51 protein-coding genes, 4 tRNA genes and 1 pseudogene (1 of these 56 cut by a window edge) are annotated in these 57,163 nt (G+C 66.4%); 24 read left to right on the top strand and 32 right to left on the bottom strand.

Going from position 1 to position 57,163, the window contains the following annotated elements:
- Nucleotides 1–720, top strand: the 3' portion of a protein-coding gene (locus A5712_RS17245) for an ABC transporter substrate-binding protein (protein WP_068107418.1). It extends 147 nt beyond the left edge of the window; only the last 720 of its 867 coding nucleotides appear in the window; its start codon lies off the left edge, out of view; its stop codon occupies nucleotides 718–720.
- An 85-nt stretch (nucleotides 721–805) separates the two neighbouring features.
- Nucleotides 806–2,377, top strand: a complete 1,572-nt coding sequence (locus A5712_RS17240; protein ID WP_068107416.1) for a multicopper oxidase family protein — start codon at nucleotides 806–808, stop codon at nucleotides 2,375–2,377.
- A 3-nt stretch (nucleotides 2,378–2,380) separates the two neighbouring features.
- Here the strand turns inward: A5712_RS17240 and A5712_RS17235 are convergent, their stop codons facing one another.
- From A5712_RS17235 to A5712_RS17200, 8 genes and pseudogenes are all read right to left on the bottom strand, one after another.
- A complete protein-coding gene (locus tag A5712_RS17235; RefSeq protein ID WP_068107414.1) occupies nucleotides 2,381–3,202 on the bottom strand; it encodes an alpha/beta fold hydrolase in 822 nt (273 codons plus the stop codon).
- Between the two features lie 13 nt (nucleotides 3,203–3,215).
- Complete coding sequence (locus A5712_RS17230) at nucleotides 3,216–4,208, bottom strand: cyclase family protein (RefSeq protein WP_068107412.1); 993 nt, start codon at nucleotides 4,206–4,208, stop codon at nucleotides 3,216–3,218.
- Entirely contained in the window at nucleotides 4,196–5,023 is an 828-nt protein-coding gene (locus A5712_RS17225) for a coniferyl-alcohol dehydrogenase (RefSeq protein ID WP_068107410.1), read from the bottom strand. Before A5712_RS17225 ends, A5712_RS17230 begins: the two co-directional genes overlap by 13 nt.
- Nucleotides 5,024–5,043: 20 nt before the next feature.
- Complete coding sequence (locus tag A5712_RS17220; protein ID WP_068107408.1) at nucleotides 5,044–6,348, bottom strand: LLM class flavin-dependent oxidoreductase; 1,305 nt, start codon at nucleotides 6,346–6,348, stop codon at nucleotides 5,044–5,046.
- A 3-nt stretch (nucleotides 6,349–6,351) separates the two neighbouring features.
- A pseudogene (locus A5712_RS17215) lies at nucleotides 6,352–8,104 on the bottom strand (FAD-binding protein).
- The gene (locus A5712_RS17210; RefSeq protein ID WP_068107404.1) at nucleotides 8,101–9,018 is read right to left on the bottom strand and encodes a 3-carboxyethylcatechol 2,3-dioxygenase; all 918 of its coding nucleotides are present in this window, start codon (nucleotides 9,016–9,018) and stop codon (nucleotides 8,101–8,103) included. Before A5712_RS17210 ends, A5712_RS17215 begins: the two are co-directional and overlap by 4 nt.
- Nucleotides 8,966–10,678 carry a bifunctional 3-(3-hydroxy-phenyl)propionate/3-hydroxycinnamic acid hydroxylase gene (locus tag A5712_RS17205; RefSeq protein WP_068107402.1) on the bottom strand — a complete coding sequence of 571 codons (1,713 nt, stop codon included), beginning with the start codon at nucleotides 10,676–10,678 and terminating at the stop codon, nucleotides 8,966–8,968. Before A5712_RS17205 ends, A5712_RS17210 begins: the two co-directional genes overlap by 53 nt.
- Nucleotides 10,678–11,541: an alpha/beta fold hydrolase gene (locus tag A5712_RS17200; protein ID WP_068107399.1), complete on the bottom strand. Its 864-nt coding sequence runs from the start codon at nucleotides 11,539–11,541 to the stop codon at nucleotides 10,678–10,680. Before A5712_RS17200 ends, A5712_RS17205 begins: the two co-directional genes overlap by 1 nt.
- Nucleotides 11,542–11,668: 127 nt before the next feature.
- Here A5712_RS17200 and A5712_RS17195 point away from each other — a divergent pair, with 127 nt between their 5' ends.
- Both A5712_RS17195 and A5712_RS17190 read left to right on the top strand, forming a co-directional pair.
- Nucleotides 11,669–12,334, top strand: coding sequence for an IclR family transcriptional regulator (locus A5712_RS17195; RefSeq protein ID WP_068107397.1), 666 nt, complete (start codon nucleotides 11,669–11,671; stop codon nucleotides 12,332–12,334).
- A gap of 26 nt (nucleotides 12,335–12,360) precedes the next feature.
- Nucleotides 12,361–13,992, top strand: coding sequence for an FAD-dependent oxidoreductase (locus tag A5712_RS17190; protein WP_068107395.1), 1,632 nt, complete (start codon nucleotides 12,361–12,363; stop codon nucleotides 13,990–13,992).
- An 8-nt stretch (nucleotides 13,993–14,000) separates the two neighbouring features.
- Here A5712_RS17190 and A5712_RS17185 read toward each other — a convergent pair whose 3' ends face one another.
- Complete coding sequence (locus tag A5712_RS17185) at nucleotides 14,001–15,200, bottom strand: sensor histidine kinase (RefSeq protein WP_068107476.1); 1,200 nt, start codon at nucleotides 15,198–15,200, stop codon at nucleotides 14,001–14,003.
- 67 nt (nucleotides 15,201–15,267) lie between these two features.
- Between A5712_RS17185 and A5712_RS17180 the strand changes: the two genes are divergently transcribed.
- Both A5712_RS17180 and A5712_RS17175 read left to right on the top strand, forming a co-directional pair.
- On the top strand, nucleotides 15,268–15,921 hold the full coding sequence (locus A5712_RS17180; RefSeq protein WP_068107394.1) for a response regulator transcription factor: 654 nt from the start codon (nucleotides 15,268–15,270) through the stop codon (nucleotides 15,919–15,921).
- A gap of 2 nt (nucleotides 15,922–15,923) precedes the next feature.
- Entirely contained in the window at nucleotides 15,924–16,880 is a 957-nt protein-coding gene (locus A5712_RS17175; RefSeq protein ID WP_068107392.1) for a dipeptidase, read from the top strand.
- 16 nt (nucleotides 16,881–16,896) lie between these two features.
- Here A5712_RS17175 and A5712_RS17170 read toward each other — a convergent pair whose 3' ends face one another.
- From A5712_RS17170 to A5712_RS17155, 4 genes are all read right to left on the bottom strand, one after another.
- Nucleotides 16,897–17,271 (bottom strand): limonene-1,2-epoxide hydrolase family protein, encoded by a 375-nt coding sequence (locus A5712_RS17170; RefSeq protein WP_068107474.1) that lies wholly within the window; start codon nucleotides 17,269–17,271, stop codon nucleotides 16,897–16,899.
- A 47-nt stretch (nucleotides 17,272–17,318) separates the two neighbouring features.
- On the bottom strand, nucleotides 17,319–18,206 hold the full coding sequence (gene meaB / locus A5712_RS17165) for a methylmalonyl Co-A mutase-associated GTPase MeaB (RefSeq protein ID WP_068107390.1): 888 nt from the start codon (nucleotides 18,204–18,206) through the stop codon (nucleotides 17,319–17,321).
- Between the two features lie 7 nt (nucleotides 18,207–18,213).
- Nucleotides 18,214–19,353: a thiolase family protein gene (locus A5712_RS17160; protein WP_068107473.1), complete on the bottom strand. Its 1,140-nt coding sequence runs from the start codon at nucleotides 19,351–19,353 to the stop codon at nucleotides 18,214–18,216.
- 100 nt (nucleotides 19,354–19,453) lie between these two features.
- Entirely contained in the window at nucleotides 19,454–19,972 is a 519-nt protein-coding gene (locus tag A5712_RS17155) for a phenolic acid decarboxylase (RefSeq protein WP_068107389.1), read from the bottom strand.
- A gap of 192 nt (nucleotides 19,973–20,164) precedes the next feature.
- Between A5712_RS17155 and A5712_RS17150 the strand changes: the two genes are divergently transcribed.
- On the top strand, nucleotides 20,165–20,335 hold the full coding sequence (locus tag A5712_RS17150) for a hypothetical protein (RefSeq protein ID WP_156766604.1): 171 nt from the start codon (nucleotides 20,165–20,167) through the stop codon (nucleotides 20,333–20,335).
- An 85-nt stretch (nucleotides 20,336–20,420) separates the two neighbouring features.
- Nucleotides 20,421–21,311 carry a proline iminopeptidase-family hydrolase gene (locus tag A5712_RS17145; protein WP_068107385.1) on the top strand — a complete coding sequence of 297 codons (891 nt, stop codon included), beginning with the start codon at nucleotides 20,421–20,423 and terminating at the stop codon, nucleotides 21,309–21,311.
- A 58-nt stretch (nucleotides 21,312–21,369) separates the two neighbouring features.
- Here the strand turns inward: A5712_RS17145 and A5712_RS17140 are convergent, their stop codons facing one another.
- From A5712_RS17140 to A5712_RS17125, 4 genes are read right to left on the bottom strand one after another with little or no spacing between them, the layout of a single operon-like run.
- Nucleotides 21,370–22,137 (bottom strand): enoyl-CoA hydratase/isomerase family protein, encoded by a 768-nt coding sequence (locus tag A5712_RS17140; protein WP_068107383.1) that lies wholly within the window; start codon nucleotides 22,135–22,137, stop codon nucleotides 21,370–21,372.
- The gene (locus A5712_RS17135; RefSeq protein ID WP_068107381.1) at nucleotides 22,138–23,226 is read right to left on the bottom strand and encodes an acyl-CoA dehydrogenase family protein; all 1,089 of its coding nucleotides are present in this window, start codon (nucleotides 23,224–23,226) and stop codon (nucleotides 22,138–22,140) included. It lies immediately after the preceding gene.
- Complete coding sequence (locus tag A5712_RS17130; protein WP_068107470.1) at nucleotides 23,213–24,118, bottom strand: acyl-CoA dehydrogenase family protein; 906 nt, start codon at nucleotides 24,116–24,118, stop codon at nucleotides 23,213–23,215. The genes A5712_RS17135 and A5712_RS17130 overlap by 14 nt, the downstream gene beginning before the upstream one ends.
- Entirely contained in the window at nucleotides 24,096–25,499 is a 1,404-nt protein-coding gene (locus tag A5712_RS17125) for a class I adenylate-forming enzyme family protein (RefSeq protein WP_068107378.1), read from the bottom strand. The genes A5712_RS17130 and A5712_RS17125 overlap by 23 nt, the downstream gene beginning before the upstream one ends.
- An 85-nt stretch (nucleotides 25,500–25,584) precedes the next feature.
- On the opposite strand from A5712_RS17125, the gene A5712_RS17120 reads away from it, so the two are divergent.
- Genes A5712_RS17120 through A5712_RS17110 form a run of 3 tightly spaced genes read left to right on the top strand, consistent with a single transcriptional unit; the run spans nucleotide 25,585 to nucleotide 27,553 of the window.
- Nucleotides 25,585–25,944: a 2Fe-2S iron-sulfur cluster-binding protein gene (locus A5712_RS17120; RefSeq protein ID WP_231982149.1), complete on the top strand. Its 360-nt coding sequence runs from the start codon at nucleotides 25,585–25,587 to the stop codon at nucleotides 25,942–25,944.
- 18 nt (nucleotides 25,945–25,962) lie between these two features.
- Nucleotides 25,963–26,277: a DUF4286 family protein gene (locus tag A5712_RS17115; protein WP_068107373.1), complete on the top strand. Its 315-nt coding sequence runs from the start codon at nucleotides 25,963–25,965 to the stop codon at nucleotides 26,275–26,277.
- A 13-nt stretch (nucleotides 26,278–26,290) separates the two neighbouring features.
- Nucleotides 26,291–27,553, top strand: a complete 1,263-nt coding sequence (locus A5712_RS17110; RefSeq protein ID WP_068107371.1) for an amidohydrolase family protein — start codon at nucleotides 26,291–26,293, stop codon at nucleotides 27,551–27,553.
- A gap of 10 nt (nucleotides 27,554–27,563) precedes the next feature.
- Here the strand turns inward: A5712_RS17110 and A5712_RS17105 are convergent, their stop codons facing one another.
- Both A5712_RS17105 and A5712_RS17100 read right to left on the bottom strand, forming a co-directional pair.
- A complete protein-coding gene (locus tag A5712_RS17105; RefSeq protein WP_068107369.1) occupies nucleotides 27,564–28,487 on the bottom strand; it encodes an LLM class flavin-dependent oxidoreductase in 924 nt (307 codons plus the stop codon).
- Nucleotides 28,484–29,377, bottom strand: coding sequence for an SDR family oxidoreductase (locus A5712_RS17100; protein ID WP_068107367.1), 894 nt, complete (start codon nucleotides 29,375–29,377; stop codon nucleotides 28,484–28,486). Before A5712_RS17100 ends, A5712_RS17105 begins: the two co-directional genes overlap by 4 nt.
- 164 nt (nucleotides 29,378–29,541) lie before the next feature.
- Between A5712_RS17100 and A5712_RS17095 the strand changes: the two genes are divergently transcribed.
- Complete coding sequence (locus A5712_RS17095; protein WP_068107365.1) at nucleotides 29,542–30,456, top strand: LysR family transcriptional regulator; 915 nt, start codon at nucleotides 29,542–29,544, stop codon at nucleotides 30,454–30,456.
- Here the strand turns inward: A5712_RS17095 and A5712_RS17090 are convergent.
- The 7 genes from A5712_RS17090 to A5712_RS17060 form a co-directional block, all read right to left on the bottom strand.
- Nucleotides 30,442–31,479: a CaiB/BaiF CoA-transferase family protein gene (locus A5712_RS17090; RefSeq protein ID WP_082973494.1), complete on the bottom strand. Its 1,038-nt coding sequence runs from the start codon at nucleotides 31,477–31,479 to the stop codon at nucleotides 30,442–30,444. The two genes, A5712_RS17095 and A5712_RS17090, sit on opposite strands and share 15 nt — an antisense overlap.
- Nucleotides 31,476–32,432: an LLM class F420-dependent oxidoreductase gene (locus A5712_RS17085; protein ID WP_068107364.1), complete on the bottom strand. Its 957-nt coding sequence runs from the start codon at nucleotides 32,430–32,432 to the stop codon at nucleotides 31,476–31,478. The genes A5712_RS17090 and A5712_RS17085 overlap by 4 nt, the downstream gene beginning before the upstream one ends.
- Entirely contained in the window at nucleotides 32,417–32,845 is a 429-nt protein-coding gene (locus A5712_RS17080) for a cobalamin-dependent protein (RefSeq protein WP_068107362.1), read from the bottom strand. The genes A5712_RS17085 and A5712_RS17080 overlap by 16 nt, the downstream gene beginning before the upstream one ends.
- Complete coding sequence (locus A5712_RS17075; protein WP_068107361.1) at nucleotides 32,846–34,423, bottom strand: methylmalonyl-CoA mutase family protein; 1,578 nt, start codon at nucleotides 34,421–34,423, stop codon at nucleotides 32,846–32,848.
- Between the two features lie 77 nt (nucleotides 34,424–34,500).
- A complete protein-coding gene (locus A5712_RS17070; RefSeq protein WP_068107358.1) occupies nucleotides 34,501–35,313 on the bottom strand; it encodes a methyltransferase domain-containing protein in 813 nt (270 codons plus the stop codon).
- A 59-nt stretch (nucleotides 35,314–35,372) separates the two neighbouring features.
- Nucleotides 35,373–36,059, bottom strand: coding sequence for a M15 family metallopeptidase (locus A5712_RS17065; protein WP_068107356.1), 687 nt, complete (start codon nucleotides 36,057–36,059; stop codon nucleotides 35,373–35,375).
- Nucleotides 36,060–36,095: 36 nt separating this feature from the next.
- Nucleotides 36,096–36,701, bottom strand: coding sequence for a TetR family transcriptional regulator (locus A5712_RS17060; protein WP_068107354.1), 606 nt, complete (start codon nucleotides 36,699–36,701; stop codon nucleotides 36,096–36,098).
- A gap of 62 nt (nucleotides 36,702–36,763) precedes the next feature.
- On the opposite strand from A5712_RS17060, the gene A5712_RS17055 reads away from it, so the two are divergent.
- The 4 genes from A5712_RS17055 to A5712_RS17040 all read left to right on the top strand — a co-directional run bounded on the left by A5712_RS17055 (nucleotide 36,764) and on the right by A5712_RS17040 (nucleotide 41,874).
- The gene (locus A5712_RS17055) at nucleotides 36,764–38,476 is read left to right on the top strand and encodes a CocE/NonD family hydrolase (RefSeq protein WP_068107352.1); all 1,713 of its coding nucleotides are present in this window, start codon (nucleotides 36,764–36,766) and stop codon (nucleotides 38,474–38,476) included.
- A gap of 85 nt (nucleotides 38,477–38,561) precedes the next feature.
- Nucleotides 38,562–39,704 (top strand): LLM class flavin-dependent oxidoreductase, encoded by a 1,143-nt coding sequence (locus A5712_RS17050; RefSeq protein WP_068107350.1) that lies wholly within the window; start codon nucleotides 38,562–38,564, stop codon nucleotides 39,702–39,704.
- 11 nt (nucleotides 39,705–39,715) lie between these two features.
- Complete coding sequence (locus A5712_RS17045) at nucleotides 39,716–40,168, top strand: tautomerase family protein (protein WP_068107349.1); 453 nt, start codon at nucleotides 39,716–39,718, stop codon at nucleotides 40,166–40,168.
- 53 nt (nucleotides 40,169–40,221) lie between these two features.
- Nucleotides 40,222–41,874, top strand: a complete 1,653-nt coding sequence (locus A5712_RS17040) for a PE-PPE domain-containing protein (protein ID WP_068107347.1) — start codon at nucleotides 40,222–40,224, stop codon at nucleotides 41,872–41,874.
- A 171-nt stretch (nucleotides 41,875–42,045) separates the two neighbouring features.
- On the opposite strand, the gene A5712_RS17035 is transcribed toward A5712_RS17040, so the two are convergent.
- The gene (locus A5712_RS17035) at nucleotides 42,046–42,795 is read right to left on the bottom strand and encodes a GNAT family N-acetyltransferase (RefSeq protein WP_068107345.1); all 750 of its coding nucleotides are present in this window, start codon (nucleotides 42,793–42,795) and stop codon (nucleotides 42,046–42,048) included.
- 271 nt (nucleotides 42,796–43,066) lie between these two features.
- Here A5712_RS17035 and A5712_RS17030 point away from each other — a divergent pair, with 271 nt between their 5' ends.
- Nucleotides 43,067–46,123 carry a GNAT family N-acetyltransferase gene (locus A5712_RS17030; protein WP_082973493.1) on the top strand — a complete coding sequence of 1,019 codons (3,057 nt, stop codon included), beginning with the start codon at nucleotides 43,067–43,069 and terminating at the stop codon, nucleotides 46,121–46,123.
- Nucleotides 46,124–46,146: 23 nt separating this feature from the next.
- Nucleotides 46,147–47,889: an APC family permease gene (locus A5712_RS17025; RefSeq protein WP_068107341.1), complete on the top strand. Its 1,743-nt coding sequence runs from the start codon at nucleotides 46,147–46,149 to the stop codon at nucleotides 47,887–47,889.
- Here the strand turns inward: A5712_RS17025 and A5712_RS17020 are convergent.
- On the bottom strand, nucleotides 47,886–48,227 hold the full coding sequence (locus tag A5712_RS17020; RefSeq protein WP_068107340.1) for an antibiotic biosynthesis monooxygenase: 342 nt from the start codon (nucleotides 48,225–48,227) through the stop codon (nucleotides 47,886–47,888). The two genes, A5712_RS17025 and A5712_RS17020, sit on opposite strands and share 4 nt — an antisense overlap.
- Nucleotides 48,228–48,553: 326 nt before the next feature.
- On the bottom strand, nucleotides 48,554–49,741 hold the full coding sequence (locus A5712_RS17015; RefSeq protein WP_068107338.1) for a CdaR family transcriptional regulator: 1,188 nt from the start codon (nucleotides 49,739–49,741) through the stop codon (nucleotides 48,554–48,556).
- A gap of 112 nt (nucleotides 49,742–49,853) precedes the next feature.
- On the opposite strand from A5712_RS17015, the gene A5712_RS17010 reads away from it, so the two are divergent.
- The 5 genes from A5712_RS17010 to A5712_RS16990 all read left to right on the top strand — a co-directional run bounded on the left by A5712_RS17010 (nucleotide 49,854) and on the right by A5712_RS16990 (nucleotide 56,411).
- Complete coding sequence (locus A5712_RS17010) at nucleotides 49,854–50,681, top strand: alpha/beta hydrolase (protein WP_068107336.1); 828 nt, start codon at nucleotides 49,854–49,856, stop codon at nucleotides 50,679–50,681.
- A gap of 36 nt (nucleotides 50,682–50,717) precedes the next feature.
- The gene (gene mdlC / locus A5712_RS17005; protein WP_068107334.1) at nucleotides 50,718–52,331 is read left to right on the top strand and encodes a benzoylformate decarboxylase; all 1,614 of its coding nucleotides are present in this window, start codon (nucleotides 50,718–50,720) and stop codon (nucleotides 52,329–52,331) included.
- Nucleotides 52,332–52,395: 64 nt separating this feature from the next.
- Nucleotides 52,396–54,171 carry an FAD-binding oxidoreductase gene (locus A5712_RS17000; RefSeq protein ID WP_231982147.1) on the top strand — a complete coding sequence of 592 codons (1,776 nt, stop codon included), beginning with the start codon at nucleotides 52,396–52,398 and terminating at the stop codon, nucleotides 54,169–54,171.
- A gap of 266 nt (nucleotides 54,172–54,437) precedes the next feature.
- Entirely contained in the window at nucleotides 54,438–55,103 is a 666-nt protein-coding gene (locus A5712_RS16995) for an alpha/beta hydrolase fold domain-containing protein (protein WP_197519418.1), read from the top strand.
- A 6-nt stretch (nucleotides 55,104–55,109) separates the two neighbouring features.
- The gene (locus tag A5712_RS16990; protein WP_068107330.1) at nucleotides 55,110–56,411 is read left to right on the top strand and encodes a cytochrome P450; all 1,302 of its coding nucleotides are present in this window, start codon (nucleotides 55,110–55,112) and stop codon (nucleotides 56,409–56,411) included.
- Nucleotides 56,412–56,586: 175 nt separating this feature from the next.
- On the opposite strand, the gene A5712_RS16985 is transcribed toward A5712_RS16990, so the two are convergent.
- The 3 genes from A5712_RS16985 to A5712_RS16975 all read right to left on the bottom strand — a co-directional run bounded on the left by A5712_RS16985 (nucleotide 56,587) and on the right by A5712_RS16975 (nucleotide 56,868).
- Nucleotides 56,587–56,663, bottom strand: a tRNA-Phe gene (locus A5712_RS16985).
- A gap of 26 nt (nucleotides 56,664–56,689) precedes the next feature.
- A tRNA-Asp gene (locus tag A5712_RS16980) sits at nucleotides 56,690–56,766 on the bottom strand.
- Nucleotides 56,767–56,795: 29 nt separating this feature from the next.
- A tRNA-Glu gene (locus A5712_RS16975) sits at nucleotides 56,796–56,868 on the bottom strand.
- Nucleotides 56,869–57,003: 135 nt separating this feature from the next.
- Between A5712_RS16975 and A5712_RS16970 the strand changes: the two genes are divergently transcribed.
- Nucleotides 57,004–57,076 (top strand) — tRNA-Lys (locus A5712_RS16970).
- Nucleotides 57,077–57,163 lie beyond the last annotated feature (87 nt).

Genomic DNA, 57,163 nt, shown 5'->3' with positions numbered 1-57,163 from the left:
TCGTGCGCCACGATCGGCCTCGGCCGTGCCGTCCTGTCGCGGTTGACCCATGGCATTGAGTGGGCGGTGCTGACCGTGAACACCCATCGCCCGTTGTTCTGGTTTCTGGGCGGGCCTGACGTCCCTTCCATGGCGGACCTTCGCGGGCGCCGGCTCGCCGTACACGCGCCGCACACCGCACCCGGTTGCTTCGCGCGAATCGTGTTGCGCCGGCATGGGCTTGATCCCGATCGCGACCTCGAGTGTGTGGTGCGGTCCCCGGGCGACTACCAGATGGATCTGCGGCGGCTGCGGGACAAGTCGATCGACGCCGCCTATGTCGGCAGCACTCTTGCCCCGGACCAGGTCGCCGAGGAGGAAGGCTTCCACGTGCTGGCGTGGGTGGGAGATCACTTCCAGATCCCCACCGTCGGAGTGGCGGTGGATGGGGAACGCCTTGCGATCGACGGCCCGGCGGTGCAGGCCGTGGTGCGGGCCAACCGACGCGCCCTGCAGACGATGGCCGACCGACCCGATGTTGCGATCGATTACCTGGCATCGTTTTTGAACCGGCTGACGCGCGACGAGGCCCGACGCCATTACGAGCGCTACATCGGCCCCCACTTCACCGCAGACGGCCGGGTGGACCTCGAAGTCGCCCGGCGCGCGGTCGACGCCGTCGCGGCCGAACTCGGGGTGGCCTCGATGCCCGCCGACCAGATCTACCGGGCCGCCCGATAACCAGCCGGTACTTGCGTTCCAGCCAACCGCCTAGCACGGTATAAGTCGTCGCCGTGGTGATTCGACCCGAGACGAGGAGCGCTCAATGCCCGTCCCCTTCGACGCGACGCGGCTCACCCGTCGCGGCTTCATGGCCGCCGGCATCGCCGGCGGGCTGGCGCTGGCGGCCTGCAGCCAAACCAAGTCCCAGGGGTCAAGCGCGTCCGCCCAAATGGCCGCCGCCATCGCCGCGGCCGAGGCGGTCCGGCCACACAGCGGGCGCACCGTCACCGCCAGCCTGACACCGCAGCTGACGGATATCGATCTGGGCGGGCCGGTCGTGCGCACGATGGCGTATGGCAACGGCATTCCCGGACCGCTGATCCGGGCCGAGATCGGCGACGAGCTCGTCGTCACGGTCGCCAACCGGTTGGACGTCCCGACATCGGTGCATTGGCACGGCGTCGCGCTGCGCAACGACATGGACGGGGCCGCGCCCGCCACCCCGAACATCCCGGCCGGCCAGGATTTCACCTACCGCTTCTCCGTCCCGAATTCGGGCACCTACTGGGGTCATCCGCACACCGGGCTGGACGCCGACAAGGGGCTTTATCTGCCGGTCGTCGTCGACGATCCCAGCGAGAGCGACTATGACACCGAATGGATTGTCGTCCTTGATGATTGGACCGACGGTGTCGGTAAGAGTCCGCAGCAGCTCTACAGCGAGCTAACCGGCCCGAACAAGCCCAGCAGGTCGAACATGACCACGACCACGACGAGCTCGACCACTTCGACGACGCCGAGCGGCTCGCCGACCTCAACGACGTCCACGTCCGGAATGTCCGGCGGCGGCGACGGTGGGAGAAGCGACCTGCTTGGCGGCGACGCCGGTGACATCGACTACCCCTACTATCTGATCAACGGCCGAATCCCGGCGGCTCCCACCACATTCACCGCCAAGCCCGGCCAGCGCATCAGGATCCGTTTCATCAATACCGGATCGGACACCGCGTTTCGTGTCGCGCTGGCCGGCCATGCGATGACGGTCACCCACACCGACGGCTTCCCCGTCGTCCCCACCCCGGTCGACGCCCTGCTCATCGGCATGGCCGAACGCTACGACGTCATCGTGACCGCCGCCGACGGCGTCTTCCCGCTGGTCGCGCTTGCGGAAGGGAAAAACGGCCTGGCGCGCGCGCTGCTGTCCACCGGGGCGGGCAGCCCACCGGACGCGGGGTTTCAGCCGGCCGAACTAAAGCAGCGGGTCGGCACCATCGAGATGTTCACGGCCACAACGCCGGTCAACCTGGGTCGACCGCAGCCCGACCTCAACCTTCCCGTGGTGTTGGGCGGCAACATGATGCAGTACAACTGGACGATCAACGGCAAACCCTACAGCCAGACGGATCCGCTGCACGTCCGCGAGGGTGAACGGCCCACGATCACGTTCGACAACACCACGATGATGTATCACCCGATTCACCTGCACGGCCACACCTACCAGCTGATCAAAGCCGACGGCAGCCCCGGCCCCCGCAAGGACACCGTCATCGTGTTGCCCAAGCAGAAGGTGCAGGCCGTGCTGGTCGCCGACAACCCGGGCGTGTGGCAGTTGCACTGCCACAACACCTATCACCAGGAAGCCGGCATGCAGACCCGGCTCGAGTACGTCTTCTAGGCATCAAGCGGTCGCGAGGAAGTCGAGCAGCAACTCGTTGACGGCGGCGGGCCGTTCGATTTGCGGACAGTGGCCGGCCTTTTCCACGACCACCGATCGGGCACCGTCGATCTGTTTCGCGATCTGCGCGGCCCAGCCGGGCGGGAGGAGCTTGTCGTCCCCGCCTTCGATGACGAGCGTCGGCACGGCGATGCGCTCGTAGGCGCGCGCGCTCGACGGGGTCGCGGACGGCGCGGCGTCGGGGCGCCGAAATCGGGCCGCCGCCACCGCCTCCCACGCGCCCGGCGCAGTGCTCGACTCGTAACGGCGCCGCACGTACTCCTCGTCCGCCGGGTACCCGGGATCGTGGAACAGCGCCTCGACGATGCGGCGCATCGCCGGCAGCGTCGCGTCGTACTGCTGCAGCGCGTCGAAATGCCGGTTCTGCTTGATCTCGCCTCCCCCGCAGATGATCACCAGGCTGCGGATTGGCAGCAGCGGCGTGTCCGAGGTGGCGTCGGTGAGCAGGTTGATGGCGCCCATCGAGTTGCCGACGAAATGCGCGGAGCCGATGCCAAGCTCCTCGCAGAACCGCGCCACGTGCCGAATCCGCATCCGACGCCCCTCGACGAAGTCGATGACCTTCGCCGACTGCCCGAACCCCAACTGGTCCGGTGCCAGGACTCGGTACTGCGCGGCCAGGGCGGCAATGTTGCGCTCCCAGCCGAGTTCCGCGCTGGCGCCGAATTCGCCGCCGTGCAGCAGCACCACCGGGTCGCCGTCGCCCGCCTCCAGGTAGCTGGTGTGCAGGCCGTCGACCAGCAGGGTCTTCCGATGAATCTGCAAGCGCCCGCCTTCTCTACTTGATCGCGATCGGGTTCACCGGGGAACCCACGGCGCCAACGACTCTCAGGGGCGGCGCGACGAGCTGAAATTCGTACACGCCGTCGGCCGCGCAGTCGTCCGCCAGCGCGGTGAGGTCCCAGTACTCGCCGAACATCATCCCCATGTCACGCAGGCAAAGCAGATGCAAGGGGAAGGTGATCCCCTCCACGCCGGATACCAGGTCCTCCACCTGGAGGTTGTCGGCCGCGACGGCCGCGATCTCGTGATCGTGCAGCCACGTAGCGCACCGCCAGTCCAATCCGGAGTAGCCCTCCAGCTTGTTGCCGGTCTCCAGAAACCTTGCCCACCAACCCGTTCGAATCAACAGGATGTCGCCCCGGCCGACCGTCACACCCTGCGCGCGGACCACCTCGTCCAGCTCCTCTGGCGTGATCGGGTTTCCGGCCTCCAGGAAGACCTCCGCACCGCGATGGCGCACCAGGTCCAGCAGCACACCGCGCGACGTGATGCCCTTGCCGTCGACCTTGTCGATGCCACAGTGGAATGCCCCCATGCTGGTCACCGAATCCGCCGGGAAGCCGTTGTAGAGCTGGCCGTCGTAGTAGACGTGCGACAGCGCATCCCACTGGCTGGCGGCCTGCAACGGCATGATGATCATGTCGTCGTTGAAGCGGAACGGATTGTCGGCCGTCATATAGCCGCTCAGTTGCTTGGCCAGCGGGTTGCGCGCCCAATCGGGCCCGTATTTCGTGAGCGTGTGCACGTCCCCGCCGTCCACCGTCATGACATGCACGGGATTGTGCCGAAACTCGAAGGCGCCCTGCGGCCCCGAGGCGCCGAAGTCTACGCCGAGCGGAAAGACCTTGCCGTGCCGAACCAGCCCTGCGGCTTGCGCGACCTTGTCGGCGGTGATGAAGTTCAGCGTGCCCAGCTCGTCGTCGGCTCCCCACCGCCCCCAGTTGCAGACGTCCCGAGCGACTTGCCGGAAGTCGGTTACGTTGGCCACGGCGCTCCTCTCTCGAGCTCGCGGGCGATCGCCGTGCCCACGTTTCCGCCGTCGACCCACAACACCTGACCGGTAATGTAGCTGGCCGCTCGGCTGTTGAGAAACACTAAAACCGCAGCCTGCTCGGCCGGCTCCGAAACGCGGCCCAGCGGCTTGGGGATGTCGTCGAGGAAGCCCTGTCCGTACGCCGTGCGCAGCTGGTCGAGGATCGGGGTTTCGGTGACGCCAGGTCCGGTGCAGTTGATGCGGATGCCCCGTGCGCCAAGGGGTGCGGCTTTTCGCATGGTGTAAAGGATGATCGCCTCTTTGGACAATTGGTAGCCGCCGCCGGCCAACGCATCGGGATGCGCATGACACCAGTCGATTCCTTCGGCCATCGTCTCGGTGTTCAGCAGCGGCGCCACCGCTCCCAGGTGCTCGCGATACGCGGCCGCGGCCAGTGACGACACGCTGACGATCGACGAGCCCGGGGGCATCTTTTCGATCAGCGCCTCGGTGAGCTGCCGCAGTCCGAGGAAGTTGATGGTGACGACCAGCGGGGGGTCACCGATCCCGGACGAGACACCGGCCACGTTGAACAGCGCGTCGACGGGGCCCTCGACGGACGCCACCGCCCGGTCGATAGAGACCGGATCGGCAAGGTCAACCTCGTGAAAAGCGTTGAGCTCGAGGGCCGGGCGGCGCTTGTCCAGCCCGACGACGTCGGCCCCGAGTTCACTGAGCTGCCGCACCACGTGCTCGCCGATGCCCGAGGCACATCCGGTCACCACGGCACGGCGGCCGTCGTAACGCCACAGATCGTCGATCTGTCCCACGGCTCAATCCGATTCCGGCGTCACTTGCCCTTCTCTTGCTCCTTGGCGCGTCGCGCGGCCTGGACGCGGCCCTCGTTGATCTCCGCCATGGCCTCGGGGATCTCGCTGGCGGTGAACTTGTCCCGGCCGGTGGGCAGGCCGCCGAACGCGTACGTTTCGTCGAACAGCGGTGCCGTCGACTTCGGCCGCCGCGCCTCCACCTTCTCGATGACGGGCTCGAGCCGTTTGGCCTTGTCGGCCACCGCCTTTGCGTCGCGCTCGATGAACTCGGGCAGCACCTCTTTGCCCATCAGCTCGATGGATTCCATGGTGCCCTCGTGGCTGCGCGGGTTGAGCAGCAGGATGATCTCGTCCACGCCGCTCTGCTCGTAACCGCGCAGGAATTCGCGCACGGTGTCCGGGGAGCCGATCGCGCCGCGTCCGGGGCCGTAGGCCAGCGTCGGGTCCTTCTCGACCTCTTCGAGGTACCGTTTCCACACCCCGGTCCGGCCGGGGACGTGCATCCCGGTCAGGTAGTAGTGCATGATCCCGAACGAGAAGAATCCACCGCCCTGCCCCAGTCGCTGCAGGGCCTCCTCTTCCGTCTTGGCGACCATCATCGACAGGTCGCCACCGATGGCCAGGATGTTCGGGTTGATCTGTGGCGTGATGGGCACGCCGCTCTCCTCGAATTCCTTGTAGTAGCCGTTGACCCGGTCGGTCAGCGGCCCGGGACCCGTGTACGCGAAGCTCAGCGCGCCGATGCACTTTTGGGCGGCCATCTGTACGCTCGCCGGCCGCGTGCAGGCCACCCAGACCGGCGGATGCGGCTTTTGCAGCGGCTTGGGAATGACGTTGCGGGGCGGCATCTGGATTTGCTCGCCCTTGAAACCGGTGAACGGCTCCTCGATCATGCATCGGATCGAAACCTCGAGGGCCTCCTCCCACTGGGCGCGCTTGTCGGCGGGGTCGACATCGAATCCGCCGAGTTCGCCGACGGAGGAACCCTCCCCGGTGCCGAACTCGACGCGCCCGTTGGAGAGCAGGTCGAGGGTCGCGATGCGTTCGGCCACCCGCGCGGGGTGATTGACCGCGGGCAGCAGGTGCATGATCCCGAACCCGAGCCGGATGTTCTTGGTCCGCTGGCTGGCCGCGGCCAGGAAGATCTCCGGCGCGGTGGAATGGCAGTACTCCTCGAGGAAGTGATGCTCGGTGAGCCAGACCGTCGAGAACCCCGCCTTGTCGGCGGCCTCCACCTCGTCCAGGCAGTCCTGCAACAGGACGTGTTCGTCGTCCGGCGCCCACGGACGCGGAAGGGCGAACTCGTAGAACAGCGAAATTTTCATTGATTACCTCCCATATGAGTTAAGGGGTCTGTTTGCCAGGCTGGGCCGCAAGGTGTTTGGCGGCAACGTAGCCGAACGTCATGGCCGGGCCGATGGTCGCCCCGGCACCGGCATAGCTGCGGCCCATGACCGGGGCGGACGTGTTGCCCACCGCGTAGAGCCCCCGCACCACGGTGCCGTCGGGCCGCAGCACGCGGGCATGTTCGTCGACGCGCAGGCCACCCGACGTACCCAGGTCGCCCAGGACGATTCGGAATGCGTAGTACGGCGGCTTGCCCAACGGATACAGGTTCGGGTTGGGCAAGGTCGGATCGCCGTAGTAGTTGTCGTAGACGCTGTCGCCGCGGTTGAAATCGTCGTCGTGGCCCTTGCGCGCGAGTTCGTTGAAGCGGCTTGCGGTTTCGGAAAGTTGACGTGCCGGTACTCCTATCTTGGCGGCCATTTCGTCCCAAGTCATGGCCGCTTTGACCACGCCCGATTCCAGCCAGGCGGCGGGAACCTTACGGCCGGTGGGTACCGGCGCGCCGGGGATCCTCGGGATCGGGAGATGGCCGCCGATGACATAGCGATTCCACGACCGGTGATCGGTGATGAGCCAGCACGGGATGTGGGTCACCCCCGACCTCTGGCCGTCGATCATGGCGTGGCCGAAGTCCATGTAGGGCGCCGCCTCGTTGATGAAGCGTTTCCCGTCGCCGTTGACGATGAACTGCGCCGGCATCATCCGCTCGTTGAGCACGAATTGCATTCGGCCGTCCGGCCATTGGATCGCCGGGAACCACCACGCCTCGTCCAGTAGTTCGGTTGCGGCGCCCACCTTCTCGCCCGCGCGGATGCCGTCGCCCATGGCGGCGGGGTTGCCGAAGCTCCAATCCTGCTCGATGACCGGCAGCTGTTCCTTGCGCCAGGCGAGGTCGTGGTCGAAGCCGCCCGAGGCCAGGATCACCCCCCGCCGCGCGCCGACCCGCTGGGTGGCGCCGTCGCGCTCCACGACGACTCCGGTCACCGCGCCGCCCGCGTCGGTGAGCAATTCGACCATCGGCGAGTCCAGCCACAGCGGGACACCGCGTTCCCGCATGGCCAGCCTGAGCCGGGCGGCCAACGACTGGCCGATCGCCGCCATCCGTTCACCGAACACTCTGGCCCGGACCATCCGCGCAATCAGCTTCAACAGCACGCCCTTGCCGGCCCAGGACTGCCTGATCCGGTAGAAGGTCCGAAGCTCCTTGGGACCCAGCCAGATTCCCCTCGGGGCGAGCGCCAACGGCGCCAGCAGCTTTTGCTCGTCGGGGCCCAGCTTGCGCAGGTCGATGGGGGGCACATTAATCGTGCTGCCAAGCTCGGAGCCGCCGGGCAGTTCGGGGTAGTAATCGGCATACCCCGGCTTCCAGACGAACTCGAGCCAGCCCGAAAGGTTCTCGAGGAACTCGAGCATCCGCGGCGCCGAGTCGACGTACTGGCGTATCCGTGCCTCACCGACCAGACCATCGGTGATTTGCCGGAGGTACTCGACGACTCCTTCGGGCGGCGGGGCGTAGCCCTCCCTGCGCTGGGCCGGTGCTCCGGGAACCCAGATGCCCCCGCCCGAAAGGGCGGTGGAGCCGCCGAAGTGGGAGGACTTCTCCACCACCAGGGCGTCCAGCCCCGACGCGTGCGCGGTCAGCGCCGCGGTCATGCCGCCGCCGCCGGAGCCGACGACGAGCACGTCGACGATGTGGTCGAAGACGTCCGGGGCGCCGGGCAACGACGAAGTCATTGCGTCACTGCCGTCCGGATGGCGAAACCGGCGATCAGTTCGGGAGCCGGTTTGTAGTACTGCAGCGTCGTCCGGTACGCCCCGACGGCCTCCAGGGCCGCAAACGCCGCCACCCACGTCCTGATCTCCTGGGCGGAGCTGCCGCCCTCGTGGGCGATAAGCGAGTTCGACCATTGATCGAGTTCGGAAAGCCTTCCGCTGTCGATGATCTCGAGGAATCGATGGTCCCACGCCGGGTTGAGCGGTTGGAGAGTACTCTCGCCGGACGCGAAAGTCTTGGCCGCGTCGATCACGGCGAGCTGCCGGGCCTGCCGCTGCTCCGGCGTCATCGGCCGGCCATGCACGATCCGCTCGCGCACCGGGGCGGCCGCGGTCGCCAGCGTCGGTACCGGCGGGCTGTGGGAGAGTCCCCCGGACCCCAACAGCAGGACCCGCTTGTCCAAGGTGGCCAGGTAGTTCCCCACCGCGGTGCCCAGCGCCCGGCACCGGTGCAGCGGCCCCAGCGGCGCGGCGACCGCGTTGAGGAAGATCGGGATCACCGGGCGCGCAGTGGCGTCGCCGAAAAGCTTTTCCAGCGGCTGCACGGTGCCATGATCGACGTCCATGCTGGCCGACACGGCCACGTCGACCCCGGCGCCCAGAACAGCTTTGGCGCATTCGTTGGCAAGGTCGTCCGGGACGTCCAGCGGCCCGGCGTAGGTGCCGTAGTCCCCGACGCCGTTGGCGCTGGTGCCAATGCAGAACGGCGGCATCACCTTGTAGAAGAACCCGTTGTAGTGGTCCGGGGAGAACGTCACGACGAGATCCGGCCGGTAGTCCGCCACGAAGTCTCGTGCCTTCGCGATCGCGCCTTCGATGTCGTCAAGCAGGTCCCGCGACGGCCCCGGAAGATTCAGCAGTGGGCTGTGCGACATACAGCACAGAGCCAGTGTCACTTGGCAAATCACCCCCTCCCGGCTTGAGTGCGAGCGCGTCGAAAAGGCGGGCGCTCAGCTCGGGCGCGCGCTGCGCGATGCACGCGCCGGCGATGCACCGGTCGGGCCGCAGGAATAACACCGATTCCTGATGGCTGTCGAACCACGCCTTCAGCCCGCCGTTGCGGTCCCCGACGATCACGACGTCAGGGTCGTCATGCCCATCCCAGTGCAGCTGGGTCAGCGGGCGTACCGCAAAGAACTTCGCACCCAAGGCTTTCCAACTCTCGAACGCCTCGTCCCCGAGGATCTTGCGCGGGTTGTTGTTCCAGCACACCACGGCCAACCAGTTGCCCAGCACGTCGTCCAGCAGCACATCCTGCTTGGTACGGGTGTCGACCCGGGGCTGGATGAACAGCGTGCCGACCGGCGAGTCGGCCCGGCCGGGCTGCGTGTGCACGACGGCTCCCTGGTCGTAACGCGGCATCGGCTTGAACCGCATCTCCAGCACATACCGCTTGAGCGAAGGCACAATTGACGCCGAGCGCACCAGGACATCGCGCAGACCGGCCACCCGGCGGTTGGTCGGGGAGATCGCGCGGCCGACCATTGTGGACAGGTCGATCATCGCCCGCGCATGCTTGCGGCGCTCGATGTCGTAGGTATCCAGCAGCGCGTCGTCGGCCAGGCCGCGCACCACCGCGGCGAGCTTCCAGCCCAGGTTGAACGCGTCGCGAATCCCGCTGTTGTAGCCCTGCCCCTGCCACACCGGCATCAGGTGCGCGGCGTCCCCGGCCAACAGCAGCCGGCCCGAACGGAACGCGCCGGCGATCCGCGAGTGATGGGTATAGACGCGGCGCCGGATCACGTCGACCTGGTCGGGGTGTGGCACCATCCGCGACAGCATCTGCCGCAGAAACGCCGGATCCTCGGCCTGCTCGTCGGACTCGTCGCCGTGAATCATGAACTCGAAGCGGCGAATTCCGTGCGCGATCGAGATGGAGGCGTAGGGGCGTTCGGGGTCGGCTCCCACCTCACTGTTCGGGTGGCCGAGCGGATCGTTGGCGACGTCGACCACCAGCCATCGCGTCGAGGAGGTCGTCCCGTCGAACGACACGCCCATCATGCGCCGGGTCATGCTGCGGCCGCCGTCGCAGCCGACGACGTAGCGGGCCCGCGTCGTGGATGCGCCGCCGTCGCCGCCTAGCTCGACGGTGACCGCGTCGCCGGCCTGCCGGCAGGCCGTCATGGGGCGCTCCCACCGCACCTCGACGTGGGGGAACCTGTCCAGACCGCGCAGCAATTCGGCGTCGACGAGCGGCTGGACGAACCCGTTGCGCTTCGGCCAGCCGAACCGCGCATCGGGCGGGGCCATTTCGGCGAGCACGCGACGCTTGGCGTCGACGAAGCGAAGGATCTGGTTCGGGACGGTGTGCGGCAGGATGCGGTCGACCAGGCCGATCGACTGGAAGGTGCGCAGCCCCTCGTCGTCCAGCCCGACTCCGCGTGGATAGTCTATGAGCGTGTCCCGTTCGTCGACCACCAGCGTGCGGACGCCTTGCAGGCCAAGGATGTTGGCGAGCGTCAGGCCCACCGGGCCGGCACCGACGACGAGGACCTCGACGTCGACTCCCGGTGCGTCCCGCTCCACAGCGACCATTACCGACCCAGCAGAAAGTCGAGATGTATGCGGTTGAAGGTCTTGGCGTCCTCGTACTGCGGCCAGTGACCGCAGCCGGGCATCAGCTCGAAGCGCGCGTTGGGAATCATCGACGCGATGCGCCGGCCCTCGGTCACGTCGGCGGTCGGGTCATCACTGGTCCACAGCACCAGCGTCGGCGCGGTGATCGAGCCGTATTCGTCCGGGGAGATGATGTTGCGGGCCCGGATCTCAGGGTCCTGCAGCGCCATGATGTCGCGCATGGCGTCGACGAATCCCGGTTGGCGGTATACCCGTTGGCGGCTGGCGACCAGGTCGTCGTAGTCCTTGGACTTGTCGGCCATCAGCCATTTGATCCGCGCCTGCACCGTTTCCCAGGTCGGGTTCTCGGCGGCCGCCATCGACAGCGTGATGATCCGCTGCATCACCACCGGATCGGCCTGTGAGCCGCCGGCGGTGTTGAGGACCAGTCGGTCGACCGCGCCGGGATGGTCGATGGCGGCGCGCGCCGCCACCCAGCCGCCGAGGGATTCACCGCTCAGGCTGGCGCGGTCGACCCCGATGGCGCGCAGCACCTCCAGCAAGTGGTCGACGTAGTGGCCGACCTCCAGCGGGTGACCCGGTTTGTCGGTGTAGCCGTGGCCCAGCATGTCGATCGACCACGTCCAGAAATGCTCGGCGTGCGCGGCCAGGTTCCGAACGTATGCCTCCGCGTGGCCACCAGATCCGTGCAGGAACACCAGCACCGGCTTGCCCGAATCCCCGGCGCGCAGGTAGCGAGTGCGCACTCCCCCGGCATGGACGTAGCCCTGCGAAAACGCGACACCCTGGAGATCGCTCCATATGCTCTCGAATTCCGCCACGGTTCCTCTCACGCCTGCTGGTAGTGGGAAATTTCGTTCTCGTCTTCGGCCATGCTGTGTGCTAATATCGCACACTGATGTGCGTTATCTATAGAGCTTCGCGCTCCCGCGAGAGTCTGTCAAGGTCATGACGGGCTCCCAGACGCTGGCCAGGGGGCTCATGGCGCTGCAGATGGTCGCCGATTCCCCTAATGGGCTCACCATGCAGCAACTGGCCGACCAGCTCGGGGTGCATCGCACCATCGCCTATCGACTGCTCGGCACGCTCACCGACTTTCGGTTGGTGGCCAAGGGAGAAGACGGGCGTTACCGGCCCGCGGCCGGGCTGGCGGTGCTCGGCGCGTCGTTCGATCGCAACGTAAGACAGGTCAGCCTGCCGATCCTGCGCGCACTGGCGGACGACCTGAGCACCACCGTGTCGCTGCTCATCGCCGAGGGTGATCAGCAGGTGGCGGTCGCGGTGATCGTGCCCAGTCATGTCGCCTATCAACTGTCCTTCCACGAGGGCAGTCGATATCCCTTGGACCGCGGCGCCGCGGGAATCGCCTTGCTCGCGAACATGCCGCCGCGCCCGGACGAGCGAGACCTGGTGGCGAAAACTCGCGAGTGCGGCTGGGTGATCACCTACGGCGAGATCGAACCGAACACCTACGGTTTGGCCGTACCGGTCAACCGCCCGGCGCCGTCCCCGCCGACCTGTATCAACCTCATCTCGCACCGTGAGGACGTCGTGATGCGCGGCAAGGACGCGGTCATCACCGCCGCAAAGCAGTTGTCGGAGCTGTTGAGCTAGCCACTGAGCTGAAGGGATAACCGTCCATGTCCTGGGACCGTGAAGTCGATGTCGTCGTACTCGGCAGCGGAGGCGCCGGCCTCACCGGCGCGCTGACGGCAGCGGTCGCCGGTGCGTCGGTGGAGGTCTTCGAGAAGGCCGCCACCGTCGGCGGCACCACCGCCGTGTCCGGCGGCGTGGTGTGGATTCCCGCCCATAACCGTTCTCCCGAAGGGGAATTGACGGTCGCGGATGCGTTGCGATACCTGCGCGCGCAGGCTCTCGGCGCGATGGACGATGCGTTGGTCGAGACGTTCGTGCGGACCGGTCCGGCGATGCTGGACTTCGTCGAGGCCAACAGCAAGCTGCGCTTCGAGATTGCCACCGGATTCCCCGACTACCGGCCCGAGTTGCCCGGGGGGCGGCCGGGCGGCGGACGATCGCACATTCCGGCTCCATTCGACCTGAATCGATTGGGCGAGTGGGGAAACCGGATCACCGCGTTCCCGATCGATTTTTCCAATGTGGGTTTTGATGCCGAGACGCTGGCGCGCTTGCACGCGTCGCGCTTGGACGCGGCGGCCGACGCACAACCCGGCAAGCTGTGCGTCGCCGGTGCCGCCCTGATCGCCGGTCTCCTCAACGGCGTGCTGGAGGCCGGCGCGACGGTCCACGTCGGGGCCCGCGCCGAGCAGCTCATCGCCGATGCCGGGGAGATCACCGGAGTTCAGATCGCCTTGGAGGGACAGACCATCCGGGTGCGTGCGCGCCGCGGCGTCATCCTGGGAACCGGCGGCTTCGAGTGGGATTCCGTTCTCACCCAAGCATTTCTGCGCGGTCCCATGCACGGCGCCGTCTCCCCGCCATACAACACCGGGGACGGGCTTCGGATGGCGATGTCTCAGGGGGCGGATCTCGCCAACATGGGCGAAGCCTGGTGGGTACCGATCGTCCAGATCCCGGGCGACACCATCGAAGGAAAGCCGCGAAGCCGCAGCGTCCGGCTGGAACGCACCCGACCGCGGAGCATCATCGTCAACTCGGCCGGGCGTCGGTTCGTCAACGAAGCATCCGACTACAACTCGATGGCCGGCGCATTTCAATACCTCGACCCGCGCGGCGGGTATGTCAACGATCGCGGATGGATGGTGTTCGACTCGGTCCACCTGCAGCGGTATGGCTTCCTGGGTGTCGAACCGGGGCAGGCGGTACCGGACTGGTTCTGCGAATCCGCGGACCTGGCCGAGCTGGCCGCCAGGGCCGGCATCGACGCCGACGGCCTCGCCCGCACCGTCGAGAACTGGAACCGGAATGTGGCCGCCGGCGCCGACCCCGACTTCGGCCGCGGCTCCAGCGCGTACGACGGCTACTGGGGAGACGACACCGCCACCACGCTCGCCGGCAAGACCCTCGGGCCGATCGACACCGCACCGTACTACGCCGTGCCGGTGTCCATCGGCGCCATGGGGACCAAGGGCGGCCCGCGCACCGACGCCGACGCCCGCGTCCTGCACGTCGGCGGCGACCCGATACCGGGCCTGTTCGCCGCGGGCAACGCCATGGGCGGCGTGACCGGGCGGGCCTATGGCGGTGCGGGTGGAACCATCGGCCCGGCAATGGTTTTCGGGTACCGAGCGGGTCATGCGGCCGCAACCGGGAAATCCGTCGACCTTCAGTAACGGGTCTGCTACCGCAGCGGTAGCCGCACCCGGACATGGGTACCCACGGATGAGTCGAGGAAGACGAACGTCCCGCCTGCGGCCTCCACCCGGGCCCGATGCGACGCCAGACCGATGTGCCCCTGCGCCAGGCGGCGTGCCACGGCCTCGTTGCTGAGCCCCACCCCGTTATCCTCCACCCGCAGAACACATGTGCCGTCGGTGATCCGGATGGTGACCGACGCGTGGCTCGCCCGCGAATGTTGCACCACATTGGAAAGCAATTCGCGCACCGCGCCGAACACCATCGGGTCGATGTCGTTGCGGATCGGATAGTCGATGTCGGTGGAGACGTCGATACCGGAACGCTGAGCGGTGTCCGAGGCCAACTGCCGCACCGCCGCCGCCAAGCCGACCTGCTCGAGAACGGCGGGATGCAGTTGATAGGTCGCCTGCCGCAGTCGCTGCGAGGCATCCTGCAGGCCGGTCAACGCGCGCCCGACGCGCGCGTCGCCCGGGAAGGCCGCATCCAACTCGACGATCTCTTGGCGCACGGCCAGGATGTCCTGCAGCGGCCCGTCGTGAATGGATCCCGCGATCCGGCGGTGCAGCAGGTCCGAGGCCGTCATCGTTTGGGCCAGCAGCTCCTCGCGCAACGCGCTCAGACCGGCCACCGAGCGCGTGTGCCGCTCTTCGATGCGCACCACCACGAACGCCGTGGCGCAGAGGAGTCCAAACAACACGAACCGGAAAGCCGCCTGAGCCCACCCGATGTCGTGCACCATCTCCGGGTCCTCGAGGACCGCGAGGGCGAACCCACCCATGGAAAAGGCGAGCACCACCCCGGCGCGGCGCGACGACACGTCGAGACCCACCAGAATTGGCAGCATGGTCATGATCAGCAACGGATAAATCCCGTTGGTGGAGAGCAATTGAAAGACCGTCAACGTCACGACGTCGATGACCGTGAACGCAAACGGCTCAAACCGTCCTATCTCGGCCCCGCGGCGGAAGGGGGCAAACGCCAACACCAGAGCGCACAGCGCGGCCGCCGCATACAGGAAGATCAGGGCCTTTTGCTGAGCCCATTCGAAGCGGTAGGTGCCGATGAGCATGGCGAAGACCATGAGCCCCACCACACCGATCCGAAGCACCGATGCGAACCGATACGAACGCAGCTGGTGGGCCCTGCGCACCCGATCCAGTTCGACGTCGCGAGTCACCGCCACCAAAAGACCGTACGACCGGAGCCTTATGCGAGCTACTCATTCGCGCGAACGGTTTAAACTCATCGCCATGGTCGGCGCTGCGACGGCCGAGAAAGTGCGTGTGGTCGTGGGCGACGACCACCCGCTCTTTCGCGAGGGTGTAGTTCGTGCGCTCTCGTCGAGCGGTTCGGTAAGCGTCGTGGGCGAGGCGGACGACGGCGCCACTGCGCTGGAATTGATCAAGGCGCACCGCCCCGACGTCGCATTGCTGGACTACAAGATGCCCGGCATGGACGGCGCCCAGGTGGCGGCGGCGGTGCGCAGCAACGACTTGCCGACCCGCGTATTGCTGATTTCCGCCCACGACGAGCCGGCGATCGTGTACCAGGCGCTGCAGCAGGGCGCCTCCGGATTCGTGCTGAAGGACTCCACCCGCACCGAAATCGTCCGAGCCGTGTTGGATTGCGCCAAGGGACGCGATGTGGTGGCACCCTCGCTCGTCGGCGGCCTGGCCGGCGAGATCCGCCAGCGCGCGACCGCGACAGGACCGGTCCTCAGCGCGCGTGAACGCGAGGTGCTCGGTCGGATCGCTCGTGGCCAAAGCATCCCCGCGATCGCGAGCGAGTTGTACGTGGCGCCGTCGACGGTCAAAACCCATGTGCAGCGTCTCTACGAGAAGCTCGGGGTCAACGACCGAGCCGCTGCCGTCGCCGAGGCGATGCGGCAGGGGCTGCTCGACTAGCCATGTCGCTCCTGTGGGACCAGCACACCTGCCTGCCTTTACAGACCGACGCCGATGTCGAGCCGCTGACGCGATACCGGCGCGGCGGCGGCGCCTTCCTATCGGTCAACGCGGGGTATGCGCCGCACACCTTCGATGACGCGATGGCGTTGCTGCGGCACTACCGCGCCGCGGTCGATGCCCATCCGGACCTGGAGCTGGCGGCCAATCTTGCTGAGGTCGAAGCGATCAGCCGCGCCGGTCGGATCGCCGTCGCGTTCGACCTGGAGGATTCCGCTCCCCTCGATGGTCAGCTCGCCAACCTGGCGACGTTGATGGATCTCGGTGTGCGAACGCTGCTGCCGACCTACAACCACGCCAACCGCGCCGGCAGCGGCTGCCTGGACGCCACGGATGGCGGCCTGACCGCGTGGGGCCGTTCACTCGTCGCCGAGATGAACACCGTCGGCGTCGTTCCGGACGGATCCCACTGCAGTGCCCGCACCGGCCTGGACATGTGCGAGGTATCCAGCGGCCCGGTCATTTACAGCCACTCCTGCATGCGCGCGATCTGGGATCACCCGCGCAACATCACCGACGACCAGGCCCGGGCCTGCGCTTCCACCGGCGGCGTCATCGGGATCACCGGCGTCGGCATTTTCCTGGGCCCCAACACCCCCACGCTCGAGGCGATGACGCGACACCTCGAGTATGCGGTCGAACTCGTCGGCATCGACCATGTCGGCGTCAGCACCGACTTCTCTTTCGATTTCGCCGATTTCGTCGACGAGGTCGTGCGCAATCCGCACTTGTTCGACGACAGCTACACCCGCTGGGGGCCGATCCGGTGGATGCCGCCGGAAGTCTTCCTTGAGCTCGGCGACCACCTTCGTGGGCGCGGATGGCGCATCCCCGACATCGACGCCGTCCTTGGCGGGAACTTCTATCGCGTTGCCCAGCAGGTTTGGCGCGCGGCGTGATTAAGTCCTCGGACCCCTAGCCGAACGCGCTGGTGATGGTCGCCATGTCGAAGTAGTCGCGCCACGCGACGATCCGGTCGTCCTGCACCTCGAACACACCCATCACCGGCAACGGGAACGTCCCGCCGTCCTTGCGGCGCATCACGTCGGTTCGTTCGTTCATCACCAGGGTGCCGTCGCTGACCTGCCGATGGACGTTGAAGTCGATGCCGTCGAACGCGGCGAGGAAGCCCGCGATGAATTCCTTTATCGCCTCGCGGCCCCGCACCGGATCCATCGGGATGTTGTGGTAGACGGCGTCTTCGGTGAAGTAGCCCGCCAACTCGTCCGGATCGGGGGATGCCCAGCGCTTGCAGAATTCGGTTACCAGCTCATCGGCGGAACGTGTCATGTTTTCATGCAACACACCGCAATGCGGTAAGGCAAGGGGTGTGTTGGTCAATCCTCTTGTTCTGCCGGGGAAGAAAGCAGCTTCTCGGCCGCCGTGTACGGATCGTCGCGGCCGTCGACCACCGCCTCGGCGAGCCGGTCGAGGCCCGGCTGCGTCCGCAACCGCGTTTGCGCCATCGACAGGATCTGCGCTCGGGCCCGCGCCAACCGGCGCTGCCGACTGTCGGTTCGGTGATGGTCTTCGATGGCGGAAACCAGATCGGCGACGCCCTCGCCGCGGGCGGCGATGAGGCTGACGATCGGGGCTTTGGTCTCGGCGCGCAGGTCCCGCACGGTCTGTTCGGCGCCCTCCCGGTCGGCCTTGTTCACCGCGACGATGTCGGCGACCTCGAGCACACCCGCCTTGGCCGCCTGCACCGCGTCCCCCGCGCCCGGATTGAGGATGACGACGGTCGGGTCGGCCACGGCGGCGATTTCGATCTCCGACTGGCCCACTCCCACCGTCTCCAACAGCACCACGTCATACCCGATGGCGCCGAGCAGTCGGATGGCCGCGGGAACCGCGGCGGCCAGCCCCCCGATGTGACCGCGGGTCGCCACCGAACGGATCAGGACGTCGGAGTCGTTGATATGCGCGGTCATTCGGATCCGGTCGCCCAGCAGCGCCCCGCCGCTGAACGGCGACGACGGGTCCACGGCCAGCACGGCCACCCGGCTCCCGCGTTCGCGGTAGGCGCCGACCAGCGCACCGACCGTCGTCGACTTGCCCGCGCCCGGCGGCCCGGTGATGCCGATGACGCGGACGTCCACGGCCGTTGCCGGCCCGATGCTCGCCAGCACCTCGTCCCGCTGGTCGCCTTCGACGAGGCTGAGCAGCCGACCCGTCGCGCGCGGAGATCCGTTGCGCGCTCCCGCAATCAGGTCGGCGATCGTCATGTGCGCATTATGGCGCAGCGACCTCGATGACCGTCGCAGAACCCATTCCGCCGCCCGCGCACATCGCCGCGACCGCTATTCCGCCACCGCGGCGGCGCAATTCGTGCACCAGTGTGACCAGCATCCGGGCCCCGGTCGCCGCAACCGGGTGTCCCAGCGAGCAGCCGCTACCGTTGACGTTGACCTTCTCGGGGTCCAGGTCGAGCAGCTTGATGGTGGCCACGCACATCGCCGCGAACGCCTCGTTGATTTCGAACAGGTCCACATCCGAGATCGAAAGCCCGGCCCGTGCAAGCGCTTTCGGTATGGCGTCGACGGGTGCCAAACCGGTGATGGCCGGATCGACGCCGACGGACGCCCAGGACCGCACGGTGGCCAGCGCGGGCAGGCCGAGGGCGTCGCTCGCGATGGTCAGCACGGCCGCACCATCGTTGGCGCCGCAGGCGTTGCCGGCGGTGATCGAGAAGCCCTCGATCTCCGGATGCAGCGGCTTGAGCGCGGCCAGTTTCTCCATGGTGGTGTCGCGGCGCGGGTGCTCGTCGACCGAGAACAGCCCGTGTGGCGTCTCGATCGGGACGACCTCTTCCTTGAAGCGCCCCTCGTCGATCGCGGCGATGGCATTGCGGTGCGACCGCAGCGCCCACGCGTCCATCTCCTCGCGACTCACGCCCGCCTTGACCGCGGCGTTCCAGCCGACGGTGATCGACATGTCCATGTTCGGTGCGTCGGGCCGGTCCGGGTGGGTCGGCGGGAACCAGTCGACCCATTCCCCGTCGACCTGCATCCGCGACCGCGGGGAGGTCGACGCCGAGTTCACGCCGCCGGCGACGACGAGCTGATCCATCCCGGCCCGCACGGTTGCCGCCGCGCTTTGCACCGCCGCCTGGCCGGCCGCGCAGTGCCGGTTGTTGGCAAGGCCCGGCACGTGCGGCAGGCCCGCCGTGATGGCGGCATGGCGGGCGACGACTCCGCCGCCGTAGAGGCCCTCGCCCAGGATCACGTCGTCGACCCGCGCGGTGTCGACATCCCGGGCCGCCTCGCTGACCACGTGGTGGGCGAGATCGAACGCGCTGGTATCGCGCAGCGTCCCCTTGCGGGCGGTGCCGATGGGGGTGCGCAGGGCGGACACGATGACGGCTTCGGGCACGGGTTTCTCCAGTTCGGCGAGCGCAATGCGGACGGAAGCCACCCGCATTTCATGAGAACCATATTCTCATTCTGAGAGTACGAGTTGCAACAATGCTCCGTCAGCCGGTGCGGTCGGACCACCCCGGCGGCAGGTTTTCGGGTGCCGTGTCGATCACCGTCTCGTCGTCGGTCCCGACGTACTCGAACAGGGTGATGTAGGCGAACTCGGGGACTTCGTAGATTGGGTAGGTCGGGCCCTGGTCCCGGTAGTCGCGCATCTCGTCGAGATGTTCGTTCTGGAAGCAGACGGTGCGCTCGCCGTGCATGCGTACCCATTGCGGGAAGAAGATCACGCCGTGGATGCGGCGCTTGGCGGGCAGTACGTTGACGGCCACGCAGGTGCCGGTGGGTTCCGTCCAGGAGACTTTGTAGTTGTCGTCGTCCAGTTGGACCAGGTTCACCCGCTGCCCCTTGACCCAGCGACCACCCACATGTCCGGAATGGATGCGGTAGTCGATGGTGGTGGCGTTCTTGACGTACATCTCGTACTGCCAGCCATTGGCGTAGGTGTAGATGAAGCGGTGTCCGGTGATTCCCGAAAGGTCTTGCGGCGGAACCGGGTTAGCGACGCTGGTCATTGTTGTTCCTCTTGCGGGGTGGGCTGAACAATAAAGCTATCTCGTTGGCGATCCTGCCAGGTCGCTTGACCCATATACCCCCTGTGGGTATGCTCGGGCTGGACGCATTGAACGGTGGGAGGCGACGCAATGACGATGTGGGACGGCGGAAGCGGTTGGGGTTGGTGCGACACATTTGCGCACCTTCCGTGGATGGCGACATTGTGGGCCGTCGCCCTCGTCGGGGTCGCCCTTGCGATCGGCCTGGCGATCGGTCAGCGCAATGATCCGGCAGGCATCGGGGCTCGTCCCAAAGGCGCGGTGGCACCGCGCATTTCCCGAGACGAAACGGACCACGACGAATTCTGGCGCCGGCTGATGTAGCTGCGCGAAGCCACCGGGCCATGACTTGCCTACACTGCTGGTGAGATAGCGGCTCGACACCCGACCCAGGGGGCTTTGGCTGAGCATGACCGGTGACGCGACATTGGCCGAAGGGACGATCGTGGTCCCCGGCGGCAACGTGTGGTTCAAGCGGGTCGGTGGCGGCATGGGTCACCCGCTGCTCGTGGTCCACGGAGGCCCCGGGCTGCCGCACCAATACCTGAGCTCGCTGCAACGGTTGGCCGACGAGCGAGAGGTGATCTTCTGGGACCAGCTCGGCTGCGGGAATTCCGACTGTCCGTCCGACCCGGGACTTTGGACGATGGAGCGGTCGGTCGCCGAGATGGACGCCGTGGTAAGAGGCCTGGGGCTGAGCCGCTTCCATATCTTCGGCAACTCGTGGGGTGGAATGCTGGCGCAACAATATGCACTCGATGTGCCCTCGGGAGCCGCCAGCCTGACCATCTCCAACAGCATCGCGTCGATACCCGAGTTCTCGAACATGGTGGCGCGCTTGAAATCCGAGCTGGACCCGGCAACCCAGTCGGCCATCGACCGTCATGAAGCGGCCGGCACCACCCATGCCGCCGAATACCAGGCCGCCATCCGCACCTGGAATGAAACCTATCTATGCCGCGTGCGGCCCTGGCCCAGGGACCTCGAGGACGCGTTCCGGACCATGGGAGCCGAGATCTTCGAGACGATGTTCGGTCCCAGCGACTTTCACATCGTCGGAACCATCCGGAGCTGGGACGTGTTCGACCGATTACCCGAGATCTCGTTGCCGACCCTCGTCGTCGCCGGCAGGTACGACGAGTGCGTGCCGGAACACGCATGGGAAATCCACAGGCGCATAACGGGTTCGCGGTTCGAGCTGTTCGAGTCGAGCGCTCACATGCCGTTCATCGAGGAGCCCGAGAAGTTCGACCAGGTCATGCGTGACTTCCTGCGGTCGATCGACTCGTCGCGGGCGTAACCTCACTGCGAAAATCCGGTCCGAAATTCGCAGTGTCGTTACGCTCGCGGCTGCGCAATCAGTTCTTGCCGGCGTTCAGCTTGGCGACGATGGACCGGAAGTCGTCGGTGGTGAACGACTGGTGCTCGGCCGAAAGCGCGTAGTCCAGGCTGGCCAGCACCGCGCGCTCCAAGTGAATGTTGAGCACCCGCTTGGTGCTCTCGACCGCCTGCTGGGGCAATTCCAAAATCTTCTTGGCGCAGGCGATTGCCTCGGCGACGGGGTCGGCCGCCACGTGGTTCGCCAGTCCCAGCTCGACGGCGCGCTGCGCGCTGATGCGGGTTCCGGTCAGCGCGTACTCCTTGGCCAGCAGCAGGCTGATGTGCAGCGGCCAGGTCAGCGGCCCGCCGTCGGCTGCCACCAGGCCCACCTGCACGTGCGGGTCGGCGAGGAAGGCGTGCTCGGCGATGTAGACGATGTCGCTCAGCGCGACCAGGCTGCAGCCGAGGCCGACGGCCGGCCCATTGACGGCGGCCACCACGGGAATTCGGCACCGCGCCATGCCGAGTACGATCTCGCGCCCGTCCCGGATGGTCTTGGCGCGCAGGGCGGCGTCCTGGGACAGCTCTTGGAGGTAGGCGAAATCTCCACCGGCCGAAAACGCCTTGCCGCTGCCGGTCAGCACCGCCGCTCTGGCCCCGGGATCGTCGGTCAGCCGCTGCCACAGCCGCGCGAGGCCGACGTGCAGGTTGTCGTTGACCGCGTTGAGGTCGTCCGGGCGGTTCAGCGTGATGATCCGCAACGCCCCGTCGGCGCGGACGTCGATTTCGCTTGGCATGTCGTACATTCAGACTCCCAATCCCAGGATCCGCGAGGCGATGATGTTCTTCTGTATCTGTGACGTTCCGCCCATCACGCTCTGCGCGCGACTGTACAGGTAGGCGCTGAGCAGGTCGGGATCGCGGGTCCCGGCGACCGCCAGCGCGGCGTGCCCCACCGATTGCTCGACCCAGGTCATCAACAGCTTGTCGAGCGATCCCTCCGGGCCGTGCGAGACGCCGTCCAGCTGCTCGGACAGGCGCCGCCGGACGTGATGCGTCAGCATCTCCGACTCGACCGCCGCCCACGCGAGCTCTTCGGGAACCGGACCGTCATTGCGCGCGAACAGGTTTCGGACCAGCTTGCCGTATCGGGCCGCATAACCGAGCGTGGAGGGCTCGCGCTCGTGCCCGACGACGGTCATGGCAACGGCCCAGCCCTCGCCGGGGGCGCCGACCATCCGGTCCGCGGGCACCGTGGCGCCGTCGAAGAACACCTGACCGAATTCGTTGGTGACGCCGTTCATCATTCGCAACGGGCGCTGTTGCACGCCAGGCTGTTTCATATTGAGCACGAACGCCGACAGGCCGCGGTGGCGTTTGGCATCGGGATCCGTGCGGGCCAACAGCAGACACCAGTCCGCGACATCGGAGTAGCTGGTCCAAATCTTGTGCCCGTGCACCACATAGGTGTCGCCCTCGAGGGTGGCGGTAGTGGTCAGCGAGGCCAGATCCGAGCCGGCGCCCGGCTCGCTGAAGCCCTGGCACCACCGCTCGGTGCCGTTGATGATGCCGGGCAGGAAGCGCTTCCGAAGCTCGTCACTGCCGTGCCGCCCGATGCCGAAGACCAGATAGCCCACGCTGGGACGGGGCGGAGCGCCGGCGCGCACCAGCTCCTCGTCGACGATGACGTCGTACACGGGTGCCAAGTCCTGGCCGCCGTAGTCACGGGGCCAGGACAGCCCGAAAAAGCCGTTGTCGTAGAGGGCCCGGTGCCAGTCGGCCATGCGTTCCCAGTACTCGTCGCCGGAGCCGGAATACTCCTTGGCGTGCAACGCAAGCCACGACCGCAGGCGCTCCCGGAAGGCGGCCTCGTCGGGCGAATCACGAAAGTCCAAAGTCGATCTCCTTGAGAGTCACGGGCCACAGTTCGGTCGATGTCAATGCGCGGCGCAGGTAGACGTGGGCGATGCATTCCCAGGTGTTGCCGATGCCGCCGTGCACCTGAACCGCCGTCTCGCAGACGGTGCGCGTCGCGCGCGCGCAGTAGACCTTGGCGATCTGGGCGGCCCTGATCGCCTCGGGCGGCGTGAGCTCGTCCACCGCCCATGCCGCGTGGCGCAGCACGCTCACCGAACCTTCGATCAGCGCCAGGCTTTCGGCCAGCAGGTGTGCGATCGCCTGATAGGACCCAATCGTTTTGCCGTACTGTTCACGGATTTTCGCGTAGTCGCAGGCGACCGCGTGCGCGCCGCGCGCGATCCCGACCAGGTCCGCAGTCGTGGTGACCAGCGCCAGCGCCCGCCACCGCCCGGCCGCGTGGGACGACACCTCACCCAGAGTCGTCGGTGACCCCACCGCGTCGGCCTCGGCACGGGTCAGGTCGGCGCCGGCGAGACCTGCGGCCACGTCGGTGGCCACGACCATGGTGCCGGAGAGCGACAGGGCCCGGCGCGCGCCGCGGGCATCGATCACCCGGCCGTCCACCGCGACGGTCGAATCCCCACTTTCGGCACCCACGTGGCGCGCCAGATCGTCGGCCAGTACCGGCCCCAGGAATGGTGCGTCGACCAAGCGGCGCCCGAATTCCTCGGCGACGACGGCCACTTCGACACCGGAGGCGCCGTCGGAGCGCAGCGACCGCCACCCCGTCGTTTCGATCTGCTTGTCCAGCCGCGCGATTCGGTTCGAGTCGTCGAGATCTTGCACGGCTCCGGGTCCGAGATCGTCGGCCAGCTTGGCGGCGGCGTCGCGAAGCTGCTGCTGTTCAGCTGTCAGACGTACATCCATAAGACTCCTTCAGCACTCGGCGCAGCACCTTGCCCGAGGGCAGCCGCGGAATGTCGTCCACGAACACGATGCGGCTCAGGTGTTTGTAGGACGCTAGCTTCTCGTCCACCCGGGCGGTGAGGTCGGACGGGTCGACGGGCGCGCACGGCGCGACCGCGGCGACGATCGCCTCACCGTTGATGCCGTCGGGAACGCCGAACACCGCGCAGTCCTTGACGGCCGGGTGGCCGTGTAGCACCGTCTCGATCTCGGCGGGCGCGACCTGGAACCCGCGAACTTTGATCATCTCCTTGAGGCGGTCGGTGATCCGCAGCCAACCGGCGGCGTCGAGCCAGCCGACGTCCCCGGTGCGATACCAGCCGTCGCGGATCGCCTCGGCGGTCGCCTCGGCGGGCAGATAGCCGGCCATCAACGACAGCGATCGCGCGTGGATCTCGCCGACCTCTCCCGGGCCGACGGGCTGGCCGGTCTCCAACGAGACCACGCGCACGTCCACCCCCGGCACCGGACGGCCGACCGAGTCGAGTCTCGCCCCCTGCAGCGGATTACACGCGATGACGGGCAATTCCGTGGTGCCGTAGGCGGGCACCCAACCGATGCCGGTCCGCCGGGTCACCGTCTCGGCGACGCTGGGGCTGACGGGCGTTGCCCCCCACATGATGAAGCGAAGCGAGGACAGGTCGTAGGTTTCGAGCCGGGGGTGCGAGGCGATCGCCAACGCGATTGGCGCCACCGCCATTTCGACTGTAATGCGGTCTTCCTCGATCGTCTGCAGCATCCGGTCGATGTCGAATCGCGGATGCAGCCGCATCCGGGCGCCGGTCCGCAGCGCGGTGAGGATGTTGAGCAGGCCGAGGATGTGGGACGGCGGCGTGGCGACCTGAATGCGGTCGCGTCGCGTCAGCTGCAGCGCCGCGCGCCAGTGCCCCACCGCCTCCTGTAACGCCGCGTGCGTGTGGCGCACGGCCTTCGGCAGACCGGTGGTGCCGGAACTGAACGCCAGCACCGCGTCGACGCTGGGCGGCGGCGCGCCCGATGTCGGCTCGCCCGAGTTGATCGGTTCGTCCAGGTGCAGCATCGGCATCAGGCCGCCCAGCACCGGATGGTCCCCGACGGCATGTGCCGGGCCAGTGATGGCAAGCGCATGGTCCACCTCGTCGCGCTTCCATGCGGGGCTGATGAGGACCGCGGTGGCCCCCAGCCGCCAGATCGCGAGCAGGGCGGCCACAAACTCGGGCCGATTCGACGCCATGACCGCCACCCGCTGACATGCGATGACGCCCCGTTTCGTCAAGGTCGCGGCCAGCCCGTCGGCCAACGCGTCGAGCTGCGGCGGGCTGAACCGCCGTTCCTCGAACACGAGCGCTGCCGGCTCGGTCACGTCGCGTTCCTTCCAGCAGTCCGACGGCTTGAGAAGACCCTATCGCTCTGTGAGAATAGTATTCTCTATACTGAAGAATGCAAATATGGGAGGGGCGGTCATGGCGACGGTCACCACGATCATCGAGGAGACTCCACGGGTGACAGATCCCGCATCCGATACCGGCGCCAAGGTCGGCACGGTGACGATTCACCTCGACCGCAAGAAGGCGACGGTCCCTCTGGTGCCCGGCGAGACGCTGCTGGAAAGCGCGCGGCGAGCCGGCCTGGAACCGCCGTTCAGTTGCGAGGCGGGCAATTGCGGCACGTGCATGGCCAGGCTCGAGGAGGGCCACGCGACCATGCGGGTCAACGATGCTCTCGACGACGACGAGATTGCCGACGGCTACATTCTGACCTGCCAGGGCGTGCCCGACACGGATTCCGTCACGGTGCGCTACGAGTAGCCACAGAGAGGCGGCGTAATGGCCAAGGGAATCATGTACGTCGAAAGCCGGCCGAGCTCGCCAGAGCGCGAGCAGGAGTACAACACCTGGTACGACGAAGTGCATCTGCCCGAACTCATGGCGCTCGACGGCATCGTCTCGGCACGCCGGTTTCGTCCGGTCGATGGGAACGGCCCATACGTCGCGATCTATGAAATCGAAGGCGACGACCTTCAAGCCGTGTTGGACAACATGATCGCCAACGCCAGCCAGCTGCACATGTCCGATGCCCTGCAGTTGGATCCCGCGCCCGTCCCGCGACTGCTGGAGACGACCGCCGAGTGCCACGGCTAGAGGGACCGATCGTATGAATGTCGATGACCTGATCCTGGTGAGCATCGACGACCACGTCGTCGAGCCGCCGGACATGTTCCTGCGCCATGTGCCCGCCAAATACAAGGACGAGGCGCCGATCGTCATGGTCGACGAAAAGGGCGTTGACCAGTGGATGTACCAGGGCAGGCCGCAGGGCGTGAGCGGGCTGAACGCCGTGGTGTCGTGGCCGGCCGAGGAATGGGGCCGCGACCCGGCCGGTTTCGCCGAAATGCGACCGGGCGTCTACGACGTTCACGAACGCGTCCGGGACATGAACCGCAACGGCATCCTCGCGTCGATGTGTTTCCCGACCTTCACCGGGTTCTCCGCCCGGCACCTCAACATGACGCGCGAGGACGTCACCCTGGTGATGGTGTCGGCCTACAACGACTGGCACATCGACGAGTGGGCCGGCTCCTACCCCGACCGGTTCATCCCGATCGCAATCCTGCCGACCTGGACCCCCGACGGCATGTGCGCCGAGATCCGCCGCGTCGCCGCCAAGGGCTGCCGGGCGGTCACGATGCCGGAACTGCCGCATCTGGAAGGGCTTCCGAGCTATCACGACGACGATTACTGGGGGCCGGTGTTCCGGACGCTGTCCGAGGAAAACGTGGTGATGTGCCTGCACATCGGCACCGGGTTCGGCGCGATCAGCATGGCCCCCGACGCGCCGATCGACAACATGATCATCCTGGCCACCCAGGTCTCGGCGATGTGCGCGCAGGATCTGTTGTGGGGCCCCGCGATGCGCAACTACCCCGAGCTGAAGTTCGCGTTCTCCGAAGGTGGCATCGGTTGGATTCCCTTCTATTTGGACCGCAGCGACCGCCACTACACCAACCAGAAGTGGCTGCGCCGCGACTTCGGCGACAAGCTGCCCAGTGACGTGTTCCGCGAACACTCGCTGGCCTGCTACGTCACCGACAAGACGTCGCTGAAACTGCGCCACGAGATAGGCATCGACATCATCGCGTGGGAGTGCGACTACCCGCACTCGGACTGCTTCTGGCCCGACGCGCCCGAGCAGGTGCTGGCCGAGCTGAACGCCGCCGGCGCCGACCACTCCGACATCAACAAGATCACCTGGGGCAACGCCTGCCGGTTCTTCAGCTGGGACCCGTTCGCCCGCACCCCCCGCGATCAGGCGACGGTTAAAGCCCTGCGCGCCAAGGCTTCCGACGTCGACGTGTCCATCCGGTCGCGTGCCGAGTGGGCCCGGCTCTACGCGGAGAAACAGCTCGCGTCGCGGTAGCGTTCGAGGGTCAGGGTACGGCCCGCTCCCCCAGCCCGGCCAGCGCGGGGCCCAGCTCCTCGAGTTGATCGACGGCGGCATTGAATTCGGCGCCGACCGGTGGCAGCAACGTGACGTGGTCTGCTCCGGCGGCCAAGTGTTCGCGGATGCTGCGCCCGATGCTCGCCGGATGGCCATGAGCGACAGCGGAATTGACCAGGCGGTCGCTGACTTCGTCGATGTCGCGCGACGAGTAGCCCAGCCCCGCCAGCCGGGACGCATAGGACGGCACGGCGAGGCTCGCCGACACCGACTCGCGGGCGGCCTGGATGTCGCGGACCACCGACAGGCCGACCACCAAGAGCTTGTCCGGTCCGAGCGCGCTGCGCGCCTGGGCGGTGAACTCGTGCGGTAGCCCGGCCGGCAGCGCCCCGTCGGCGAGATCCCTTGCCAGCGCCAGCATCTTCGGCCCGTTCGCGGCGACGATGCGGGCGTAGGGCGCGTCGGGCGCGGGCGGCCACGTCGGGGCGTTCATCCCTTCCAGGTAGTCACGCATCGTGCTGAGTGGGCGCCCGAATTCCCGGCCGACGCTCGCCGCCTGCTCCGGGTATCCGATCCCGATGCCCAGCACGAGCCGGCCCGGATACGCCTGCGCCAGTTGGGCGGCCGCGGCGTGCATGGTCTGCGCGGGCCGCGCCCAGATGTTGGCGATGCAGGTGCCGAACACCATGCGCTCGGTGTCGGCCAGGAGCACGCCGAGTTGCACCAGGGCGTCCTTGCCGATCACCTCGTTGGTCCACACGGCGCCGTATCCGGCCCGCTCCAGTCTGTGCGCGGTCTCGCGTAGGGCGTCGGCGGACGGTGTGTCGGTGAACGAGACGGGCAGGCATACGCCCACCGGCCCCAGCGCCTTTCGAGTCGCGTCGACGACCGCGTCAGCCACGGTGTCGCTCACTGTCCGAAGTAGTGGCCGGCATCGAGATCCTCCAGCAGCCCCGGCCCCTCGGGCTTCCAGTCCAGCACCTTGCGGGTCAGGGCATTCGACGTCGGATTGTCCAGCGTGGCAAAGAGCGCAAGGAAGCCGAAATGACCGGCTTCTTCCGCTGGGATGCTGAGCGTCGGCACCTCGAGGTGGCGGCCGATCACGGCGGCGATGTCGCGGAATGGCACGCCCTCGTCGGCCACGCCGTGCAAACGCGTTCCGGCAGGGGCCTTTTCGAGCGCCAGCCGGTACAGGTGCGCGGCGTCCAGGGTGTGGACCCCGGGCCAGCGGTTCGCGCCGTCACCGATGTACGCGGACTTTCCGGTCTCGCGGGCGGTGCCGATGAGGTGGTGCGCGAAGCCGTGGTGGTCGAGATCGCTGTGCACCAACGGCGAGAGCCGGATCACGGAGGAGCGCACCCCGCGGTCGGCCAGCGCGATCACCGCGTTCTCGGAGTCGACGCGCGGTCCACCGGGGAGCGTGTCCTGTTCGGTGGCCGGACCGCCCTGCCCCAGCAGCGACAGGAGCAGGGTGCCCGAGGTACTGACGAAGGGGCGGTCGGACCCGACGAGCACCTCGCCAATCGCCTGCACGGCGCGCAGGTCGGTGTCGGCGGCGCCCGCGAAATCGTCGAAGTCGTGTTTGAAGGCCAGGTGGATGACACCGTCCGCCGCCGCCGCGGCGGACCGTAGACCGTCGAGGTCGTCGAGGTCGCCCCGGTGCACCCGCACACCTTTCGCCTCGAGCGCCGCGGCGGACTCGTCGGAGCGGGCAAGCCCGCTGACCTCGTGTCCCGCCTGGATGAGTTCGTCGACGACGGCCGAACCGATGTGTCCGCTCGCGCCCGTCACAAAGACCCGCATGGATGATCCTTTCGTTGCACCGTATTCGCGACTTCCAGTCAATGGGCGTCCCGCCCCGGATGTCCAAGACCTGTTTCATATGGCGCGATACCGAATTGGCATCGCCGCATTTGAGCGCTCTTTTGGCACGACCCGAGTCCGAGCAGCCGCGATACACTGCGCGCATGACCGATTCGGCATCGCCGGTTATCGACCTCGACCTGCGACTCGTCGGGTATTTCGTCGCGGTCGCCGAACACCGCCACTTCGGCCGGGCCGCGAGTGCGCTGCGCGTCGCCCAGCCGTCGTTGAGCCGCCAGATCCGCCGACTCGAGCAACAGTTGGGGGTTCGACTGCTGGATCGCACGCCGCAAGGCACCCGCCTCACCGAGGCCGGCGAGGTGTTTTTGCCCCGCGCAAGGGCGCTGCTGCGTTCCGCCGCGCAGGCCGCCGCCCAGGCCCGGGCCGCCGGGCAGCCCAGCCGCATCGCGATCGGCTACACGACGGGGATGATCGTCACCCCCGCGGTGCGCGAGCTGCGCCGCGAGCATCCGGACGCCGAAGTGCAAGTGTCACACCTGGATTGGGGCCAGGCCCTCGACGCTCTGCTCGGGCACCGGGTGGACGCGGTGGTGACCCGGCTACCGTTTCCGACCGACGGCCTGCACGTGACCATCCTCTACGACGAGCCCCGGATGCTGGCCGTGTCCGTCGACCACCGCCTGGCCGGTCGGGATTTCGTGACCCTCGACGACATCGCCGACGAACCGATGCCGCGGATCCGGGACTCCGACCCTGCGTGGAGTGCCTTCTGGCGCATCGATCCCCGCCCGGATGGGCGCCGGGCACCCGACGGACCGTTCATCGACGCGCTCGAGGACAAGTTCGAAGTCATCGCCTCCGGGCAGGCGGTAGCCATCACGGCCGGCTTCCGCGGCAGCGCGCTGCGGCCTGACATCACCACTGTCCCACTGAAGGGCGTCGAGCCCTGCCACGTCGTTCTGGCGACGCGCGCCGGCGACCGCGGCCGTCTCGTTTCGGCCTTTCGTAAACTCGCCGAGGCCCACCTCACCGGGCCGCCCGCGTCAGCCCTCGGCTAGTTCCGGCGGCGGCCGATAGTCGGGCTCGTAGCCCGACACGTGGATGGGGCTGCCGACGAGGCGGAAATCACCCGCCGTCACAACCACTTCCGGCGTCGCCTTGAGCGCTTCGGGCAACGTCCTGACGGCCGCGGCAGGGACGCCGAGGGGACGCAGCCGCCGTTCCCACCCGGCGGCCGTGTCGGTCGCCAGCATCGCCGTCACGACGGCGAGCACCTCGTCGCGGCGGGCGACGCGCTCGGCCATGGTTTCGAATCCCCCGATGCCCGCCTCGGCGGCGAACGACTTCCAAAAGCCGTCGTGCGTGATGAACAGCGCCAAATGTCCGTCCGCGGTTGGAAAGAGCTGAGCCGGAACGTAGTACGAGTGGGCGCCATGGGGGCGCCGCTGCGGCTCGACGCCGTTGTTGAGGTAGGCCGAGGCGTGGTAGTTGAGCTGCGAGAGCATCACGTCGCGCAGTGATACGTCGACCTGCCCACCGGTTCCGGAGACGATTTTGGCCAAAAGCCCCAGTGCGGCACACATTCCGGTGGAGTTGTCGGCCGACGAGTAGCCGGGTAGCGTCGGCGGGCCGTCCGGGTCGCCGGTCAGGGCGGCGGTGCCGACGCCGGCCTGAACCACATAATCAAAGGCCGGATCGTCGCCGCCGTATAGGCCGAATCCGGTGATCGCGACGCAGACGATGCGCTCGTTGTGCCGTCGTAGCTCGTCGTAGGTGAGGCCCAGCCGCCGGATGGCCGACGGCTTGAGGTTCACCAGCAGCGCGTGCGATTCGGCGACCAGCTCGCCCAGCTTTTGCTGTCCCGCTTCGGAATTCAGGTCCAGCGTGACGCTGGACTTGTTGCGGTTGAGGCTGGCGAAGTAGCTGGCGCCGACCCCGCGGGAGATCTCCCCGCCGCGGGGCTCGATCTTGGTGACCTCGGCGCCGAGGTCGGCCAGCAGCATGGTCGCGTACGGACCGGCCAGCATGGTGCCGACCTCGAGGATGCGTATTCCCGCCAGCGGGCCCGCGTCGGTCGTCAACGCAACTCCGCTGCGAGCGAGGCGATCATGTCGCGGGTGCGGCGCTTGGAGGCGACGAGCTCGTCCCGGTTGTCGCCGATCGGCAGGAGCCGCACCGAAAGGTCGGTCACGCCGGCGTCGGCGAATCGGCGCATCCGGGCCAGGATGGCGTGTTCGTCGCCGGCCGCACACAGGTCACCGACATCGCGGGCGTCGCCGCGGTCGAGCAGGCGCTGGTAGTTGGGCGACACCTCGGCCTCGCCCAGGATGCGGTTGGCCCGCTCCTTGGCCTCGTCGACTTGTGCAGGCGCGCAAAGGCATACCGGGATGCCCGCGACGATCCGCGGCGCGGGCCGACCGGCGTCCGCGGCGGCCTTGGTGATCTTCGGGGCGATGTGGTCGCCGATGGCGCGCTCGTCGGCCATCCACAGCACGGTGCCGTCGGCGAGTTCGCCGGCGATCTGCAGCATCACCGGCCCCAGCGCGGCGACCAGCACCGGCATCGGGGTGTCGGCCCCGATCGCCAGCGGGTTGTGCACCGTGAACGAATCGTTCTCGACGTCGACCGGCCCGGGTCCGGCGATGGCGGCGTTGAGCACCTGCAGGTAGTCGCGCGTGTAGGCGGCGGGCTTCTCGTACGGCAAGCCGAGCATGTCCCGGATGATCCAGTGGTGCGACGGGCCGACGCCCAACGCCAGCCGCCCCCCGGCCACCGCGTGCGTCGAGAGTGCCTGGCGGGCAAGGGCGATGGGATGCTGGGCCTGCAGCGGCACCACCGCGGTGCCGAGTTCGATGCGCGAGCTGTGCGCGGCCATCAACGACACCATGGCCAGGCAGTCGAAGTCGTTGGGCACCTGCGGCATCCACGCGGTGTCCAGCCCCGCGGATTCGGCCCATTCGATATCGGAGACGAGCTTTTCCACCTTGCGGGCCATGTCGCCACGCTCGGCGCCGATCATCACTCCGACGCGCACTGTGTTTCCTTTGCTTCGGGGTCCGGGGTGCCGGTCAGCGCGCGGATGTCGCGCACCAGAACGTCGAGCGGTGTCCCGGTGGGGAATACCGCCGCGGCGCCGGCGGAGAGCAGCTTGGGGACGTCGGCGTGCGGGATGGTTCCCCCGACGACAACGGCGATGTCCGCGGCGTCGGCGGCGCGCAACGCCTCGACGGTCCGCGCGGTGAGCGCCAGATGCGCGCCCGACAGGATGCTCAGGCCCACGACCGCGACGTCTTCCTGGACGGCGATCGACGCGATGTCTTCGATGCGCTGGCGGATGCCGGTGTAGATGACCTCGAAGCCCGCGTCGCGCAGGGTGCGCGCGACGATCTTCGCGCCGCGGTCGTGTCCGTCCAGGCCGGGTTTGGCCACCAGAATTCTTACCGCCACCTAGAACACCACCGGCTGCTGGAACTCGCCCCACACCGCTTTGAGCGCCGAGACCATTTCCCCGACCGTGCAATAGGCGTTGGCGCAGTCGATCAGCTTGTGCATCAGGTTGTCGTCCCCTTCGGCGGCACGGGACAGCGCTGCGAGGCTGGATTCGACTGCGGCCGAATCCCTTTCGGCTTTGACCTTGGATAACCGTTTGAGCTGCAAATCGCGCCCTTCGGCGTCGAGCTCGTAGGTGACGACGTCGGGTTCCGGCTCTTCGGTGACGAACCGGTTCACCCCCACGACCGGTCGGGTGCCGGCTTCGACTTCCTGATGCATCTTGAACGCCTCGTCGGCGATCAGGCCCTGCAGGTAACCGTCCTCGATCGCCTGGACCATGCCGCCGTGCCGCTCGAGGTCGGACATGATCTCGATGATGCGGGCCTCGGTCGCATCGGTCAGGGCCTCCACGAAGTAGGACCCCCCCAGCGGGTCGGCGACGCTGGCCACCCCGGTCTCGTGGGCGAGGATCTGCTGGGTGCGCAGCGCCAGTGTCGTGGTTTCCTCGGTGGGCAGGGCGAACGGCTCGTCCCAGGCCGCCGTGAACATCGACTGCACACCGCCCAGCACCGCGGCCATCGCCTCGTAGGCCACCCGGACGATGTTGTTGTGCGCCTGCGGCGCGTACAGCGACGCGCCACCGCAGACGCAGCCGAACCGGAACATCGCCGCCTTGTCCGTCGTCGCGCCGTAGCGCTCCCGCACGATGGTCGCCCAACGGCGCCGCCCCGCACGGTATTTGGCGATCTCCTCGAAGAAGTCGCCGTGGGTGTAGAAGAAGAACGAAATCTGCGGCGCGAACTGGTCGATCGTCATGCGGCCGCGCTGCACCACGGTGTCGCAATAGGTCACCCCATCGGCCAGGGTGAACGCCATCTCCTGCACCGCGTTGGCCCCGGCATCGCGGAAATGCGCGCCGGCCACCGAGATCGCGTTGAACCTCGGAACCTCGGCCGCGCAGAACTCGATGGTGTCCGCGATCAACCGCAGCGACGGCTCCGGCGGCCAGATCCAGGTTCCGCGCGAGGCGTACTCCTTGAGGATGTCGTTCTGGATGGTCCCGGTGAGCTTCGCCCGGGGTATCCCCTTTTTCTCGGCGGCGGCGACGTAGAACGCCAGCAGGATGGCGGCCGTCCCGTTGATCGTCATGCTGGTGCTGAGCTTGTCCAGCGGGATGCCGTCGAACAGGATCTCGAAGTCGGCCAGGGTGTCGACCGCGACGCCGACGCGGCCGACCTCCTCGCCGAATTCGGGGTCGTCGGAGTCGTAGCCACACTGGGTGGGCAGGTCCAGGGCCACCGACAGGCCGGTCCCGCCCTGCTCGAGCAGGTAGCGGTAACGGCGGTTGGATTCCTCGGCGGTGCCGAATCCCGAGTACTGGCGGAAGGTCCAGAGCTTGCCGCGGTAGCCGGACGCGAAGTTGCCGCGGGTGAAGGGGAACTCCCCCGGCTGCGACGGCGCCGCGGTTACGTCCGCCGGCCCATAGACGGGCTGCAGCGGAATACCAGACGGAGTGTGGGCCGTATTATCCATCAGTGAATAACGTACTTGCAAAAAAAGAGAATGCCAATACCACCGGGTTGAGCAGGTAAAACGGTGGTGTCGCGACGCTACGCGCGGCAGAGAATCTCGCCGTGCGGCATCGACAACCAGCCATCCGGGGCCGCGGCCCAGGCCCGCCACGCCGCGGAGATCTGCTCGAGCTGTGCCGCGGTGGCCAGCCCCGACGTCAGCAGGTCCCGCCCCACATCGGAGTGCAGGATTCGGTCGGCCCACATCCCGCCCCACCACTCGCGGGTGTCGGGCGTCGCGTAGCACCAGACGCTGCCCGTCGGGGTGACGTCGTCGAAGCCGGCCTGAAGCGCCCACGACAGCAACCGTCGGCCGGCATCGGGTTCGCTGCCGTTGGCACGGTGCGCCTTGCGATAGAGGTCGAGCCACAGATCCAGCTCGGGAAGCTGCGGGAACCAGATGAAGCCGGCGTAGTCGGCGTCGCGCGCCGCGACGATGCCGCCCGGCCGGCACACCCGCCGCATCTCGCGCAGCGCCCGCACCGGATCGGCGACGTGCTGCAGCACCTGATGGGCATGGACCACGTCGAACGCGTCGTCGGGAAAGTCGAGGCTGTGCACGTCGGCGGTCGCGAACATGACGTTCGACAGGTCGCGCCCTTCGATTTCGGCGCGGGCCACATCCAGGACGTCGGCGACCTGATCGACGGCCGTCACCGCCGCGGGGGCGACCCTCTCGGCGAGGTCGGCGGTGATGGTCCCCGGGCCGCATCCGATGTCCAGCACGGTCAACCCCGGCCTCAGGTGGGGCAGGAGGTAGGCGGCGGAGTCTTCCGCGGTGCGTCGCCGATGGCTGCGTAGCACCGACTCGTGATGTCCGTGCGTGTAGCGGGCCCGGTGGTCGTCGTCCATAGTAAGAGCCTAGCGGTGTGACTCACAATATGATATTGCCGTCTCAGTATGCGAGACAGTTAGTCGACGGGGACGTTGAGGATCGGCCGGTCGACCGCGGCGCCCGGACCGTCGAAGTGCCACCACTCCCCGGAGTAAGGGGCCAGCCCGCCGTACTGCATGGCGTCCCGCAACCGCGCCCGGTTCGCCTGCTCGTCTGCCGTGACGCCCTGGGTCGCGTAAGCCGTTGCGCGCGAGGAGAAGTCGTCGAAATCGGTGCCCATGTCCGCCAGACACAAACCGTCGACCTGCCGCTCGGCCGGGCACTGCTGCTGCACGCTGGTGAACGTCACGTCGACCGAAAGCCCGGACTCGTGGCTGTGCGCATACGCGCCCGGGCGCGCCACCCACGCCGGGTTGGGCACGGCGTTGAACAGCTTGACCTGCACATCGTGCGGCCGGTAGCAGTCCCAGAACACCAACACATGGCCTTGCGGGCGCAGCGCCGTCGCGGCCGTCGCCAGCCCCGGGGCCATGGACTGGTGCACCAGGCACCGGGCGTCGGACGGATACAACTGCGTGTGGGTGAAATTGTTCGTGGTCGCGTAGCGCAGATCGATGATGGCGTCGGGGACCACGCTGCGGACGTCGACGAACCCGGCCGCGCGCGCAGCGTCGCTGACCGGGGGCACATCGGGACTGGCCTGCGCGGGCGCGGCACCGGCGACCAAAGCAAGGGCTACCCAGAGCACAACCGTCAGACGCATTTGCTCATTCTCGCGGCTTACCCGCTCGCATCACCCTCAATTCGCGGCGATGTCGCCGTCGACGTAGCGCTGCAGGTTGGGCGCCATCGCGGCCACCACCTCGTCCTCGGCCATCGAGGCGATCGGCTCGATCTTCCAGACGTAGCGCAACAACGCGAACCCGATCAGCTGGCTGGCGATCAGGCCGCTGCGGCGCAGCCGCTCGTCCTCGTCGTCCCCTAGAGTGGATCCGCCGATCAGGCCGCCCTCCACGATCAGCCGCAGCTTTTCGCGGGTCTTGGCCTCGTGGGCGGCGGTCAGCACCACCGCGCGCAGTGCGGCGCCGACGTCCTCGTCGGCCCAGATGTCGAGCACGTTGCGGATCAGTCGCTCGCCCAGTTCGGACTTGGGCGTGGCCCACGTCGCGGTGACCGAATCGAGCCACTTCTGCGGCGGTGTGGTGGCGGCTTCGAGCAGCCCCTCCTTGGAACCGAAGTAGTGGTAGATCAGCGCGGGATCGACGTCCGCCGCGCGGGCGACAGCCCGAATTGCCGTGCCGGCCCAGCCGTGTTCGGCGAATTCGTCGCGGGCCGCGCCGACGATGCGCGCGGCCAGCACGCCGCGCTCGTCACGCGGGCCCGGGGTAATCGACCGTTTTGCCACGGTCTCACCATACCGTGAAATTTCATCTTGCGTTGAGACTAGTTTCAACGTAGCGTGAAACTATGAGAACGACGCTGAACGGCCCCCAGACCACCGGCCGGCAATACCGCAACCTCAGCGAGCCGCGACACGCGAAGCGCAGCGACATCAACACCGCCATCGCCATGCGCGACGGCACCAGGCTGTTGGCCGATGTTCATCGGCCCGCGTCCGACGGCCGGTTCCCGGCGCTGCTCGCCGCCTCGCCCTATCCGCGGCAGGTGCAGGACCTGGGCGCCCCGGCCGGTTTCATCGAGGCCGGCGTGACGGACTTCTGGGTGCCACGCGGCTACGCGCACGTCATCGCCAACTTGCGCGGCACCTGCGGTTCGGAGGGCACCTTCGGCTTGTTCGACGCTCAGGAGCGCCGGGACATGCACGATCTCGTCGAGTGGGTCGCAGCCCAACCATGGTGCGACGGGAACGTCGGCATGATCGGCATCAGCTACTTCGCGATGACCCAGCTCGAGGCGGCCGTCGAGCGGCCGCCCCACCTCAAGGCGATCTTCCCGCTGGCCGTGACCGCGGACCTTTACGACGGCGCGAACCACCACGGCCTGCTCAGTTCGTCGTTTGTCACACCGTTCCTCGCCATGACCGGCCTGACCGCCGAACGCAGCGACAGGCTCTGGCGCAGCAAGCCGGTCGGCCTGGCAAGGCGCGTGCTGAAAAGCCCACGCGTGCACAAGAAGTTCGAGACCGCCAACGGCGAGGCGGCAGTGACCATGCTGCGCCGGGTTCTTCGCCTGCCACACAACCCGCACCCGTGGGACGAGCTGTGGCAAGAGGCCGTCCTCAAGCACCCGACCCGCGACGAGTGGTGGGAGGAACGAAACCTGTTGCCGCTGCTGAAGGAAATCGACATCCCGGTCTACCTCGGGTGCGACTGGGAGAACGTGCCGCTGCACCTTCCCTCGACCTTCACCACGTGGAAAGGATTGTCGGACAACGCTTGTGTGCGGATGGGCATGCTGGGCAAATTCGGGCTGACCTGGCCGTGGGAGAGCATGCACATTGAGGCGCTGGCCTGGTACGACCACTGGCTGAAGGGTCACGACACCGGGATCACCGACGGGCCACCGATCCGGTACTTCCTGCCCGGCGCCGACGAGTGGCGCACCGCGGACTCATGGCCGCCGTCGCAGGCACCGCATCGCGAACTCGCCCTGCGCACCGACGGCAGGCTGAGCGAGGACGAGGGCGAGCCGGGCGGTCGTGAATTCATGGTGCTGGGCCCGGGCCTTGGCCGCGTCAAACCCAGCGAAATCGATCCGCCGTCGGCGCTGACCTGGACGAGCGGACCGCTCGGCACGGACCTCGACGTGGTCGGCGACATCGAGTTGCGGCTGGTCGCCTCGGCGACGGCGATCGATACCGCGTGGATGGCGACGCTGCAGGACGTGGCGCCCGACGGCGAGGCCACCGATGTGACGGCGGGCTGGCTACGCGCCAGCATGCGCGAGGTCGACGAGGCGGCCAGCCGCCCCGGCGCGCCCGCGTTGCCGTGCCGCACCGCGCGGGGCGTGCCGCTGGGCGAGGACGTCGAGTATCGAATCCCGTTGGTCCCCAACGCCCGACGGTTCAGGGCCGGCCACCGCGTTCGCCTGATTCTCACCAGCGATGACCAGGACCCGTCGGCGCCCGTGATCATGAACTTCCGCCACGCCGGCGTCGGGACCAGCAGCCTGAACACCGTTCGCTCGTCGTCGCGGCTGCTGATCCCGGTGCTCGGCTGACCATTGATGAACCGCGCTGAGTGATCTATCGTCCCGAGTAGCCGATCGGCTAGTCTGTGGCCGGCGGCTCGAAGGAGCGAAGACAATGGCCGGTCTCGGCGTGGGCGTCATGCACAACACCATCAATTCGCGCTTCGGCCCAAAACCCTTGATCCACGCCGACTACCTGACCGGGCTGGCCTGCGGCGCAGATTCCTTTTGGGTGGCCGACCATCTCAATTCGGTGCTGCCGCCGTCGATGTGGACTCCCAAGCACGTGGGCGCGGCGAAGATCATCCCCAAGATGGATGCGCACCTCGAGCCGTGGACGATGCTCGGCTACCTGGCCGGCCGCAACCGGCTCGGCCGGATGCGCCTGGGGGTGGCCGTGACCGACACCGGCAGACGCAACCCGGCCGTCACCGCGCAGGCCGCCGCGTCGCTGCACCTGCTCACGCGGGGCCGGTCGGTGCTCGGCATCGGAACCGGCGAGCGGGAAAGCAACGCGCCCTACGGCGTCGACTGGTCCAAGCCGGTGGCGCGCTTCGAGGAGGCGGTGGCCACCATCCGCGCGCTGTGGAACTCCAACGGCGAGTTGGTCACCCGCGACTCGCCGTTCTTCCCTTTGCACAAGGCCACATTCGCGCTGCCGCCGTACAAGGGCAAGTGGCCGCAGATCTGGATCGCGGCACACGGGCCGCGCATGATGCGCGCCACCGGGCGATACGCCGACGGGTGGTTCCCCGGGACGACCCGCGCGACCGAGTACGGCGAGCAACTCGAGATCGTGCGCACGGCGGCCTCGGATGCCGGCCGCGACCCGATGGCCATCACCCCCGCACTGATCCGGTTCATCGTCACCGGCCGGTCCCGCGAGGAGGTCGACGAGGTCGTCGACAGCGACATCGCGCGGGTGTTCACGCTGAACTGTCCGGCCAAAGACTGGGCCCGCCACGGCGCGGAACATCCGATGGGGAACGACTTCACCGGAGTGCAGGACCTCATCCCGCAAACCATCGACGAGCAAACGGCACTTGCCTACGCGGCCAAGGCGCCGCGATCGCTGGTGCGAGAGTTGTTCGCGGTGGGCACCCCCGACGAGGTAATCGAGCAGATCGCGGACTTCCGTGACAACGGGCTGCGGTACCTCGTCGTCGGCAACGCCGGTGCCATCCAGCCGAGTCTGCGCAAGAGCGCATCCACGACCGCTCCCTACGTCAAGGTCGTGCGCGGCCTGCGAAAACTGTGAGGCGGTTTGCGATGCCGATGATCGATCTGACGTTCGTGCGTGGCTCGGTGGACAACGACGCATTGGGCCGGCTGGCCGACGAGCTGGTGACCGCGCTGCTGCGCGCCGAACGCGCCCCGGACACACCGTTTCTGCGGGACAACACGTTGGTGTACCTACACGCGATGGAAGCCGACCAGCTATCGGTTGGCGGCCGCGGCCCGGGAGCGCCCCGATTCCGGGTCGACCTCACGGTGTTCGAAGGAGCGCTGGATCAGCACCGCAAGGAACAGCTCGCCGCCGACGTGCACGACGCGGTGTGCGCCGCGGCGGGAATCGAGCCGCAGGGCCCGCGGGCGTTTCACGTGTGGACGCTGATCCATGAGATCCCCGAGGGCAATTGGGCCGGCGGCGGCAAGATCATCTACTACCAACAGGTGAAAGGCCTTGTGGCCGAGGACTTGCCCGACGATCGCCTGGCCTGAACGCCCGCCCAGCCCGCCGGACCGCCCTATGCTGGCGTGCGAGGGAGGGACCGATGGCGTACGTGCTGGCGCAGCCGCAGGTCTTGGCGACCGCGGCGGCCGACGTGGCAGCGATTCGAACAATGCTCGACGGCGCCGCGGCAGCCGTCGCGGGCAGGACGACCGGCGTGGCGGCGGCCGCCGCCGACGAGGTGTCCGAGGCGGTTGCGGGCCTGTTCAACGCGTACGGCCAGGAGTGGCAGGCGCTGATCGGGCGCGCCGCGGCGGTTCACGGTGCGTTCGCCGAGACGCTGACCGCGGCCGGCAACGCCTATGCCAACGCCGAGGCCGTCAGCGCGGCGCCGCTGGCCGACCCGCCCGTCACTTTCGTCCTGGGCGGCAGCGGAATGCCCTTCCCTCCCGCAACCTTCGTGAATAACGTCGTGAGCAAGTACGTGGCGCCCAATTTCCCCGTCGGCCTGGTCCAAGCCCTGTTCATGCCCGCGGGCGAATATCCGGACAGCGGCATCAAGGACTTGATGCAAAACATATCGATCGCGCGGGGCGTCACGGCCCTGAACAATGCGATCCAACAACAACTCGCCGCCGGAAACACCGTCAACGTTCTCGGCTATTCGCAGGGCGCCAACATCGCCGCGCTGGAAATGCAGTTGCTGGACCCTGCGGGCACGCCGAGCAATTTACCAATAAACTTTGTGCTGCTTGGTAATTCGATGAACCCCAACGGGGGCTGGGACGCGCGCTTCCCGGGTTTGAGTCTGCCGACGTTGGGCTTTTCGACCCTCGGCCCAATGCCGACCAACGACTTCGTGACCAAGGTTTACACCCTTGAATACGACGGCTGGGCCGATTTTCCGCAATACCCGATCGACATCTTCGCCGACTTGAATGCGGTGGTGGGAATGGTGACCGTGCACGGGGGCTACGAAAATCTCACGCCGACGCAGATCAATTCGGCGGTCGTCCAGCCGACGCAGGGACCGACGACGACCACCTTCTACATGATTCCGACCCAGAACCTGCCGCTGCTGGACCCGGTGCGGCACATCGCCTATGTCGGCAACCCGATCGCCGATCTGGTCCAGCCGGTGCTGAGACCCCTGGTCAACTGGGGCTATGGCGATCCGAATTATGGCTGGTCCACCGGGCCGGCCAACGTGACGACCCCGTTCGGATTCTTGCCGCCGCTCAGCGACACCGCGGCCCTGGGGCCCGCCCTGGTCAGCGGGATCCACCAGGGCATCGGCGCCGCGATCGGCGACCTTAACGTCGAATTACCCCCGCAGCTCCCGTCGCTGCAGGACATCTCGCAGGCGCTGACGTCGTTCTCGTCATCGCCCGGCACACTGTCCCTGCCCAGCGGGCCGCCCACACCAAGCGACCTGATCTTGAGCCTGGAGTCGGCGAACACCCAGATCGTCGGCACGGCGACGACCGCGTTCTCGACGGCCTACTCGACGCTGCTTCCGACGGCGGACATCACCACCGCGGTCCTGGTCTCGTTGCCGTCCTATGACCTGAACCTGTTCCTCAACGGGGTGACCCAAATGGTCAACGGTCAGCCCCTGGCCGGGCTGGTCAACGCGATCGGTTACCCGATCGCCGCCGATGTCGGATTGCTCCCGCTCGCAGGCGGTTTGGAGCTGGCGGTCCTCGGGGAGGCCGCCTATTCGATCGTCACTGGGGCGCCGTACGGAACCTTCTGATCGGTGGCCAGGGGCGGGATCGAACCGCCGACCTTCTTTTAAGGCGGAGTTCTGACCTACACCGATGTGCTTCGGCGCACTCCGGCAAAATCTCCCCGCAAGGGATAAAGTTTTTGCGGAGTGGTGCGTGTCGGCAGGATCAATCTGCCGAGACTCGTTGGGAATGCAAAGTTATCCGCTAATCCGCGGAATCTCGATCCGTGCGTAGTCAGCGAGGGGGTGCAATGCGACAGTCTCGCGGTCGCGGTACCAGGCGAGGAGCCGATTTCCCTCCTCGTCGTCGGCCCGAGGAAAATCGCTACCCTCCCCTGAGTCCCTGAAATACTCGATGAGGAAGTTCGCGAGCTGTGCTGCCCGCACGAAGTTTTCGGGTGTAATCGCGTCGCGGCTGCCGCTGAGGACGGTCAGGAACAGGTCATGCACGCGCTCTTTTCCCTCGGCGTCAAGTCGCGGCTGAAAGTACGGGCCGACCACGACCTGCGCACCGCGCTTTGCGTAGAACGCCGCGCGTCGCTTCGGGTCGATGTCGCCCACTACCGGGTGGCGGCGCGGATCTTCCACCTCCGCCAGCACCAGCGTGGTATCCGGGTCCGCACGCCACCTCCGCTCGGCGGCGTCCATCAGCACACGACCGATGCCGCCACCCCGAAGCCCGGGTTTCACCGAGACGTAGCCGATGAGGAGCACACCCGACTGCGGATAGGGATATCCCAGCAGGCAGCCGACCGGCGTTACATCGTCGAACGCGCAGAGCCCCCAGGGCCCGTTGCCGCCGTTATGCGCCAGGGCGCCAACGATAGTATCCACCGAGTCGAGTTCGTCGGGTCCGAACGAGGGTTCGAGGATTTCACGATAGATCTCCTCGATAACGCCCGCGCCGGCTTCGGTCCGTATGTCACGGACCGCGATCCCGTTGGTCATCCTTCGATGCTGCCATTACCCGGGGTCGGCGTCGTTGCGCCTCTGTCAGATTGGTGTGCTCTATGAGATATTTGTGCCGCGCCGTCCGCTTCAGCCCAGACATCGGAGCGCTGCCAGAAGAGGTTAATCGTGCCCCACGTCCCGGTAACAGTCGACCTCGAGCCCGTACACGGGCGTGCAAATCGGAGTAGATCGTGAGGTCCGGCCGACGAGCCGTAATTGCGAGTTGGCAAGGTTGGGGGCAGAAGACATTCGAACCGGAGTTTGACCCATGCATTGGCTAGACCATTTCAAAGTCTACTGGCAGGATTACGCTCTGCTAATAGCAATATCCGGACTTGCTCTCCTTTTGTACACCCAGCTTTTTCAGAGCTGGCTGTTATTGACGCGCAGTTTGCCTCGGGAGGAACGGGCCTTCCTGCCATGGCAGGCCTTCGTGACGCTGCTCTGGTTGATTCTGCGCGGATTGCAGGTGCGCTCGTTGCACAAGGCCGCGCGCTTGCGCATCGAAATTGAGCTGTTGGACCGGCCGCCTCAGCGACCGACCGAATTGAATTTCGATAACAAAAAGGGCTACCAGGACGCCAAACGCGAATGGAGGACCGAAAAGAAGAATTGGAAAGATAGGGTCCGCAAGAGGATGTCGGCGATCGCAAAGGAAGAAGAAAAGGACCGAACGATCGACATCGAAACTTGCTCTGTACTGTTCCGCGACAACAATATTGCGCGTTATTTCAATGCATACCGAGGCGCCGAAAAGAGCTTCTTATCGAAAGTGACAATCAATTCCGGTTTCGTCGCCCCGCTCCACCTGTTGACCGGTGTCCTGGCGTTCTACGAGCAGCATTGGCAGCCGATCGTCAACGCATACGGTCAATCCATCAGCCACGCGGGCGATGACTTCAGGGAGACGCAGGCCCGCAAGATGCAGCTATTCATCTTCGACTGCTGGCTGCTGTGGGGTCCGAGCATTCCCATCTGTATTTGCCCGCAGTGGCAGGGGGAAGTGGCTCTGCAGTACGGCTACGGTGACGAGGACAATTCGCTCGCATTGCGCTGTTCGACACCCGATGTTATTCGCACGCTGGTGGGGCAGACCAACGGCGGCAACGACGGACTGGCTTTGCGGGCCCGTGTTTCGGGCATCTTGAAGTGGGGGCCTGACCTCGGCACTGCAGGGATTTGCCCGGCGCAGGAAGCCATCGGGCAAAGAAGCGACGAGCGACTCGTCCTCGACATCGCCAGCGGAGCTGGTGGCATCCGCCGCGCCGGCGGCACTCTCGAACAAGTGAATGCGCAGTACTACTCGGCCTACTTGTGGATCGCGTTCGTGATGTGCAAGGCCGACCCGGCCACCCACCAACCAAAACCACGCAACCCCAAGAACAAGTGGCGCGATCTGATTCCCTTTTTCATTCACGCCAACATCGCCGATCCGGTCGCGTACGAATTTCATGCCAGGCAGCTCGCCCGGGAAGCCCTTGAAGCAGCCATTCAGTTGCTGGAGGGCGAGCACGACCTCATTCTGCGTTTCGCATGTGCGACCGATGAAACCGGCTGCGGGCACGACTCGCCCTATGTATTGCCCGTACCACCGACGGAAAAGATCTCGGCAAAAATGAAGCGGTTCGCCGACGAAGAAAGAAGGCAGGGGCACGGGTCGGCGCTGCGGCGGCTGGAGTTCGCCTCAGTGGAGCCATACGAGCACGGCGACTACGCTTCATGCGCGTTACCACAAATTGTCAAGAGCTTTTATGAAGACATGGAGGCGAGGGGGCTCGAGTTTCGGGAGCTGCGCTACACACGCAAATCCGATCTCGATCTGCTCAGGACCTTCTACGACGAATGTTTTGAACCCGAATTTCCTGACGAAAACGAACGCGAGTCCTATGAAGAGATCGAAAACTATTTGCGCCTCAAGGAGTTCGGGTGGTATGAGAAGAACAACTACCATGTCATCCTCATGTTCGATAAAGATGACGAATTGCTCGGGGGCGCGATTGCGGACTACCTCAATGAGCCGAACGCCGGGATGATCGAGTACATCGTCGTCAAGCCAGAACACCGACAAGCGGGATGGGGCAGTCGTCTGCTGGAAAAGGTCGAGCGCGTCCTCCACGACGACGCGGACAAAAGCCGTAATCGTCCACTCGACTGGATCGCGGCGGAGATTGATGACCCATTTGTCACACCACGGCCGCTGCAGGGCATCGACCCCTTCCTGGTGGCGAGGAAATGGGGAAAATGGGGATATCGGTTGCTCGACTTCCCGTACCGACAGCCGGCCCTCGACGATGATAAGGAACCCGTCGATACGCTGTTTCTCAGTGCAAAGCTGTGCCCCGGCGGCAGGTTCACGCGAGGAAAATCCAACGAGCGGGCGCTGCCGAAGTTGGACGTAGAGGGCCTCGTTGACGCCTACCTGCGCTTGGCCATGCGTGAAACGCCGCAGACCCACGAGGATTTCATGATGATGTGTGAGTCCATGCCCGACGAAGTTCCGCTAGTCGACCTAGAGGAATATCTCGACCCGAAAGAGGGGCTGCTGCACACCAAAGAGGTGGTCGGCGTCGAGGACCCGGAACTGGATTGCGCGGTCGCGATGTACCGCAAGGCGTTCGGGGAAACGATTGACATAACGGATTTGTGGAGCGCGCCGGAGCCGGTCGATGTGTTGACTGACTGCGCCGTCCGCCGCCACCACCTGTGGACGATCCGCAACGCGGATGGCCCGCAATGTGAAGGGGTTGCGTCCTTCGTCACGCTGCCCAGCGCGGGTTTTGTCCGCTACATCGGGTTCCCCGACCGATCACCGGACGCCCACACGCTTCGTGGCCTGATCGCACGGATCGAGGAGCGCATGGTTCGCGACGGCGTTCGCTCGGGCGAGCAAATGAAGCGCGACGGCGAGCAGATGATGCGCCACGGCGAGCGAAAGGGCCGTTCCGGCAAGGAGATGAAGAAGCGTGGCAAAGAAATTCGGGACGCCGGCGAACAGAAGGCCAAGGACGATCAGAAAAAGGGCCTGGACGGCAAGGGTGCTCGCGGTTGGTACCTCGAATGCGCCGACGTGACGCGACGCGGCCCTCTGCTCGAAGCCGGCCTCTGGGAACTCGACATCGAGTACCCACAACACCTCATGTACAAGCCATTTGGCCGCGTGTACGAGCCGCCCACCATCAACGCCGAAACGTTCCTGCAGGCCGTCAGGGAGATTAGCGACTCGGCGTCCGGCACACTCAAACCAGACGTCACCAAACTCGAAAAATGCCTACGGGGTCATTCCGAAGTCAAGGCAAAGCCGAAGCCAACCAAAGGTGAATCGTGACCGCCCGAGCTCCACGCGGGTGGGTGACCTACAAGGGTCTGCGGTCAGGAACACTCAGCCTGCCGGAGAACGTGGTCATCGCCGTCACGTCCGTCGCACCGGCTTACAGCTTGGCCGCGACGCTGGCGGCCCTGGTAGCTCTGGTGGGCCCAAAAACCCCGGCGCTGTTCATCATCGGTTTTATTCCGACGATGCTCACCGCGTTCGCCTTTCGCGAACTGGCCAAGGACGCTCCGGACTGCGGGTCCACCTTCACTTGGACCACGCGCGCCTTCGGCCCTTGGGTGGGCTGGGTCTCCGGCTGGGCTCTGGTCATCGCCTCGATGGTGGGTGTCGGCAATGGCGCGCAGGTCACGACGGTCTACCTGCTGGAAGCGCTGGACCTGCACGCGCTCGCGCATTCCACGGCGACGCGGGTCGCGGTGGGTGGCATGGCTGTCATTGTCTTCGTCGGGCTGGTTGCCTTGCGCTTGCCGGACAGGGATGGCACGCAGCGACATTCGGCCGTGCTGCCTGTGATCGAGGCCGCCGTGCTGGTGCTACTAGCCGTCGTCGCGCTGGTGATCCTCAGCTCGCACGCGCAGTCCGTCGCGACTCAGGTCGCGGTGGGCGGCGTGACCGTCATCGTGCTCGTCGCCTTGTGTTTACGGGGCATCGACGGCACACAGCGGTACCAGGCGGTACTGCTGACGATTGAGCTATTGATGCTGTTGATTGTCAGCGTTTTCGCGTTGTGGAAGGTAATCACCCACCACGCAGGGCCGCAAGCCGTGATGCCGGAATGGAGTTGGTTTTCGCCGACGGGGTTATCGGCTTCAAATATTGCCGGCGGCACCGTCCTTTGCGTATTCGCTTACTGGGGCTGGGACGCCTCGCTGTCGGTGTCGGAGGAAACCAAAGAACCTGGCCGAAACCCCGGTCGCGCCGCCGTATGGGCCACAATCATTCTGCTCGGCACGTATCTCCTGGTGAGCCTCGCGTTACAGGCCTTTGCCGGATTCGGCACCACCGGAATCGGCCTGCGAAATCCGGGGAACGCCAACGACACACTTAGCGCCCTCGGAAACCCGGTGGTCGGCACCGGCCTGGCCGTGGTGCTGCTGCTGGCGATCAGCTCGTCGTCGGTGGGCGCGGTGCTGACCTACGTGGCGCCCACCGCGCGCACGGTGCTGGCGATGGCCGTTTACGGCGCCCTGCCGCGGCGGTTCGCATTGGTCCACCGTCAATACCAGACACCGTGGTTGGGCACCCTGGTAATCGGTTTAGGGGGCTTTGCGATCTACGCCGTGATGACGGTGTTCAGCCGAAATTCGTTGCCGGACATGGTTTCCTCGCTCGCGTTGGTCACCACCTTCTACTACGCCCTCACCGCTTATGCGTGCGTGTGGACCTACCGGCGCACATTGCTTACAAACTCAGGAAGATTCGTACTGCGCGGCGTGCTGCCGCTGCTCGGCGCACTCGTGATGACGTGGGCGTTCGTCTGGAACGCCATGGACAGCTACTCCCCCACCTACGGCAAGACCCACTTCGGCCCGGTCGGCGGTGTTTTCATCATGGGCATCGGGCTCATCGCTCTCGGCATCCCGCTCGCACTGCTATGCGCCATCCGTCAACGTGCCTTCTTCAGGGGCAAGACCCTGAACGACAAGACTGTGTTCACCGATGCTGTTGCAGAGCCCGCGGGCGGTGGCGCGCGGGGGACCGCTGCCACGACGCCAGCCCACCCGGGCAAACCATTGACGCGCGCAGCATCAGGGCGTTAGCCGGATGGAATCCTGCCCACCGTCTCCACGCGGCCATCTGTCTGATTGAAGTGGTAGGCCCGGCGCGCCTCGCAGACCGTGATCGCGTACTCGCTGAAGAACTCGGCGCGGGCGCGGGCCTGCGTTTCCAGGTGTTCCGGATGATTCCGCCAGGCGAGCAACTGCGCCTCCGTCTCGAATTCGACCAGCGTCAGCGTCTCGCCGTCGTCGGCGGCGAATTCCTTGTAGTCCACAAAGCCCGGCATCTGGGTACCCAGCTCGTACATGCGTGCGCCCAGCGCCTCCAATGCCGCCAGATCGGCGTCCGGCCGTAGCCGCGATCGAAACACCACAATCACCGTCGCAGCCTCCTCAGACCCAACGCGACCGCTCGTTGGCCTGACCGTAACAGCTCAATCCGCCCGGTTGTCGAGTTGTTCCTCGTCGTTTGTGGCTACACACGTCGGCGCTGTCACGTCCAACTGGGACAGCTTTCCGACCGGTCCAGAGCGCGAATACAGGATCACGCGCATTAATCCTGATTGATCGAACCGCCGACCTTCCGCTTTTCAGGCAGGCAAAGTGGCCGATGACCTGCAGTTCAACTGTTTTCACGTGAAATGCGGGGCGCTGAGCGCGCGAGCGAAGGCGCTTTGGCGCAGGCGTCGTGCAGCGCGTTATCTGATCAAGTGCGCGCAGCTTCCAGCGCCAGTGCGACTTGGGCCAGCCAGAAGTTGTCGGTGAGCGGTCGTCCGGTGAGTTCGGCGAATCGGCGCAATCGGTAGTTGACGGTGTTGCGGTGACAGTGCAGTTCGTCGGCGGTGGCCGAGACGGACTGGCCGCGCTGCAGCCAGGTGTCGACCGTGGTGAGGAGTGGTTCACGCCGTTCGGTCGGCAACGCGAGGACTGGCCCCAGCGTAGTTGTCACTAGGGATGCGGCGGCGTCTGGCGAGCTGGCGAGCAACACAGCCATGACATCGCGGTCGTAGCGAGTACTCGGGCGACTGTTCGACGAGGCTGACATGGCGACTTGAGCTTGAGCGCGGGCTTTTGAGCAGTCGGCGATGTCGGTGAAAGGGCTGCTGAGGCCAATCATGATGGGGATGTCGGTGCAGATGGTGGCGGCGATGGTGTCCAGGGCGTCGGCGCGGTTCCGTCGAAGCGATACAACCCCCAATTGCGAATGAGACGTGAGGCGAAACCACGAGTCCCGAACGGCGGGGTGTGCCGAGATTAGCGTCTCGATGTCGGGAGGCGAATGCTCCACCGAAGGCTCGGCGCTGGTTGCCGCGATGATCGTGAGCTGGCCCATCCGCGGGAGGCCGAGGGCGGCGACCGCGTCCCAGAAAGGTGCTCCCATGCTGGACTCGTTGAACAGCACCGTGTCGAGCAGGGCCGCGCGAACTTGTTCGTTGCGTCGCGCGTCGCGGATGTCGATCTCGCGGAAAACTGCGTGCGCGCGAAGCGAATTGGAATTCATCCAGGCGAAGATGGACGGTGTCGCCGCAATGAGGGCTTCCGTGTCGAGTTCGTCTGTGTTCGCTAGGCGTGCGAGCTCGTCCCAGATAGCTGCCGCGCCGAGGCGGTAGGCATGCAACAAACTCGACAATGTCAGGCCCTGGCTGGCGCGGTGACGAACTCGGTTTGCGGATTCGAGATTCCAGTGGCCAGGATCGGCGCCGAGGTCGATCCAGTCGAGCAGTTCTGCCAGGTAATCGGCGATGTTTTCGCGGACAGCATCGCCGCTGTCGTCACCGCTGGGAAGGTAGTCCGGGACTTCAGTGCGAAGCCGAGCGAGCACCTTCGTCACGATCACGTCCGACTGTTGCCGCACGCGATCGACGAGCGCCGTCGGCGGTCGCTGCTGCAACATGTCTCGAATCGTAAAGCGCCGCACGTTGTTGTGCCTGCGCACAAGGTTCGAGATCGCGACTTTGGGCTGCCGTTCATTGTGAAGCCCACTCGCTGCGATCACGATTCATGTCATGAACGCCGCCCCTGAGAAGACCATTGTTTTGGTCCACGGCCTGTGGATGACGCCGTTTGCGTGGGAAGACTGGGTCGCGCGTTACCGCGCTCGCGGTTTCTCCGTCCTGACACCGGGCTACCCCGGCGTGGCCCCCGGCCCAGCCGGAGTCGCCGCGCTGCGGGAGAACCCCGCACCGTTGGCCGACCTCGGGGTGCGGGAGGTCTTCGATCATCTCGCCGAGCTCATCGAGGAACTCGCTGAGCCGCCGATCTTGATGGGTCACTCGTTCGGCGGCACCTTTGTCCAACTTCTGATTGACGCCGGTTATGGGCGGGTCGGCGTGTCCATCGACGGCGCCGCTGTCAAAGGCATCCATGCGCTGCCGTTGTCTGAAATCCGCGCTACATTTCCGGTATTGAAAAATCCCGCCAACCTGCACCGCGCGGTGCCCATCACGCCAGAGCAATTCCATTACGCGTTCACCAACACGCTGAGCGAATCCGAATCTCAGGTCGCCTATGAGCGCTACGCGGTTCCGGTACCTGCGCGCATCTTGTTCCAGGGTGGCCTGGCCAACGTCACGCATCACGCGGCCACCACATATAACTTCGCCAACGACGGCCGCGCGCCGCTGCTGTTCATCGCCGGCGGCCACGACCACATCCTGCCGCCCGCGGTGCAGCACGAGAACTACACGAAAAACGCCAAACACTCGGCCGCGATCACCGCCTACAAACTCTTCCCTGAGCGAGACCACTTCACTTGCGGCGCACCGGGATGGGAAGAAGTCGCCGACTTCGCCTTGAACTGGGCGCTGAACCCCGTGCCCGGGGAACTCGACTGACTCTTCTTCTGACTCACACGAAAGCGACCATCACCGATGACCACAGTGCGCGACGCCATCCTCGACCTGTTCCGCTCGCACGATCTGACCACCTGGTTCGGCAACCCCGGCTCGTCGGAATTGGCTCTGCTGCAGGACTTTCCCGACGACTTCCGCTACTTCCTGGGCCTGCAGGAGATGATTCCGGTCGGGATGGCCGACGCCTACGCGCAAGTCACCCGCCGTCCCGCCCTGGTCAATCTGCACACCGCCCCTGGCATGGGTAACGCGCAAGGCCAGATCTACAACGCCTACGTCAACAAGACGCCGCTGATCATCACGGCGGGCAACCAGCGCCGCAACATGCAAAACCAGTACTGCCTGCTGACCAATCACGAACCCACCACCACACCAAAGCCGTTCGTGAAATGGGCTGCCGAGCCGGCGACCGCTAGTGAGTCCCCGGCCGTGCTGGCTCGGGCCATCCACCTGGCCACCACCCCGCCGATGGGCCCGGTGTTCGTCTCGTTGCCGATGGACGACATGCCGATCGAACTGACCGACGACCAGCTCGCTGATATCGCGGTGGTGCGCGATCGCACCGTGACCCACGCGACGGGTTTTCCGACCGAGCTGGCCGAGCAGGTCGGCGCACAACTCGACGCCGCCACCTCGCCGGCGATCATTGTGGGCGGCGATATCGACCGCTACGACGCGTACGACGCGGTGATCGAGCTGGCCGAGCGCACCGAATCGCCGGTGTACACCGCACCTTTGACCGGCTGGAGCGGGTTCCCGGAGAATCACCGGCTCTACCACGGCGCGCTGCCCCCCGGGGCGGGCTGGATCTCCGGACTTCTCGCAGGCCACGACCTGATCCTCACGATCGGGACGCCGGTCTTCCGCTATTACCCGTTGGTGCCCGGGCCGTACCTGCCCAGCGGCGCCCGCTTGATCCAGATCACCAACGATCCCGACGAGGCCGCCCGCGCCCCCGTCGGTGACGCGATCGTCACCGACATTCGCGCCGCCACCCGGGCCCTGGCCGCGGCGGTCAAACCCACCCAGCGCCCCGCGCCCGCGCCGCGCGCCGCAATCCCCGAACGGGTGTCGGAGCAGGTGCCACTCAAGCCTGCCGATCTCTGGGCCGCTGTCGCTCACGCCGCACCCGCGGACACGCTGTGGGTCAGCGAAGCGGGCAGCAACGAGATCGTCATGACCGAAAGCATCCGCCCGGGCAACCCGCTCTCACATCTGTCGGCTGCCGGTGGCGGACTCGGCTGGGGGCTGCCGGCATCGGTAGGTGCTCAAATCGCCGCTCCCGACCGTCCGGTGGTGTCGTTGATGGGCGACGGTTCCATCCACTACGCGATCACCGCGCTGTGGAGCGCGGCACGCTACAAGATCCCGCTCACCGTGGTGGTGGCGTCCAACGCCGAATACGGCGTGGTCAAAGAATTCGGCGTCTGGGAAAAGACCCCGAACGTCCCCGGGCTCGACATCCCCGGCCTCGACATCGTCGCGACCGCGGCCAGCTACGGCGTCGACGCCCACGAAGCACACAGCTCTGACGAGGTATTCGAGTTGGTCAAAGCCGGCATCGCCGACCGCGACCGTCCCACCCTGATCAACGCCCGCACGACACCCGTGCCGGGGGGATTCGGCAGCTAGGAGACATCTGGTGGATGACACGATCGTTGCCGCGATCGCCGCGGCACTTCAGGGCCGCGACGCGGTGGCCACCGACGAGGCCACACTAGCCGAAAACAGCAGAGACTATTGGGGTTTCGGCCAACAGCCTGGTCTGGTGTTGCGCCCGCGCAGCCGTGACGACGTCGTCGCCGCAGTCAAAGTTGCTGCTGAACACAATGTTTCGTTGGTCACTCGAGCCGGCGCATCGAACTGCAGTGCCGGAGTCATGGCCGGTGCGGACCGCGCGGTGATCGATCTGACACAGATGAACCAGGTCCTCGATATCAACCCGACCGCTCGCACCGCTCGGGTGCAGCCCGGGGTCATCAATGCCGATCTGCAGGAGAAGTTGGCCCCGCACAAGCTGGTCTTTTCACCTGACCCGGTATCGGCACACCTGGCAACGGTCGGCGGCAACATCATCGAAAACGCTGGTGGCCCACACGCTCTCAAATACGGCGTTACCTACAACCACGTACTGAGCGTCGAAGCGGTGCTGCCTGATGGCACCGTGATCAACCTCAGCGCTGACGACGACGGCCCGGACCTGCTCGGGATTTTGATCGGCTCGGAGGGCACTCTGGCGATCCTCACGGAAGCGACCGTCGCGTTGCGCCCCATTGCGCCGGTCACTCGCAGCCTGATGGGCAGCTTCGAAACCGCCCGGGAGGCAGCCGAAACCATCTCCGCAATCATCCAGACCGGAACGGTGCCCGCGGCGGTCGAATGGCTCGACCGAGCCGGGATCAACGGCCTGCAGCAGTTCACCGACACCGGCTATCCCACCGACGCCGACGCGATCGTGCTCATCGACGTCGATGGGACCGCCGCCGAGGTCGACCGCGACGCCGAGATTGTCGAAAAGGTCTTGCGACAACATGCCACCGAGGTGCGCCGCGCCGATGACGACGACGCCCGTGCCAGGCTCTGGTACGGACGCCTCCACGCCCCAGACGCCGTAGTGCACAGCGGCAAAGGGTTCTTCATCGGCGACGTCACCGTGCCACGCCAACACATTCCGGACATGCAGCAGGCAATCCAGGACGCCGCCAAACGACACTCGGACGCCCTGCTGTTCATCGCCGTGACCGGACATGCCGGAGACGGGGATCTACACCCGACCACCTTCTACGACAAGGAGAATCCCAACGCGGCCGCGGCCTTGGAGGCCGCCAACAACGAAATCATCGAAGCAGCACTAAGGCTGGATGGCACCATCACCGGCGAGCACGGCGTCGGCACCGAGAAAATCCAGTTCATGACCAAACGCTTCACCCCGGTCGAGATCGCCGCCCAACGCATCCTCAAGCAGGTCTTCGATCCCGCGCACACCTTCAACCCCGGCATCATGCTGCCCGAACCCTCACCAGAGGAACCCGCGCTGCCTGCGTTCGAAGCTGCCGTGCACGCGGCGCTCGAAGGACATCCGAACTCCGCGACGCACGCCGACGGCGACGACACCACGGTAGAGGTCAACACCGGCAACCTGAACCTGGTGGTCGGCGCCGCGGTCACCCTCGGCGACCTGTCGCGCAAACTCCACGAGCAAGGTGTGACCTGCCCGGCCATCCCAACCGAGGGCCTTGACCGCACCGTCGGCGAACTGATCGCCAACGCGACCGGCCAGGAACGCATCGAGGTGCGCCACGGACTGCTCGGCGTCGAGGTCGTCCTCCCCGACGGCGCCGCCGCGGCCCGCTTCGGCGGCCAGAACATGAAAGACGTCGCGGGTTACGACACCAAAAGGCTATTCATCGGCGGCAGAAACGCTTTCGGAACCATCACCAGCGCCGTCTTCAAGATTGCGGTCGCACGGTGACACTGCTCGTGAGCTGACCCAGACCGATGTCCTGGCAGATGCATGCCATCGCTACCTACGGGCGGCTCGTCCGTCGACCTCGCACCTACGCAACTGAGCGGAGTGCCCGCGCTTATCTTAATCGGCCCAAGAAAAGCGGCGAACCACCCTCTCGGCTCGCGACGTCGGGTCGTTACCATCTGACCAGTGCCACCGTGAGCGGATTCCGTTGCCATACGGTGCAATCAGCGAGCAGTGCGCCCATTCCTGTCCGCGGTCCATCGGTTGTGTACGTCCACGGGGGTGCCTACATCAACCAGATCGCGCCCGCGCACTGGAGACTCGTTTGCGCGATCGCCGACGCGACCCGGCGCCCTGTGCATGTCCCCCTCTACGGACTCGCGCCGCAGCAACATGCCGAAGAAGCGATCGAGTTCCTCGGTCACGTGATCAGCCGAGCCTCGCATGATCGGCCCACCTATCTGGCCGGTGACTCCTCCGGCGCCGGCCTCGCGCTCGCCGCGACCCAGGCGACCATCAGCGCCGGAGCCACCCCGCCGCTCGGGCTCACCCTGATCAGTCCCTGGCTCGACATCGCACTGACCAATCCCGCCATCCCGACCCTCGCCAAGCGCGACCCCTGGCTGGCGGTTAACGGCCTACGCGAGTGCGGCCGCGTATGGGCCGGGCACCTCGCGGCGGACGATTACCGGGTGAGTCCCATCTTCGGTGCACTGCACGATCTTCCGCCGATCGACCTCTACATCGGCGACCGCGACATCTTCGTTGCCGACTGCCGCCGGCTGCGGGACAGCATCGACGCCGGCCGGATCACCTACCACGAGCAGCCCGGGGCAATTCACATCTACCCGCTGCTGCCCGTGCCTGAAGCCAAGCCCGCACGCCGTGCACTGCTTAGCCACATCGACGCCGCCCTCAGCATCGTTGAGTGAGGAAATTTGACGAGCCGCACAGCCACCCTCCCGCACACCACCACACTGGAGAGCCTGCGCTTCACGACGCTGGTGGCGCTGCCCAATCTCGCCGAAGGGCTCTTCAGCCGCCGGCCCGCGGTCACCGCTGCGCTCGACCGAGCCGGTGTCGCCCGCCGCGCACATCGGCTGCTCACTACGCTGCACCGGCGCTACGGTGATGGACCTATCTGGGTGAAAGTGGGAAGCAAGCCCACTCTGCTCGTCTTCGGTCCCGATCAGATCCGCTTCGTGCTCTCCGGCGCGCCAGAGCCTTTCGCGTCCGACCCAGAGCCCAAACTCTCGGGAATGAACAAGTTCCAGCCGCACGCCCTGACCATCTCCCGAGGCGACCATTGGTCCGACCGCCGCCGCTTCACCGAAGCCGTCCTGGCGAACGCCACCGGCAGCGGCGCGATCGTCAACCGGTGCGCCACCGTTGCGAACGATGAGGCCCGAGTCATGCCGGACAACCTCGACTGGCCGCAGTTTCATAGCGTTATACAGCGAATCGCGCGGCGAATCATCCTCGGCGACAACGCAACCGACGACACGCAAATCTCGGCGCAACTCGTGACACTGATGGCCAAAGCCAACCCGCCCGGCAAGGGAGACCCGAGGCTTTTCGACACGTTCCTGACCGCGCTGGACCGCTACGTGAAGGCCGCGGACGCACACAGCCTCGTCGGACAATTCGCCGCGGCACCCGCCTCCCACATCACCTACCCGACTCATCAAGTCATCCACTGGATGTTCGCGATGGGCGACACCCTGGCCATCAATCTCTGGCGTTGTCTAGCGCTGCTGGCCACCCACCCCGAAGTTCTACTCAACGCGCAGAAGGCAATCGACGAATACAGCGCTCACGACTACCTCGTCGGCTGCCTCTGCGAAGCGATGCGCCTGTGGCCGAGCACGCCCACCTTGGCGCGAACGCTTACCGGGCCCACCGAGTGGGACGGTGAGATCGTCCCGTCGGGAACACAAGTCATGATCGTCAATACCTTTAACCACCGCGACGCCAGCCGTTTTCCCGAGGCCGACCACTTCAACCCCACCGCTTGGACCGAGGGACCCGCTGGCACCTCGTGGTCATTCAACTTCTTCAGCCACGGCCCGCAAAGCTGTCCGGGAGCCGACCTCGCCCTGCAACTCGGCGTCGCCGTATTGACCGCGTTGCTCGACGAACGCAGCCCGGCGGCGACCGATGCCAAACTCAACCCGGACCAACCACTACCTCTCACGCTCGACCACTCGCGAGTCAACATTCGATTCAAACGCCGCCACTGAAGCACCGGCACCGCTGAGAGCCTTCCCACCTTCGCTCGGTCAAAGAAGAACTTGATCACGTCGCCACGAATCTCGATCGGCTCCACAACGTCGCCAGAAGCAAGGCGAACGGACAGGAACCGGACGAGACCAACCATCCATAGCGGGGTGTCGCCGCGTCCGCGCAGATCAGAGCTGGTGGCCAGGGGCGGGATCGAACCGCCGACCTTCCGCTTTTCAGGCGGACGCTCGTACCGACTGAGCTACCTGGCCGGAAGGCATTGAGTGCCTCGCCGTGTTGGCGACCCTGACGGGACTCGAACCCGCGACCTCCGCCGTGACAGGGCGGCGCGCTAACCAACTGCGCCACAGGGCCTCGCTCTTGCTCCGCGTCTCCGCGTCGCGTACCCCCAACGGGATTCGAACCCGTGCTACCGCCGTGAAAGGGCGGCGTCCTAGGCCACTAGACGATGGGGGCCAGAACCGAATCACTTCGGGGGCACTCGCAACGCAGTTACCGTTGGGAGCCAAGCAAGCTTAGGTCACCACGGGCCCAATCCTCAAACGAGCGGCGTTCGCGCGACGTCGGCAACCCAGTATCCTGAACGTTCGCGCCCCTATAGCTCAGTTGGTAGAGCTACGGACTTTTAATCCGCAGGTCCTAGGTTCGAGTCCTAGTGGGGGCACTGACCAGCATGTATTACCTCGGCTGATGGTTGACATTTCTACTTCGGGTGATGGCTGACAGTGTTTCGGCTGATGCTTGACAGTTA

This window comes from Mycobacterium sp. E2327, from assembly GCF_001672675.1.
GTDB lineage: Bacteria > Actinomycetota > Actinomycetes > Mycobacteriales > Mycobacteriaceae > Mycobacterium.
The sequence above is the reverse complement of the archived record's forward strand: the minus strand, read 5'-3'. Positions and strand labels throughout refer to the sequence as shown.

What these genes read in the sequence shown, in the direction of transcription:
- A5712_RS17045 (WP_068107349.1), top strand. Translation starts at nt 39,716, where the DNA reads ATGCCGATGATCGATCTGACGTTCGTGCGTGGCTCGGTGGACAACGAC.
- A5712_RS17050 (WP_068107350.1), top strand. Translation starts at nt 38,562, where the DNA reads ATGGCCGGTCTCGGCGTGGGCGTCATGCACAACACCATCAATTCGCGC.
- A5712_RS17040 (WP_068107347.1), top strand. Translation starts at nt 40,222, where the DNA reads ATGGCGTACGTGCTGGCGCAGCCGCAGGTCTTGGCGACCGCGGCGGCC.
- mdlC (WP_068107334.1), top strand. Translation starts at nt 50,718, where the DNA reads ATGACCACAGTGCGCGACGCCATCCTCGACCTGTTCCGCTCGCACGAT.
- A5712_RS17065 (WP_068107356.1), bottom strand. Translation starts at nt 36,059, where the DNA reads ATGCGTCTGACGGTTGTGCTCTGGGTAGCCCTTGCTTTGGTCGCCGGT.
- A5712_RS17070 (WP_068107358.1), bottom strand. Translation starts at nt 35,313, where the DNA reads ATGGACGACGACCACCGGGCCCGCTACACGCACGGACATCACGAGTCG.
- A5712_RS17110 (WP_068107371.1), top strand. Translation starts at nt 26,291, where the DNA reads ATGAATGTCGATGACCTGATCCTGGTGAGCATCGACGACCACGTCGTC.
- A5712_RS17055 (WP_068107352.1), top strand. Translation starts at nt 36,764, where the DNA reads ATGAGAACGACGCTGAACGGCCCCCAGACCACCGGCCGGCAATACCGC.
- A5712_RS17100 (WP_068107367.1), bottom strand. Translation starts at nt 29,377, where the DNA reads ATGCGGGTCTTTGTGACGGGCGCGAGCGGACACATCGGTTCGGCCGTC.
- A5712_RS17175 (WP_068107392.1), top strand. Translation starts at nt 15,924, where the DNA reads ATGTCGCTCCTGTGGGACCAGCACACCTGCCTGCCTTTACAGACCGAC.
- A5712_RS17195 (WP_068107397.1), top strand. Translation starts at nt 11,669, where the DNA reads ATGACGGGCTCCCAGACGCTGGCCAGGGGGCTCATGGCGCTGCAGATG.
- A5712_RS17095 (WP_068107365.1), top strand. Translation starts at nt 29,542, where the DNA reads ATGACCGATTCGGCATCGCCGGTTATCGACCTCGACCTGCGACTCGTC.
- A5712_RS17150 (WP_156766604.1), top strand. Translation starts at nt 20,165, where the DNA reads ATGGCGACATTGTGGGCCGTCGCCCTCGTCGGGGTCGCCCTTGCGATC.
- A5712_RS17115 (WP_068107373.1), top strand. Translation starts at nt 25,963, where the DNA reads ATGGCCAAGGGAATCATGTACGTCGAAAGCCGGCCGAGCTCGCCAGAG.
- meaB (WP_068107390.1), bottom strand. Translation starts at nt 18,206, where the DNA reads ATGACGATCGCCGACCTGATTGCGGGAGCGCGCAACGGATCTCCGCGC.
- A5712_RS17035 (WP_068107345.1), bottom strand. Translation starts at nt 42,795, where the DNA reads ATGACCAACGGGATCGCGGTCCGTGACATACGGACCGAAGCCGGCGCG.
- A5712_RS17180 (WP_068107394.1), top strand. Translation starts at nt 15,268, where the DNA reads ATGGTCGGCGCTGCGACGGCCGAGAAAGTGCGTGTGGTCGTGGGCGAC.
- A5712_RS17075 (WP_068107361.1), bottom strand. Translation starts at nt 34,423, where the DNA reads ATGGATAATACGGCCCACACTCCGTCTGGTATTCCGCTGCAGCCCGTC.
- A5712_RS17010 (WP_068107336.1), top strand. Translation starts at nt 49,854, where the DNA reads ATGAACGCCGCCCCTGAGAAGACCATTGTTTTGGTCCACGGCCTGTGG.
- A5712_RS17145 (WP_068107385.1), top strand. Translation starts at nt 20,421, where the DNA reads ATGACCGGTGACGCGACATTGGCCGAAGGGACGATCGTGGTCCCCGGC.
- A5712_RS17015 (WP_068107338.1), bottom strand. Translation starts at nt 49,741, where the DNA reads ATGTTGCAGCAGCGACCGCCGACGGCGCTCGTCGATCGCGTGCGGCAA.
- A5712_RS17205 (WP_068107402.1), bottom strand. Translation starts at nt 10,678, where the DNA reads ATGGTCGCTGTGGAGCGGGACGCACCGGGAGTCGACGTCGAGGTCCTC.
- A5712_RS17140 (WP_068107383.1), bottom strand. Translation starts at nt 22,137, where the DNA reads ATGTACGACATGCCAAGCGAAATCGACGTCCGCGCCGACGGGGCGTTG.
- A5712_RS17210 (WP_068107404.1), bottom strand. Translation starts at nt 9,018, where the DNA reads ATGTCGCACAGCCCACTGCTGAATCTTCCGGGGCCGTCGCGGGACCTG.
- A5712_RS17240 (WP_068107416.1), top strand. Translation starts at nt 806, where the DNA reads ATGCCCGTCCCCTTCGACGCGACGCGGCTCACCCGTCGCGGCTTCATG.
- A5712_RS17220 (WP_068107408.1), bottom strand. Translation starts at nt 6,348, where the DNA reads ATGAAAATTTCGCTGTTCTACGAGTTCGCCCTTCCGCGTCCGTGGGCG.
- A5712_RS17170 (WP_068107474.1), bottom strand. Translation starts at nt 17,271, where the DNA reads ATGACACGTTCCGCCGATGAGCTGGTAACCGAATTCTGCAAGCGCTGG.
- A5712_RS17130 (WP_068107470.1), bottom strand. Translation starts at nt 24,118, where the DNA reads ATGGATGTACGTCTGACAGCTGAACAGCAGCAGCTTCGCGACGCCGCC.
- A5712_RS17120 (WP_231982149.1), top strand. Translation starts at nt 25,585, where the DNA reads ATGGGAGGGGCGGTCATGGCGACGGTCACCACGATCATCGAGGAGACT.
- A5712_RS17190 (WP_068107395.1), top strand. Translation starts at nt 12,361, where the DNA reads ATGTCCTGGGACCGTGAAGTCGATGTCGTCGTACTCGGCAGCGGAGGC.
- A5712_RS17030 (WP_082973493.1), top strand. Translation starts at nt 43,067, where the DNA reads ATGCATTGGCTAGACCATTTCAAAGTCTACTGGCAGGATTACGCTCTG.
- A5712_RS17155 (WP_068107389.1), bottom strand. Translation starts at nt 19,972, where the DNA reads ATGACCAGCGTCGCTAACCCGGTTCCGCCGCAAGACCTTTCGGGAATC.